This is a genomic window from Devosia sp. Root413D1 (assembly GCF_001425235.1).
GTDB lineage: Bacteria > Pseudomonadota > Alphaproteobacteria > Rhizobiales > Devosiaceae > Devosia_A.
Genome location: NZ_LMEA01000008.1, coordinates 1 through 56,182 on the forward strand (window position 1 = coordinate 1; position 56,182 = coordinate 56,182).

Here is a 56,182-nt window from a genome sequence, read left to right on the forward strand (position 1 = left end):
GGTGAGGGGGTCGGCAAGACTCGCCGGCTTGGGCTCCCCCCTCCACCGCCTTCGGCGGTCCCCCTCCCCCGCCACGCGGGGGAGGATCACGGAGAGGCCGGTGCGTGTCCCGACTGAGGGTCACGCAATCACCTGCACAGCTTGCCCGAGCACGTCCCACTTAGGCTCGATCCCCAGCCCGGGCGCATCGCTCGCCGTCATGAACCCGTTCACCCGCTTCGGCGCTCCATCGGCGATCGACACGGTGACGTAGGAGTTGAAGTCGGTCGCGGTGAAGCAGAATTTCTGCGGCGTCGAGCGGGCGAGATGCGCGATGGTGGCGGTGACGATGTCGCCGCCCCAGGTGTCCTCGATGGTCATCGGGATGCCCGAGGCGACGCAGAGGTCGCGCATCTGCCGCGCCTTGGTGAGGCCGCCGACCTTGCTGATCTTCAGGTTGATGACGTCGAAGGCGTCTTCGGAAATCCCCTTCACCAGATCACCGACCGTGCCGATATTCTCGTCGAGGACGAAGGGCAGGCTGGTGCGGCGGCGGATCGAGACGCTCTCTTCGTAGCTCATGCAGGGCTGCTCGATATAGACATCGAGATCACGGACGGCGTTCACCACCCGCGCCGCGTCGGCCATGGTCCAGCCGGTATTGGCATCGGCGACGAGGATGTCGGTCTCGGCGAGGATTTCGCGACAGGCCCGGACGCGCCGGATGTCGTCATTGGCATCGCCGCCGACCTTGAGCTGGAACTTGGTGTAGCCCTCGGCGCGATAGCCGGCGATCTTCTCGGCCATGACCGCCGAGTCTTCCTGGCTGATCGCCCGGTAGAGCGCGATTCTTTCCTGCTCGGCCCCGCCCAACAGCTTATAGACCGGCAGCCCCGCAACCTTCCCCAGAATGTCCCAGCAGGCGATGTCGATCGGCGCCTTCACATAGGGGTGGCCGCGCAGCACCGCATCCATGTGATGGTTGAGCGGCCACAGGTCGGTCGGGTCATGCCCGATCAGCTTGGGGCCGATCTCCGCGATGCCCGCCCGCACCCCCTTGGCGTAAGAGGGGAGGTACGCCGAGCCGAGAGGGCAGCATTCGGCATAGCCGGTAATCCCCGCATCGGTCTCGACCGCCACCACGGTCGAGTCGAACACCTCCATGAAGTTGCCGCCGCTCCAGTTGTAGCGGCCTTCGCGCAGCGGCAGATCGACCTGGTAGACCTTGATAGCGGTGATTTTCATGTGTGGAGTTCCTGACGAGAGGCTGCTCGGTTCACCGGGTCATTCCCGCGAAAGCGGGAATCTCCGTTTGCGTGGCACGATCGTGAAACAGAGGTTCCCGCTTTCGCGGGAATGACTCCGTGGCTGGGGCGAGCAAAAGCGCCATCGCTCACACCAGTGAGAAGCCGTGGGCGAAGGGGTCGCGGTCGTCGATATAGATGGCGTTGAGGCCGGTCTGGCGGGCCCAGCCGGCGATCGAGGGGACGATCCCGTCATAGTTGCCCACCTTCACCGCGCGCTCGACCCGGCCGTTGAATACCGAGCCGATGATCGACTCGTGGTTGAAGGCATCGCCGACCTTGAGCTTGCCGCGGCCATACCACTGCGCCATGCGCGCCGAGGTGCCGGTGCCGCAGGGCGAGCGGTCGATCGCCTTGTCGCCGTAGAACACGGCGTTGCGGGCGGTGTTGGCGGCATTGGTCGGCTTGCCGGTCCACAGGATGTGGGTGCAGCCGCGAATGTTCTCGTTCTCGGGATGGATGAACTCATAGCGCTCGTTCATCGCCGTGCGCAGCGCCGGGCTCCAGCGCAGCAGGTCGCCCACCGAGACGTCGGCGATGTCGGAGAAATTCTCCTGGGCGTCGACGATGCAGTAGAAATTGCCGCCATAGGCCACGTCGACCTTGAGCTTACCCAGCCCCGGCGCATCGATCTCGAGGTCGGTGGAGTGGAGGAAGCTCGGCACGTTGGTGATACGGACCTTGTCCACATACTCGCCATCCATGGTGTACTCGGCCACCACCTTGCCGGCCGGCACATCGAGGTTCACCACCCCCGGCGTCTTCGGCGTCATCAGCCCGTTTTCGATCGCCATGGTCACCGTGCCGATGGTGCCGTGGCCGCACATATAGAGACAGCCCGAGGTCTCGATGAACAGGATCGCGATGTCGCAATCCTCGCGGGTCGGGGGGTAGAGGATCGAGCCCGACATCACGTCGTGGCCGCGCGGCTCGAACATCAGCCCTTTGCGGATCCAATCGTGATTGGCGAGGAAATCGGCGCGCCGCTCCATCATCGTGTTGCCCTTGAGCAGCGGGCCGCCGCCGGCGACGAGGCGGACCGGGTTGCCGCAGGTGTGACCATCGATGCAGGTGAAGATATGCCGGGACATGGAAAGGCTCGTTCTAGAAGCGTTGCGGAGAAAAGGGCGTGAGGTCGAGAGACGGCGTGGCGCCGGTGAGGAGTTCCGCCACCAGCTTGCCGGTGCCGGCCGATTGTGTCAGGCCGAGATGGCCGTGCCCGAAGGCATAGACGATGTTGCGCGATTGGCGCGAGAAGCCAATCGCCGGCAGGCTGTCGGGCAGCGACGGGCGAAACCCCATCCACTGCTTGCCGCCGGTGGTCACAAGACCGGGCATGAAGGTTGCCGCCTTCGTCAGCATGGCGTCGGCGCGCTTGAAATTGGGCGCGAGCTTCAGGCCGCCCAGTTCGACCGCACCACCGACGCGGATGCCACTGGCGAGCGGCGTAACGACGAAGCCGTGTCCGCCGAACACCAGCTGGCGCTTGAGGTCAAAACTATAGCCAGGGAGCGTCGTGTTGTAGCCGCGCTCGGTTTCGAGCGGAATGTCGTCACCGAGAGGCGCCGTCAGCCGCTTCGACCAGGCGCCACCCGCCACCACGGCCTGCCGGGCGCGTAGTGTGCTGCCGTCACTGAGCTGGATGACCACGCCATCGCCCTCGGGGCGGAGCTGCACCACCTCGGCCTGGCGGAAGCTGGCGCCGCGCGCCATGGCCGCCTGGCCCACCGCAACCGCGTAGTCATAGGGGTCGCTGACCGTCTGCCACTTCGGAATGAAAGTGGCGCAGGTGATGCGCGGCGACAGTCCGGGTTGCAGGTCGGCCAGTTCGGCCCCCCGCACATGGTGGAACTCGATGCCTTCGGCGGATTTGGCCGCGTCGTCCCGCGCTGTCTTTTTGAGTTCGTCTTCGCTCTCGTAGAGTTCGAGCACCCCGTCGCGGCGGATCATGCCGTCGAGGCCGGCGCTGGCGACGAGCGCCTCCAGTTCGGATCGGGCAACCCGCATCATGGCGCTCTGCGCCTTGAGGCTTGCCGCCACCTTGTCGGGCCAGCCGGCGCGCCAGAAGCGCAGCAGCCAGGGTGTAATCTGCGGCAGGTACTCTGGCCGGATGGTTAACGGGCCCAGCGGATCGCTCAGCCAGCGCGGCAGCTTGCCGAGGACGCCCGAGGTCGCCATCGGGATCACATCCGAAAAAGCGAACGCCCCGGCATTGCCGCGGCTGGTCTCCTCGGCAATGCCCTTGCGGTCGATCAGCACGGCTGTCCGCCCCGCTTCCTGCAGCTTGAAGGCGGTGGAAACGCCGATAATGCCGGCGCCGATAATGGCGACGTCGATGCTGGTCGTCGTGGTCAAGTCAGGTGGCCTTTGGGCTTACTGTGGAGTTGCTTGGGAGGTGCATTCAGCTGCCGAGATAGGCCTGGACGATCGAGGGATCGGCACTGAGTTTCTTGGCTTCGCCTTCGAGTCGGATGACGCCGCTCTCCAGCACATAGCCATAATGGGCGAGCCGCAGCGCCAGCCGGGCATTCTGTTCGACGAGGAGGATGGTGGTGCCCGCTTCGTTGAGCCGCTTCACGATCCGCATCGTCTCGAGCACCAGCTTGGGCGCCAGGCCCATCGACGGCTCGTCGAGCAGCAGGATCTTGGGGCCATGCATCAGCGCCCGGCCGATGGCCAGCATCTGCTGCTCACCGCCCGATAGGAGTGAGCCATCGGAGTTGGCGCGCGTCCTGAGGATCGGGAATTGCGCGAACACCTGTTCGAGCCGGTCTTTCCTGAGCGTCGCGTCCTTGACCGTGAAGGCGCCGAGCTCGAGGTTCTCGCGCACGCTGAGGCCGCGCAGCACGTGCCGCCCCTCGGGCACATGCACCACGCCGGCCCGCGCGACCTGGTGCGCTGGCATGCCGGTAATGTCGTTGCCTTCGAACAGCACCCGGCCGGCCTTGGCGCGGACGAGACCCGAGATGGTCTTGAGCGTCGTGGTCTTGCCGGCGCCGTTGGCGCCCAAGAGGGTTACGATCTGTCCGCGCTTCACCTCGAGGTCGATGCCTTTCACCGCATCGATCTTGCCATAGGCGCTGGCAATGCCTTCGAGCTTGAGCATCACATCAGAGGTCAAGTGCGTCCTCCTCGACACCGAGATAGGCCTCGATCACCCGCTGGTTGGATTGGATCTCCTTGGGCGTGCCCTCGGCGATCATCACGCCGTGGTCGAGCACGCTGACCCGCTCGGAGAGGCGCATCACCAGCCCGGTATCGTGTTCGATCAGGAGGATGCAGATATCCCGCTCGTTGCGGATGCGGCGAATGAGCTCGATCAGCTCTTCCTTCTCGCCCGAGGTCAGCCCCGCGGCCGGCTCATCGAGCAGCAACAGCCGCGGTGTCGTCGCCAGGGCCCGCGCGATCTCGACGCGGCGCTGCCAGCCATAGGGCAGGGTGGTCGCCTCACGCTCCCAGCCCTCGGTGATGCCGACAAAGCTCAGGCACTCCTCGGCGATCCGCCGGATTTCGACTTCCTCGCGACGCTGCGAGGGCAGCCGCAGGATCGCATCGATCACCCCGGCACGGGTCCGGCTGTGCTGGCCCGACATAACGTTTTCGAGCACCGTCATCTCACGGAACAGCCGTACGTTCTGGAAGGTGCGGGCGATGCCGAGCTGCGTCACCTGATGCGGCTTCAGCTTCAGCATCTCGGTGCCGTCGAGCCGGATCGAGCCCTGCTGCGGCTTGTAGAAGCCGGTGATGCAGTTGAACAGCGAGGTCTTGCCCGCCCCGTTCGGCCCGATCAGGCTGACGATCCGGCCGGCGGGCACACTGAAATCGACTGCGTCGAGCACCTTCGATCCGGCAAAGCTGAGGCTGACACCCTTGAGGTCGAGGAGGCTCATCGCTTGCTCCTCGCCGGCCAGATGCCGCTTGGCCGGAACAGCATGATCAGCAGCAGGCCCACCGCGAAGATCAGCAGCCTGAGATCGCCGAAGTCGCGCAGCAGTTCGGGCGCGAGGATGACGATGAAGGCGCCGAGGATGACGCCCGGGATCTTGCCCATGCCGCCCAGGATCACCGCCATCAGGATCAGCACCGATTGCCGGAACGAGAAGCTTTCGGGCGAGATCGCCCCGAGATTGGCGGCAAAGAACGCTCCGCCGATCGAGCCGTAGATGGCGCCGACCACATAGGCGGCGAGCTTCACCTTCACCCGGTTGATGCCCATCGCCTCGGCTGCGTCTTCGTCGTGCCGGACATAGAGCCAGGCGCGCCCGAGCCGCGAGTTGGCGAGCCGCACCGAGGCGATGACGCCGAGGATCGCGAGTGCGCAGAACACATAGTAGAAATCGAGCGGCGTGCGGATGTGCCAGCCGAACAGCCACGGCGAGTCGATGCCGATCAGCCCGCTGGCGCCGCCGGTTTCACGCAGGTTCCGCGCCGTGATCCGCACGATCTCGCCGAAGCCCAGCGTGACGATGGCGAGATAATCGGAGCGGAGCCTGAGGGTCGGGGCCCCGATCACGATGCCGGCGACGATGGCGAGGAGGACGGCCAGCGGCAGCGCCAGCCAGAAGTTGAGCCCGAAATGCAGCGTGGTGATGCCCACCGTATAGGCGCCGACGGCGAAGAACGCCGCAAAGCCGAGGTCGAGCAGGCCAGCATAGCCGACGACGATGTTGAGCCCCAGCGCCAACAGCACATAGAGCAGCGCATTGGTGAGGATCACCGTGCCATAGGAGCCGAAGATGTAGGGCGCCACGGCCATGGCGACGAGGATGACGGCGATCGCCGCATAGCGCTTCTGTGGCGTATCGAGCAGCGTTGCCAACCCGCCCCAGGCACTTGGTCGTTCCGGGAATTGCGCCATCACATGCGCTCCTGCTCGGGCTTGCCCAACAGCCCGGTCGGTTTGAACACCAAAACGAGGATGAGGACGGAGAACGAGAACACGTCCTTCCACTCGCTCCCCACCCCCGGCAGCTGTGTGCCGAAACTCTCGAGCAAGCCGAGGATCAGCCCGCCCAGCATGGCGCCGGGGATCGAGCCGATGCCGCCGATCACCGCGGCGGTGAACGCCTTGAGCCCGATCAGAAAGCCCATGAAGTACCACAGCGACCCGTAATAGGCGCCGGCCATCGAGCCGGCCGCTGCTGCGAGCGCCGAGCCGAGGAAGAAGGTGATGGCGATCACCGCATTGACGTTGATGCCCATCAGCCGGGCCATGTCCTTGTCGACCGATACGGCGCGCATGGCGCGGCCATACTGGGTGCGCGACACGAACAGCTCGAGCGCCAGCATCAGCGCGGCGGCGACGCCGACAAGGATCATCTGGTTGTAGCTGATGAACAGGTTGCCGAGCTTCACCCCGCCGAAGCCGAGCGCCGCGCCGAAGGGCACATACTGCCCCTTGGTCAGCGTCAGCATGCCGTTCTGCAGCACCAGCGACACCGCGAGCGCCGTGATCAGGATGGAGAGGCGCGGCGCCGACAGCATCGGCGCGTAGGCGACGCGCTCGATGACCACGCCGAGAAAACCGACGGCGATCATCGCCAGCACCAGCGACACCGCGACGCCCAGCCAGCCGGGCCCGAGATAGGGCGCGAGGAACGACAGCACCAGGAAGCCGGCAAAGCCGCCCACCATGTAGAGCTCGCCATGGGCGAAGTTTAAGAGCTTCACCACGCCGAACACCATGGTGTAGCCGAGCGCCACCAGCGCATAAAACGAACCGAGCACGATGCCGTTCAGCAACTGGTTCGTGAAGATGTCGAAGATGCTCACCCGCCACCTCGCCCTTGGGTCAGTCTCGCCCTGAGCGGACCGGCACCGGAGCGCCGATCCGCGATTGGGTCAGGTGGTTACTGCGCCAGCGTCCAGGCGCCGCCCTTGCCTTCGAGCACCACGAAGTTGGAGCGCGCGAGGGTCTTTTCGGGGGTGAACGAGATCGGGCCCGAGATGGTCTCGGTGAAGTTGGCGCCCTGCAGCGTCTCGATCACCTTGGCCGAGTCGGTGGTGCCGGCGGTGTTGAGGGCCCAGGCGAGCAGCTTCATCGCGTCGTAGCTGAGCGTCGAGTAGGGGCCCGGCGCGGCGCCGAACTGCTTCTGGTAGGCCTCGGCGAACGCCTTGGCTTCCGGCAGGAACTCGGCCGTCGGGTTGGAGAAGGCGATCACGCCTTCGGCCGCCGGGCCGGCGATCTTGAACAGTTCCGGCGAGTTGGAGCCATCGCCCACCGCGATCAGCCCCTGGTAGCCGCGCTCGCGCAGCTGGCGGATCAACAGGCCACCATCGGCATAATAGGCGGTCCAGAACACCGCGTCGGGGCTGGCAGCCGTGATCGCGGTGACCACCGCCGAATAGTCCTGCTCGCCCTTGTTGGTGACTTCGAAGTTGGTGACCGTGTTGCCGGCCGCTTCCCAGTTCTTCTTGGTCAGGTCAGCCAGGTCCTGCGAATAGGCATCGCCCTGGTTGATGATGGCGATCTTCTTGATGCCCTTGGCGTTGAAGTACTCGATCGCCTTGGCCACCTGGTCATTGCCGGTCGAGTTGATCATGAAGGCGTTGCCCGGGTTCTCCGGGATCAGCTTGGTCGAGTTGGCCGCCGGAATGATCAGCGGGATCTTGGCGTCGCCGTAGATCTTGAGCGTCGGCACCGTGGCGCCCGAGCAGTAGCCGCCCACGACGCCGACCACGCCGGAGGCCGCCAGCTTGCTCGCGGCATTGACCGCCAGCTGCGCGTCGCAGCCGTCGTCGCCGATGGTCGAGGTCAGCTGCTTGCCCAATACGCCGCCCGCTGCGTTGATCTCGCCGATCGCGAGGTTCACGGCATTGGCCATGTCCTGCCCGTAGGTGGCTTCCGATCCGGTGGTGGGGACCATGATGCCGATGGTCAGCGTATCCTGCGCCATCGCTGGTACGCCGAGCACGATGGCGAGTGCGAGGCCTGCTGCGGTTTTCATGACATTACGCATGTCGTTCCGTCTCCCTTGTCCTCAGATGCATCCTTGCATGCACCTTGTCGGCACAATGCAGCCGCGTTAACATTTCGTCAATTGGGAGCGAACAGGAGCCGGATGATGAGTGGATCCGCACGCGAGACGGCCGGGTTTGCGCCGCGCGTCAAAGGCTCGGGCGTCCAGAAGGTCTATGAGCAGCTGAAGGCCTCGATCCTCGATCTGTCGCTGGAACCGGGCGCGCCGCTCGACGAGGTCTCGCTCGCCGAAACCTTCGGCATGTCCCGCACCCCGGTCCGCGAGGCGCTGGTGCGGTTGGCTGCCGAAGGGCTGGTGAGCCAGCTGCCCAACCGCAACACCATCGTTGCGCCGATCGATTTCGGCGCCCTGCCGGTGTATTTCGAGGCGCTGACCCTAATGTATCGGGTGACCACCAGGCTCGCCGCCGGCGCCCGCACCCGCGCCCATCTCGAGGTCATGCGCGTCCACCAGGCGGCTTACGCTCGGGCGGTGCGCGAAGGCGACGTGCTCGGGATGATCGGCCACAACCGCAACTTCCACGCCACCATCGCCGAAGCCGGCGGCAATCCCTATTTCACCGGGCTGTTCACCCGCCTGCTCGATGAGGGACGCCGCATCCTCAGGCTCTACTACTACAAGAGCTTCAACGACCACCTGCCGCGCAAATATGTCGACGAGCACGATGCCCTCGTCGCGGCGATCGAAGCCGAAGACGCCGAGCTCTGCGACCGCCTGGCAGCCGAGCATGCCAGCCAGATCGTCGCGCAGATCCAGCGCTACATCGCCGTCGACCGCACCCGCGAACTGTCCCTCGCCAGCGGGGCCTAGCCGAGGCCCCGGCTCCTCCAGTGTGGAACCCTCGGCGGACCGACCCGTTACCGGGGGGAACCAAGGCGGAGTGGTCGCATGACTGGATATTCGCTGAATAGACGCATGTTCGTCACGACGGGGCTTGCGGGTGTCATGGCCTCAACCCTCTCTATCGGGTCGTTGGCAGAGGAGGCGAAGTTGGAAGCGAACGAGGCAACATCAGAGGTCACTTCGAAAGACGGGACCCGTATCGCCATCAGCCGCTCGGGCCAGGGCCCAGCCCTCATTCTGGTCGGCGGCGCGCTGAGCGACGGCTCGGGCGCGGCCCCGCTGGCGAAGCTCCTCGCCCCGCGCTTCACCACGGTCACCTTTGATCGGCGGGGCAGGGGCAAGAGCGGCGACACGCCACCCTACGCGGTGGAGCGCGAGATCGAGGATATCGACGCCATCATCGAGGCGCTGGGCGGCACGGCATTCATTCACGGCCACTCGTCGGGCGCGGTGTTGTCGCTCGAAGCCACGGCAAAGCTCACGGGCAAGGTGACAAAGCTCTCGCTCTACGAGCCGCCCTTCATCACCGATGGCAGTCGCCCGGCACCGCCGGCTGACTTTGCGGCTCACATCGACGAGCTCATCGCCGCCAACCGCCGCGGCGATGCAGTCGAGTATTTCCTCGTCGAGGTGGTCGGCACGCCCGCTGCGGCCATCGCCCAGATGCGATCGGCGCCGGCCTGGCCGGGGCTCGAAGCCCTGGCGCACACCCTCGCCTATGACGTTGCGGTCCTGGGCGACAGGATGTCGGGCAAGCCGCTCGCATCAGGCGCCTGGGATGGCGTCAGCATCCCGGTGCTGGTGATGGATGGTGGCGCCAGCCCCGAATGGATCCGCAACTCGGCTCGTTCGGTTGCCGGCCTGCTGCCCAGTGCCGAGCACCGCAGCCTCGAGGGCCAAACCCACAACGCTGCTCCCGAAGTCGTCGCGCCGGAGCTCGAGCGCTTCTTCCTCGGCTGAACCGCTACTCCGCGGCGAGCCGCATCGCCACCTGAGGGGCGAAGAGCGGCGTGCCGTTGGAGAGCTGCAGCGTGGCGAGTTCGCAACCGAACACCTCGCGCACCAGCGCGATATCCAGCACCTCGGCCGGTGCGCCACACGCGGCGCGCCGGCCTTCGGACATCACCAGCACCTGGTCGGCATAGAGCGCCGCGAGGTTGAGGTCATGGAGGATAGCGACCACCGCGCCGCCGGCTGCCGCAAAGCCCCGCGCGATCTCCATCACCAGCAACTGGTGCTTGATGTCGAGGCTCGAGACCGGTTCATCCAGCAGCAACAGGCGTGGCAACCCCTCGAATACCGGCTGCCACACCTGGCACAGCACCCGCGCCAGTTGTACCCGCTGCTGCTCGCCGCCGGAGAGGCTCTGGTACATCCGGCCGCCGAACCCCGCGAGGTCGACTCGCCGCAGCGCCGCTTCGACCACCGCCTCGCGTTGCGCCGGCAGCACGCCGAGCCCCGCCGACAGCCCCAGCCGCACCACTTCACGCACCGTGAACGGGAAGCTCAGCACCGAGGCTTGCGGCATCACCGCCCGCATCGTCGCCGCCGCCCGTGGCGGCAGTGTACGCAGGGGCTGGCCGTTCAGCGCGATACCGCCCAGGTGTTCGAGCTCGCCGCTCAGCGCCTTCATCAGCGTGGTCTTGCCCGAGCCGTTCGGTCCGATGATTGCCAGCACTTCGCCGGCGCGCGCCGTGACGCTGACGCCTTCGACGATCGGCTTCCGTTCGATGGCGACGGAAACGCCACGAACTTCCAGCACCGGGCTCACCATGCCAGCTCCCGCCGCCGCAGCAGGATCCACAGGAAAAACGGCCCGCCCACCGCCGCCGTGACGATACCGATCGGCAGCTCCGCCGGCGCGACGATGGTACGCGCCACCGCGTCGGCGACGAGGAGGAAGGCGGCGCCGAGCAGCGCCGAGGCCGGCAGCAGGTACTTGTGGTCCGGCCCGATCACCAGCCGCAACAGGTGCGGCACGATGATGCCGATAAAGCCGATGCCGCCGCTGACCGCCACGGCCGCTCCGGTGGCTGCCGCCACCGCGACGATGGCGATGCGTTTGAGCCGCTGCACCGGGATGCCCAGGTGCATCGCTGTCACTTCGCCCAGCGTCAGGGCGTTGAGCCCGCGCGTCAGCAGCATGCAGCAGAGCACCGCAATGAGGATGATCGGTCCCGACGCCTGAACCTTCTGCCAGTTCGAACCGGCGAGCGAGCCCATGCTCCAGAAGGTGAAGTCGCGCAGCTGCGAGTCGCTGGCAAGGAACACCATCACCCCCATCACCGCATTGGCCAGTGCCGCGATGGCGATGCCGGCGAGCAGCATGGTGGCGATTTGCGTCTGCGTGCCGCGCGTTGCCACCTGGTAGAGGATCAGGGTGGTGACGAGGCCCGTAACGAAGGCCGAGATCTGCAGGTTGTAAATGCCGAGGATCGCCGTCAGCGGCGCCAGCGCCGTCCCGCCCAGGACGATCATCACCACCGCGCCAAGGCTCGCGCCGGACGAAACGCCCACCAGCCCCGGGTCGGCCAGCGGGTTGCGGAACAACCCCTGCATCACCACGCCGGAGACAGCGAGGCCAGCGCCGATCAGGATGCCCAGCAGCAGCCTGGGCAGCCGGATATCGAGGAACACCAGTTGGTCGCGCAGCACCAGCGGATCGTCGGTGGCTCCGGCCATATAGGCCGATAGCAGCCGCGGCAGCGAGGCGTCCGAGGCGCCGGTCAGCAGCGCCAGCGCTGCCGCCGCAACCAGCAGCAGCACCAGCCCGACCAGCGTCAGCTGGGCCAACCGCGTCCGGTCCCCAGCGACCGGACCGGCGAGTTCAGCCGTCATTGCGGTGGTGGTCAAGGCTGTGGCACCCGGTCGCCGTAAAGCTCGTGCGCCAGCGTCAGGATCGCCTTGGGCGTACGTGGCCCGAAGCCCAGCATGAAGGCCCCGTCCACCTTCAACAGGCGTCCCTGCTGCAGTGCCGGCGACGCCGCGAGCGCCGGATTGGCCGCGAGGTCGGCGGAAAAGTCTCCGGCGCCGGAATTCTGCATCATCACCACATAGTCGGGGTTGGCGGTGATCAGCGCCTCATCGCTCAGCGTCTGGTAGCCGTGCATTTCGGCCAGCGGATTGATGCCACCGGCCAGCGTGATGATGCCGTTGGCCGCCGTGCCCGAGCCGGCAGCGCGGATCTTGCCCTCCTGCACCGAGATCACGAACAGCACGCGCTTGCGTTCGGCATCGGGGATCGCGCTCGTCGCCGCTTCCGCTGCCTTCAGCTCGGCATCGAGCGTCGTCGCCAGCGCCTCGGCCTTGTCGGTGACCCCGAGCGCCTCGCCGACCGCGCGCACCTTGGTGAGGATGCCCTGGTGGCTGAAGTCCTCCGGCACCGTCACATAGGGGATCGAGCCCTTGGAGAGCACGTCCAGCGCCTCCGGCGGCCCGCTGCCATCCACCACCAACAGCGCCGACGGGTTCACCGACAGTACGCCTTCCGGCGACAGGGCCCGCATATAGCCGACATCCGGCAGCGCCATCGCCTCGGGCGGGAAGATACCGGTGGTATCGCGGGCCACCACTTTGCCTTCCTCGCCCAGCGCGTAGACGATTTCGAGCAGCGAGCCGCCGATCACCGCCACCCGAGACGGGTCGGCGAACGGCGTGATTTCAGCGGCCAGGGTGGGGCCGGCAAGCCCACCGAGCGCGGCGAGGGTCAGCAGAAAGCGGGGGAGGCGCATGGGGAACCCTTAGGCTGCAGTGGATTGGTCGAGCTGGGGCAGGCCTTCGATCAGCGTGCGCCAGGCGGCGCGTTCATCCACCCCTTCCTGGCGCTGGCCGAAGAACTGGATGATGAGCTTGTTGTCGGCGCCGAACGCCTCGATCGAGGTGACGTGCCCATCGGCGGTGGGTTTGCGCACCGCCCATACCTCCTGGATCTGGTCGGCCCTGAGATGGAGGTGGAAGGTCTCGTCCATGACGTTGATCCACGGACCCATAGCCTGCACCTTTTGGATCGGGCCTGAGTGGATCTGGATGCAGCCGCGGCTGCCGACGAACGCCATGATCGGCAGCCCGCTGCCCGCCGCGCGCTCCAGCATGGCGCTGGCAGCGTTGGCGGCCAGCGGCCAGGCATAGTCGCGATCGATAGTCTTCAGCGCCTGGTGCCGCGACAGGTTGAGCCGCTTGAGCATCGGGAAAAACTGGTGCGTGTCGGTCAGCCCCTGCCACGCCTCGCGCAGTTGCGCGGCGCTGGCCTGGGCCGCGGCGGTGTTCACTTCGCTGTCGTCGAGTTCCCGGATCTCGAGCGTCTGCAGCTGTTCGTCTGCCCTGAGGGTCTCGACCAGTGCCTGATAGGCGTCGAGGTTTGTCGCGGGCCGGCAATGCACCTTGTGCACTGCGGTGCCCGCCGCGTCGAAGAACTGCAGCGAGCGCCGTACCGCACCTTCCTTGTCCGACTTTTCGACGGCGTAGGCCGAGGCCCAGTGCGTCGGGAAGATGCGCAGGTCGATCTCTTCGCCCAGGACGATCGAGGCGTGCTGGCCGAAGCGGGTCTTCTCGAATACCCCGATCTTTTCGTGCACGGCGTGCTCGTTGCGCGTCAGGCACATCACCTCGCCCAGCGCCGGTGCGGCGGCGAGGAACGCCTCGACATCGGGGCGCAGCCGCACGCTGCCGGCGCCGACGAAAGCCGCCACCAGCTCCGCCTCGGAGATTTTCTGGATCCGCGCGAAATCGCGCTCCCGCATCTCGGGGTGCAGCGCACGCAGGCGGCGGATTTCTTCGGGCAAGATCTTCTGGCGGGCTTCGGGCAAGATGCGGCGTCCTCTTTCACTGCTCTGTGGCGCCGGCTTCGTTTCGCCGCGCCTGTCACTTAAATCTTGACAGTCAATATCAGGATTTATAAGCCACGCAATAGTGGAGTGACGGAGTCATATTTTTGCCCGCTCTGCCGTGCCAGCCAGCATCTGCCAGCCAGTGCATGTTCCCGACGCCGGCAGCCGCCGGGCGTCCGTCATTGATTGGAGAAGGAAATGGGGCTGGTGGCACGTAACGCCGCGATCTTGCTTGGCGGCGTCGCGCTGGGGGCGAGCTTTGGGGCAGGGGCTGCCATGGCGCAGTCTGGCGGGACCAACTCGCAGTTCGTCACGTTGCTTGAACGCATCGTCGTCGGCGCCGGCAAGGCCAAGGTGGCGATCGATACGCCGCAGGCGGTAACCGTGGTCGACCAGGCCGATATCGACCAGAAGCAGGCCGGCACCATCGGCGAGATTCTCGACGACGTCCCGGGCGTCACCATGATCGGTTCCGAGCGCGTGCTCGGCGAGAGCTTCAACATCCGCGGCATCGGCGCCGCCGAGACCTCCGGCGACGAGGCACGCATCATCCTCACCGTCGACGGCGCGCGGAAATTCTACGAACAGTACCGCATGGGCTCGTTCTTCTCCGATCCCGAGCTCTACAAGGCAGCCGAAGTGCTGCGCGGCCCGGCGTCATCGACGCTCTATGGCTCCGGCGCCTTCGGCGGCGTCATCAACTTCACCACCAAGGACGCCTCCGATTTCATCAAGGACGGCAAGACCGGCGCCGTGCGCCTCAAGGGTTCCTACACCTCGAACGGCAACGGGACGCTTGTCTCTGGCATCCTGGCGCATCGCATCAACGAGACCTTCGAGGTGCTGGCCGCCGGCAACTTCCGACGCTCTGATATCGTCGACCTCGCCAATGGCAGCGAATTGCCAGGCTCTGAGTTTGCCGCCTGGTCCGGCCTTGTTAAGGGCACCATCCATCTCGATGCCGATCAGGTCGTCCGCTTGTCCTACCAGCGCTGGAACAGCGACGCCGACAAGCAGGATTATGCTCAGACCGGCACCATCCCGATCACCGAGCCGACGAATTTCGGCCTGATCGACCGCACCGTCGACGACCAGACGGCGATTATCAGCTACGAGAACGAAGCCTCGGGCAACGACATGCTCGACCTCAAGGTCCAGCTGTCCTACTCCAACACCGCAGTGAGCCAGGAGAATCCGACCTCACCGGTGCCGAGCAGCATTTTTGTCGCCGATTACGGCTACCAGACCACCCAGCTCAACGTCGAGAACACCTCGACCTTTGCCGGCGCGGGCTGGGAGAACTTCCTCACCTATGGCGTTCAGGCGAGCCACCAGAACCGCGTCGCCGATCCACTCGTTGGCGATCTGATCACCACCCATCCGGAAGGCACCTCGTCGAGCATCGGCGTGTTCGCCCAGAGCGAGCACACCATTAACGATACGCTGACCGTGATTGCCGGCGCCCGCGCCGATTTCTCGACCCTCACCCCCAGCGAGACCGTCGTCGGCGCCAGCCCCAGCGAGGATGTCGCCATCTCGCCCAAGCTCGCTGCGCTCTACAAGTTCAACGAGAATTTCAGTGTCTTCGGTTCCGCCGCGCACACCGAACGCATGCCGACGCTGGACGAAATGTTCCAGTACCAGGGCACGCGTACGATGAACCCAAACCTGACCAAGGAATACTCGGACAACTTCGAACTCGGCCTCGCCACCCAGGCGGACGACATCTTCACCGGCGGCGACAGCGTCGCCTTCAAAGCCACGGCGTTCCACAACACCATTACAGACGGCATCGCCTCCAACCCGATCCAGGCCAACGCTCCGTACTTCATCAACATCGCCGGCATGCGCATCTGGGGGCTCGAACTTGAAGGCTCTTATGACAGCGACGTGATGTTCGCCCGCCTCGCCTACACCTTCACCCGGGGCGTCTATACCGAGGATATGATCTCCTCCAATCCCACCCGCGTGCCACACATCTATGCCGGCGACGACGTGCAATCGATCCCGCAGGACAAGCTGGTGCTGACCGTCGGCGGCCGCGCCCAGGATCTCGACCTCGAATACGGCACCCGTCTGACGCTGGCCGCCAACCCGCTCACCGCGGCCACCACCGTTCCGCCGACGCCGATGCCGGAAGGCTGGGCCACGGTGGACGTGTTCGCCACCTGGAAGCCGCAGAGCGGCCAGTTCGAGGGCATGGAAGCGACCTTCGGCATCGACAACCTGTTCAACGCCGACTACCGCGAGAACCTGTCGATGGACCGCTCGAAGGGCCGCACCTTCAAGCTCACGCTGGCCAAGCAGTTCGACTACTGACGACAATGGGGTTCCGCCAACCTGGCGGAACCCCTCGCACCTGAATTCAGTGCTGGTATGCGGTCGTATCCGGCCGCTTGTTGCGCGCCAGCACTGCGATCAATGTTGCGCTGAAACTGGCAGTCGGCGGCCCTCTCCCGCTTGCGGGGGAGGGGGAACCACGCGAAAGCGTGGTGGGAGGGGGTGCCCCACGCACTGACGGTGAGCGGCTGGGGCAGGGCCGGCGTTTGCGGCACCCCCCTCCCACCAGCATTTCGGCTGGTCCCCCCTCCCCGCAAGCGGGAGAGGGCCGCCGACTGCACGTTCCGCGAGGGGCCGCTAGCCCGACCTACCGCGCGCGACTATTCCGCGAATCCTGGTCCAGCCGCAACGGATAGCGCGTCGGGTGATGCGTCGAGAGCGTCAGGTTGAGCGGGCGCTCGTTGACGTCGAACGCCATCTGCTCGACCCCCAGCACCGCCGCCGGCGGTGGCAGCTCCAGCAGCTGGCTCTCCTCGGCATCGGCCAGCCGGGCCGAAAGAATGGTATGGCCGCGTTGCGGCAGCAGCCCGTAGCGTCCGGCGAGCTCGGCGTAGAGCGAGCTGTTCGGCACGGTCCAATCGAGTTCGAGAATGTCCGGCACGATCGCGGCAGGCATCCAGTCATGCGCGATGGCCACCGGCTGGTCGTCGATCAGGCGCAGGCGGCGCAGCGAGATCACCTGTTCACCCGCCGCCAGTTGCAGCGCCCGCGCCACCTGCTCTGGAGCGCTGACCTGCGCCGCTATCAGCAGCCGGCTGCCCGGCCGGCGGCCATGCGCCACGGCCGTGGCGGTGAAGCTGCGCAGCAGTTCGAGCTCGTACACCCCCTTGGGGCGGCCGGTTGGGTAGAACCCCTTGCCCGGATGGCTGCGCAGGTGCCCCTCGAGCACCAACTCGGTCATCGCCTGCCGGATGGTGATGCGGCTGACGCCGTAGAGCTCCACCAGCTCGCGTTCCGAGGCGAGCTTGGCGCGGGGCGGAATGGTGCCGTCATCGAGCGCCCGCAGCAGGCGTTCCTTCACCTGCTTGTAGAGCGGTAGGGGATCGTCGCGCGTCACGCCGTTGGCCATGGCTTTGGGGTAACCGAACTGATTGCGCTTTGGAAGCGGGCGCCGCGCCCGCCGACGAAACTTAGCCGTACGATTCCATCTTGCCTACCTATTATGACTGGATATGATCAGTTGCGCTGAACGGGGGACGTCAGGGTGAAACTGGTCGTTGTCGGAGGGGGAGGGCTACGCGCCCCACTGTTCGTCGACTCGGCATTGCGCCGCGCCGCGCGGACCGGCCTCACCGAAATCTGCCTGATGGATGTCGACGCAGCGCAGCTAGAGCTGATCGGCGCTCTCGCCACTGAGCTGGCGCGGCGCGCTGGCGGAGCTGTGACCATTTCCACCACCACCGATGCCGAAACTGCCTTTGCCGGCGCCAGTTATGTGGTGACCACGGTGCGCCCCGGCGGCATCGATGGCCGCATTGCCGACGAGCGCATCGCGCTGTCGCATGGCGTGCTCGGGCAGGAGACCACCGGGGCCGCCGGCTTCGCCATGGCGCTGCGCAGCATCCCCACAATCCTGAGCTATGCCGAGACGCTGGCCCGGGTCAGTCCTGAGGCCTGGCTGTTCAATTTCACCAATCCGGCCGGGCTCGTCACCCAGGCGCTGCGCGACTCGGGCTACAGCCGCAGCGTCGGCATCTGCGACAGCGCCAATGGCGCGCAGACCGCCGTCGCCAGATGGTTGCGGCTGCCCGAGCGCTCGGTGCGGGCCGAGGTGTTCGGCCTCAACCACCTGTCCTTCACCCGCCGCGCCGAAGTGGCCGGGCGCGACGTGTTGCCGGACGCGCTGGCTGATGACCGTTTCCTCGCCGGCACGGTGCAGCGGGTGTTCGCGCCCCATGTGGTGCGCCGCCACGGTGTGTGGCTCAACGAATACCTCTATTACTATTACTACGCCGACGAGGCGGTGGCGGCCGGCGCCGCCGGCCCGACCCGTGGTGAAGAGATCCGCGCCCTCAACCAGCGGCTGTTGCCACGCTTGCGCCAAGCCGAGCTGCTAGCCGACCCGGGGCAGGCGCTCGATGTCTATTTCGCCTACGAGCGCGAGCGCAGTGCAACCTACATGCAGCATACCCATGACGACGCCGAGCCGGTCGCTGCGGTGGCGCAAAGCCATGATGGTGAAGGCTATGCCGGAGTGGCGCTCGACCTGATCGAAGCGCTGCAGGGCGGCACGCCGATCCGCACCGGGCTCAACGTCCCCAATGAGGGCGCCATCGCGGGCTTGCGCGACAGCGACGTGGTCGAGGTCAGTTGCGTGGTCGATCACCACGGCATCCGGCCGCAGCCGATCGGCGCCATGCCCGATGCGCAGGGCTACCTGGTGAACTCGGTGAAGCACTATGAGCGGCTCACTGTGCAAGCCGTGGCTGAACGGAGCCGCGCCCTCGCCGTGGAAGCGCTGGTGGCGCACCCGCTGGTGCTGTCCTACTCGCGGGCCGAGCCGCTGGTTGAGAAATTCCTCGCCGCGCACGCGGCCCATGTCGGGGAGTGGTTGTGATGCGCTCCGCCGATGTGCTGTTGACCGGCGAATACTATTGCGACCTGATCTTCGCCGGCCTGCCCGGCGTGCCGAGGCTCGGCGCGGAGCTGGTGGCGAGTGACCTCGCCGTATTGCCCGGCGGCACCTACAACATCGCCCTGGCGCTGACCCGGCTCGGGCTCGATACCCACTGGGCCGTGGACTTCGGCTCCGACCTGTTCAGCGGCCTAGTGCTGGAGCAGGCGGCGCGCGACGGGCTGAGCCCGTCGCTGTTCAACCGCCTCGACCAGCCGCTGCGCCGCGTCACCTCGGTGTTCTCGTCCGGCGGCGATCGCGGCTTCCTCACCTATGGCGATGGCGCCATCGTACCGCCGCCTGCCGGTACGCTCGATAAGGTCCGCCCCACCTGGCTGCTGCAGACCTTCCGCTTCGAGCCGGAATGGCTGGCTTTTATGCGCGCTGCCAAGGAGCGCGGAGCAAAGCTCTTCGCTGATTGCCGCGGCGGCGATTTCACCCTCGAAACCCCCGGAGTGCGCGAGTTCCTGAGCCTGCTCGATGTGTTCTCGCCCAATGAGGGCGAAGCCATGGCGCTGACCGGCATGCACCATCCGGCGAAAGCCGCGGCGCAGCTTGCCGAACTGGTGCCGATCGTCGCCATCAAGCGTGGCGCCGCCGGCGCGCTGGTCAGCGACCGCGGCCGCTGGATCAAGGTCGCGGCCCCCGAAGTGGTGGTGAAGGACACCACCGGGGCCGGCGACACTTTCAATGGCGGGTTCCTCCTCGGGCTGTGCTCGGGGCGCTGCACCGAGGAGGCGGCCGAGCTCGCCGTGCTCGCCGGCTCGCTGTCGGTCACCGATTACGGCGCCTTGGCGGCCCCCACGCTGAACGCGCTCAAAAAATTCGCCGCTGAGCACGGCAGGGGAAAGATGTTTCTCGAAACAGCCTCGTAAGCTCGGCGCTATCTTAGTAGTGATTGTCTATAGGATTTGTAGAGAATAAACACAGACCACAGACAAGGGAGTCCGAGATGACTAAGAAGTGGCTTGCCTACGCCGTCGCTGCTTTGGGATTAGTGTCTCCTGCGCTTGCGCAGTCGACGATTAGTTTTGGATATTGGGGCGACCCGCCGGAGCTGCCGCCATTCGAGGAGATCGTCTCGAAATACCAGGCGGCCCATCCGGATGTGAAGATCGAGATCCAGCACGCGCCATGGTCGGGATACTTCACCCGGCTCGATTCACAGCTCGCCGCCGGGGCCGGCCCCGACGTGTTCTTCATCACCAATGTGCCGAGCTACGCCTCGCGCGGCGCACTGGCTCCGCTGGACGACCTGATCAAGGCCAGCAACTTCCCGATCGACCAGTATGTACCGAGCTCGCTCCTCACCCACAGTTTTGAGGGCAAGCTCTATTCCATCCCGCGCGACAGCGCCCCGAGCGCCCTCTACTACAATTCCGATGCGTTCGATGCGGTCGGCGTCGCCTATCCGAACGCCGACTGGAAGTGGGCGGATCTGCGCGATGCGGCGATCAAGCTGACCACCACCGAGGGCGGCCGCATCACCCGCTATGGCCTGGCGCTCGAATCCAATGACTGGGCCACCTGGGTGCAGCAGAACGGCGGCAAGGTGTTCGACGATCCGCTGAAGCCGACCACCTTCCTGTTGGCCGAGCCGGCAGCGGTCGAGGCGATCCAGTATATCGGCGACCTGATCAACAAGGATAAGGTCACCCCGAACTTCCTCGAGGCCGAGCAGGCCGGCGGCACCGCCCAGCTGTTTTCCAGTGGCCAGGCGGCCATGGTGATCACCAACCCGTCGCGCCTCGGCACCTTCGCTGACGTGCCGTTCAAGTGGGCCGTCGCCAACCTGCCTGGCGGGCCGACCGGCATCCATTCCAACCGCACCGGCGGCGCCGGCTTTGCCATCAACGCCAACAGCAAGAACCCGGAAGCGGCCTGGGCCTTCCTGCAATATCTCGCCGGACCCGAGGGCCAGTCGATCTTTGCCGGCGCCAAGGCGGCGGCGGTGCCGGCGATGACCGGCAACGAGACGGTACGGGCCGCCTTCAAGGCGCCGTTCGGCGACGTCTTCCTCAAGGAGGCCGATGTCGGCGAGCAGTTCCCGCAGTTCCCGCGCTTCGTCGATCTCTCCAACCTCTATATCCAGCCGGCGCTGGATCTGGTGTGGAACGGCGAGAGCACTGCAGCCGACGCGATCGGCGGCATCAAGGACAAGGTCAACGCCGAACTGGCCAAGTAGTCGAAACAGCAGGCCACTCTGCTGGCCGGGACGCGATTGGGCGCCCCGGCCGTTCTCTAGCAAAATGGATCTGACCTATGCGCGTCTTCGATGCACACGTTCACTACGGCTTCTGGGACAAGCTGTTCTCGCGCGGCGCCGAGATCGGCTTTCTCGAGGCCCTGTCCGATACCTGCGAGGCATCGGGGATCGAGAAAGTCGCGCTCCTCGCCAACCCTGGCCGCGGCAATGACGCGCTGGCCGGCGCGCTGGAGCGGCGGCCCGACCTGATCGTCGCCCTCGGTCGGCTCGAGCTCGACAAGGACCCGGTGACGCTGGTCGAGGATTTCTACCAGCGCGGCTTTCACGGCATCAAGGTGACCGGCGTCTCGCGCAACTACGATGATCCGGCCTATTACCCGTTCTACGAGGCGGCCCAGGCGCGTGGCCTCCGCATCCTGTTCCACACCGGCATCCTCGGGGGACCGGTCGATTACCTCGAAGGCGGCAAGGAGGATGCCTGGAAGGCCATCCCGGAAGGCGCCGACGAGGAAGCGCTGGTCACCCGACTGTCGCGCGGCATCAAGCGCGAGCGCTATGGCTTCTCCAGCGCCCGCATGCAGCCGATCTACCTCGATACCATCGCCTTCTATTTCCCCGAGCTGTTCATCATCGGCGCCCATCTGGGCTGGCCCGATTACCGCACCGCCTGCGCCATCGCGCGCTGGCGCCCGCGGCTCTATTTCGACATCAGCGGCGGCGACGTGGTGCACAACCACATCGTCGAAGGCGGCTATATCGGCAAGGAAATCTCGCCGCGCAAACTCGTCTACGGCTCGGATTCGGACCTCCGCCGGGTGAAGGGCGATATCGAGCGCTGGAAGGCCGCCTTCGACACCATGGGCCTCAGCGCCGACGACCAGGATCGGATCTTCTACCGCAACGCCGCCTATATCTACGGGCTCGACAAATAGTGGCCCCAAGTCTAGTGGCCCCAACTCGGGTCAAGCTGACGCGGGTGGCGCGCGCCGAGGAACGCGCCGCCTGGCTGTTCCTGGCGCCGAGCCTCGTGCTGTTCGCCATCTTCACCGCCATTCCGGTGATCTCGGCCTTCTTCATCTCCTTCACCCAGTGGAACCTCTTCAACGAGGTGACCTGGGTGGGCCTGGGCAATTACCTGGCCCTCGCCGGCGACGAGATTTTCGCCAAGGTGCTCGGCAACACCGCCTATTTCGTGCTGGTCTCTGTGCCGGTACAGATCGTCCTGGCGCTGCTCTGCGCGCTGGTGCTCAATCGCGGCATCAAGGGCCAGACCTTCTTCCGGGTCGTCTATTTCCTGCCGGTGGTCACCAGCACCATCGCCGCAGCGCTCGTCTGGGCCTGGCTGTTCAACTCCAATTTCGGCCTGATCAACGCCGCCCTCAGCCTTGTCGGCGTCACTGACCTGCCCAAGTGGATGGGTTCCACCCGCTGGGCCATGCCCGCCATCATCATCGTCTCGATCTGGCAGAACCTCGGCTATGCCATGGTGCTGTTCCTCGCCGGGCTGCAGAACATCGGCAAGGATGTGCACGATGCGGCCGCGCTCGATGGCGCCACCGGCTGGGACCGGTTCTGGCACATCACCCTGCCGCTGCTCTCGCCCACCACCTTCTTTGTGCTGGTGATCTCGATCATCGGCAGTTTCCAGGTGTTCGAGCTGGTGCTGGTGATGACCAAGGCCGGCCCCGCCAACGCCACCAACACACTGGTCTACTACATCTACCAGAACGGCTTTCAGTTCTATCAGATGGGCTATGCCAGTGCCGCGGCGATGGTGCTGTTCCTGATCGTCCTCGCCTTCACCCTGGTGCAGTACAAGCTGCAGCGCCGCTGGGTGCACTATGGGTAAGACCGCCACCGACTGGGTGCTGTTCGTGGTCCTGCTGATCGGCGCGCTGCTGATGAGCGGCCCGTTCGTCTGGATGATCGCGACCTCGTTCAAGCCGGCGGCCGACGTGTTCCAGTTCCCGCCGACCTTGTTCACTGCTGACCCGCAGGTCGAGAACTACGTCCGCATCTTCTCGACCATCCCGTTCGGCCGGGCCATGGCCAACAGCCTCGTGGTCTCAGTGCTGGTGACGCTGCTGCAGCTCATCACCTGCTCGATGGCCGCCTATGCCTTTGCCTGCCTCAGGTTCCGCGGCCGCGAAGTGCTGTTCCTCATCTACCTCGCGGCGCTGATGGTGCCCTCGCAGGTGACGCTGATCCCCAATTTCATCCTGATCAAGTCGCTCGGATGGATCGACACCTATCAGGGGCTGATCCTGCCCTACGCCTTCTCCAGCTTCGGCACCTTCCTCCTGCGACAGTACCTCAAGTCGATCCCGGCCGAGCTGCTCGAGGCTGCGCGGATCGACGGCGCCTCGCACGCCCAGATCTACCTCACCATCGTCCTGCCGCTGGCCAAGCCCGCGCTCGGGGCGCTCGCCATCTTCACCTTCGTGGCGCAGTGGAACAACTTCCTCTGGCCGCTGATCACCACCACCAAGCCCGACATGCAGGTGGCGATCGTGGCGCTGGCGACGCTGCAGGGCCAGTACAACACCGATTGGCCGCTGCTGATGACCGGCAGCGTCATCGCTATCGTGCCCGTGCTGCTGGTCTTCGTTTTCGGCAACCGCGCCTTCATTGCCGGCCTCACCACCGGAGCCTTTGGCGGGCGCTGACGCGGGTGGTTGAAAAGCCGCAATCGTGCTTCGATTTCGGCACGCGCTTCGGTTACGGCTTCAGCATTGCCGCGCTGGGACCCCTCCCCAATCATGCTGACCTATCTTGCTGATCTCCTGACCCCGATCTGGGGTCCCGCCCGCCTGTTGTCGTCCTTCGTGATCCTCGCCACCGTCGGCTCGCTCGTCTCGGCGCTGGCAACGCTGTTCCTCCTGCCCAAACTTTGGGATCGGCTGCCGCGCGACCGGGGCAGGGCCCATGCGGTGGGCGCCGCCGACAGCGTCGGCAAACCCGTCGGCGTCGGGCTCATCATGATCCTGATCCTCCTCGCGGTCGTCGCACTGTTCTCGCCGATAGATCCGCACATCTATTTCGCCATGGGCGCGGTGCTGCTCGCCTCCGGCGTCGGCTTCATCGACGATCGCACCGGGGGCTTAAGCGAGCTGACGCTGGGCCTGACCGACCTGCTGGTGGCGCTGTTCGTCTGCGTCGTGCTGCTCTGGGGGCAGGACACCAGGCTGTGGCTGCCGTTCGCCCCGATGGTGTTCGACATCCCGTTCTGGCTTGGGCTCCTGATCTACACGCCGGTGGTCTGGCTCTGCATCAACGCGGTCAACTGCAACGATGGCGTCGACGGCGTGTCGGGCTCGCTCTCGGCAGTGACCATCGCCGCGCTTGGTTTCATCCTCTACATGGTGGTCGGCGACGCGGGCAACGCTAAGTACCTGTTGATCCCGTTCCGCGAGGATGCTGCCAACTGGGCCATCGTCGCCGCCATCTTCTGCGGCGTCATCGTCGGCTACCTCTGGCACAACGCGCCGCCCAGCGCGGCCCTGATGGGCGACGCCGGCTCACGCCCGATCGGGCTGTTCGTCGGCATCTGCATCGTGGTCTCGGGCAATCCGGCGATGATCTTTTTCGTCGCCCCGCTCATGCTGTTCAACGGCGCCACCGGCCTCGCCAAGGTGGCGCTGATCCGGGTGTTCGGCTTGCGGATTCTGAGCTCAATCCGCTTCCCGTTCCACGATCACGCCCGCAAGAACCTCAACTGGTCCAACTCCCAGGTGCTGCTGCGCTTCCTGCTGATCCACCTCGCGAGCCTGTGGTTCCTCGTGATCATCTTGCTGAAGGTGCGGTGAACTGGGGGTAGCGCACGGACCTCGCGGTAATCCTCCCCCGCCACGCGGGGGAGGATTAGGAGAGTCCGGTGCGCGGCTCAAGCCGCCGCGATCAGCGCCTTGGTGTAATCCTCGACGATAGCCCCCGAGCGCAGCTGCTCGCGGGTCAGCGTTTCCACCGGCTGGGCGTTGCGCATCACCATCAGCCGCTCGCACATGTAGCTGATCACTGCCAGGTCGTGGCTGACGATGACGAAGGTGAGGCCGAGCTCTTTGCGGAGCCGGTTGAGCAGGTTGAGGATTTCCGCCTGGATCGAGACATCGAGCGCCGAGGTGGGCTCGTCGAGCAGCAGGAGCTTCGGGCTGAGCGCCAGGGCGCGGGCGATAGCGACGCGCTGGCGCTGGCCGCCACTGAGCTCATGCGGGAAGCGGAACTGGAATTTTGCGCCGAGCCCGATCAGCTCCAGCAGCTCCGCCGTGCGGCGCTCCGGGTTGGCGATGCCGTTGATCTTCATCGGTTCGGCGATCTGCTGGCCGATGACATAGCGCGGATGGAGCGATGAGTAGGGGTCCTGGAACACCATCTGGACCACCTTGGCCAGTTGTTTCCGCGGCGTCTTCCGGACATCGGTGCCGTCGACGGTGATGCTGCCGTTCCAGGTGGCGTTGAGCCCCATGACGGTCCGAAGAATGGTGGATTTGCCCGAGCCGGATTCGCCGACGAGCCCAAAACTCTCGCCCGGCTGCACCGCAAAGCTGGTGTCGCGCACCGCCAGCTTGCCGGAGAATTCTACGTTGAGGTTGCCGATTGCCAGCATCAGGCGGCTCCCGCCCAGCTGGCTTCGCGGTTGAGCACCGGCAGCGGCTCCAGCGAGCCATCGATCTGCGGCAGGCACGACAGCAGCCCCCGCGTGTAGGGATGCGTCGCCTCGTGCAATCGGCTTGCTTCGATGCTTTCGACGATCCGGCCGGCATACATGACGATCACCCGATCACAGAACTTCGACACCAGGTTGAGGTCGTGGCTGATGAAGATCAGCCCCATGCCGCGACGCGTCACCAGCTCGTCGAGGATCGACAGCACCTGGGTGCGCACCGTCACGTCGAGCGCCGAGGTGGGCTCGTCGGCGATCAAGAGGTCCGGTTCGCGCACCACCATCATGCCGATCATCACGCGCTGCCCCATGCCGCCCGAAAGCTCATGCGGGTAGAGCGAAAACACCCGCTCCGGCTCGCGGATATGCACGGCTTCGAGGATGCCCAGCGCCTTCTTCTTCGCGTCGCTACCGGGGATGCGGCGGTCGCCGATGCGTATCGCTTCGACGATCTGCTTGCCGACGGTCATCACCGGGTTCAGCGAGAATTTTGGATCCTGCAGGATCATCCCCATGCGGCCGCCGCGCAGCGAGCGGCGGAGCTTGGGCGAGGCCGACTTGAGGTCGATGCCGTCGAAGGCCATTGTGTCGACGCTGATCCGCGCATAGGGCGGCAGCACGCCGAGCAGGGCGCGGCCGGTGAGGCTCTTGCCCGAGCCGCTTTCGCCGACAATGCCGAGCTTCTCGCGCCCCAATGTCAGCGATACGCCGCGCACCGCATCATTGTAGCCGCCATCATCGTTGCGGAAGGCGACATGCAGGTTTTCGATCTGGACGAGGTCGCTCATTTGCGCTGCCTCAGATGCGGATCGAGCAGGTCGCGCAAGGCGTCACCCAACAGGTTAAAGCCGAGCGACACGGTGAAGATCGCGATGCCAGGCACTGTTGCCACCCACCACTGGTCGAAGATGAACTTGCGGCCGGTGGAGATCATGGCGCCCCACTCGGGCAGTGGCGGCTGCGCCCCGAGCCCGATAAAGCCGAGGCCGGCGGCGGTGAGGATGATGCCTGCCATGTCGAAGGTCATGCGCACGATCACCGAACTCAGGCACATCGGGATGACGTGGAACACAATGATGCGGAACTCGCTGGCTCCGGCCAGCCGCACTGCGTTGACATAGTCCGAGTTGCGCACAATCAGCGCCTCGGCCCGCGCGAGGCGCGCATAGGGCGGCCAGGCGGTGAGCGTGATGGCGAGCGCTGCGTTGGTGATGCCGGGCCCGAGTGCCGCAACGAAGGCCAGCGCCAGCAGCAGCTTGGGGATGGCGAGGAACACGTCGGTGATGCGCATGAAGATCACGTCGACCCAGCCGCCCACCGTGCCGGAGACCGCGCCGATGATCAGCCCGATCGGCGCCGAGGTGACGATCACCAGCCCGACGATCAGCAGTGTCAGTTGCGAGCCGTAGAGAATGCGTGAGTAGATGTCGCGGCCGAGCTCATCGGCGCCCAGCCAATAGGTCGCACTCGGCGCGGCAAGGCGGTCGGTCAGGCTCGGCAAGTACGGGTCATGCGTCGCCAAGAGCGGCGCGAAAGCAGCGCAGAACAGCAGCACCACGACGATGACCAGCCCGACCAGGCCGAGCGGGTTGCGCATGAAGCGGCGGGTAAAGACCTTGAACTCGGCCCAGCGGGCGGCGCGCACCGCGCGCTTCGGATCGGCGACGAGATCGGGGGTGACGCTCATTTGGCGAACTCCCGTGAGCGCGGATCGAGTGCGCGGTACAGCACGTCGCTCAGCATGTTGAGAAGGATGAACACCACCCCGACCAGCAGCGTGCCACCCAGCACGGCGTTCATGTCGGCGGCGAACAGCGAAGAGTAGATGTAGTTGCCGATACCCGGCCACGAGAAGATCGTCTCGATCAGCACCGAGCCCTCGAGCAGCCCGCCATAGCTCAGCGCGATGACAGTGACGAGCGGGATCGCCGCGTTGCGCAGCGCATGTCCGGCCACGGCGCGAAACTCGCTGGCGCCCTTCAGCCGGGCAGTCAGCACATATTCGCGGCTCAACTGGTCGAGCATCACCGAGCGCGTCATGCGCGAGATATAGGCGAGGCTGTAATAGCCGAGCAGCAGCGCCGGCAGGATCATGTGGCTGATGGCGTTGAAGAAGATCTCCCACTCACCGGCGATGGCGCTGTCGATCAGGATCGAGCCGGTGATGCGGTCGACCACGCCGACAAAGAACACATCGAGCTGGCCCGGGCCCGAGACCCAGCCGAGCAGGTAGTAAAAGACGAAGAGGCCGACGAGGCCGAGCCAGAACACCGGCACCGAATAGCCGACGAGGCCGACGACACGCAGCAGGTGGTCGGGCCACTTCTCATGCCAGTAGGCCGAGGCGACACCCATCGGGACGCCCAGCACGACGCCGATGATCAACCCGATAGTGGAGAGCTCGAGCGTCGCGGGGAAGAAATTCAAGAGGTCGGTCAGAACCGGCCGGGAGGTCGAGAACGAGGTGCCGAAGTCGCCGCGCAGCAGCTTGCCGAGATATTCGATGAACTGTTGCCAGATCGGTTTGTCGAGCCCGAGCTCGAGATAGACCTTCTGGTACACCTCCGGCGTCGCCTTCTCACCCACGATCGAGAGCACCGGATCGATCGGCAGCACCCGGCCGATGAAGAAGGTGAGGGCAGCGAGGCCAATAAGCGTGATCGCCACCGTGATCAGCCATGAGCCGATATCGATGAACAGGCGGAGGGGGCGGTTCATTGGGTTGCCCCGGTGACGCTGGCTGGGACGCCGGCGAGGGCTGACCCCCACCCCTGTCCCCTCCCCGAGACCCTCTCGAACAGCCTTCGTTTCTCCGACGACCGAGTCAGCGGCTCCTTCGTCTCCCTCCCCCTTGCGGGGAGGGGACAGGGGTGGGGGTCAGCCCTCGCCGGGATTTCAGTCTGCGTCAAATGAGGCTCGTTCGTTCTGATGGTCAGTAGGTAGATAGAAGGCCGGAGGCGGACCTCCGGCCTGGTAGTTCATTCCTTCGTCACCGCGCCATAGCGGTCGTCGGAGAAGGTGATGCCGAGCACCACGCCCTTGACGTTCTTGCGCATGGCAACCTTGCGGCTGTCCTGGAACATGAACACGAACGGCGAGGTGTCGGTGTGCAGCCTCTGGGCCTCGTCGTAGAGCGCCTTGCGCTTTTCGACATCCTGCTCCTGCACGGCCTGGTTCACCAGCTCGGAGACCTTGCCCGAATCCCAGCCGAAGCGGTCGGCAAGGTTGCCCTTGGTGCCATCGGGATCGGTCGCATCGTGGTTGCCGAACGCCTTGGCGTTCGAGTGCGGATCGGGATAATCCGGACCCCACAGGCCGAACCAGATGTCGAGATCGTGCGAGCGATAGCGGTCGAGCCACGGGCCGCCATCCACCACCTGCAGGTCGAGATCGACGCCGATCTGGCTGAGCGTGGCCTGCACGGCCTGCGCGTAGTCAGGGTAGGGCGGCACGTTCCAGACGACGGTTGCGAGCTTGATCGGCGTTGCGACGCCGGACTCGGCGATCAGCGCCTTGGCCTTCTCGATATCGAGCGAGTAGGGGTTGTAGTTGATGCCGCCACCAAGGAACCCGTCCGGGATCATGGTCTGGTGCACCTTGATGGTGCCCTTGCCGATGGTATCGGCGATGCCCTGGTAGTCGACGCCATACTTGATGGCTTCGACGACCTTCGGGTTGCTCAGCGCCGCGTTACGCGTGTTGAGGCCGAAATAGTACATCGTCGAGGACACGCCCTCGAGGATCTGCACATCGGGGTTGGCGGAGACCGCGCCGATATCGTCGGGGCCGAGCTTGTTGGCGATATCGATGTCGCCCTTTTCGAGCGCCAGGCGCTGCGTCGCCGATTCCGGCATGTGCTGCAGGAAGACGCGATCGACGCCCGGGGCGGTGCCCCAGTAGTTCTCGTTGCGGCTGAGCAGGATCGAGACCTTGGGGTCCCACTTGGTCAGCACATAGGGGCCCGAGCCGGCCGAATTCTCGGACTTCAGCCAGGCATTGCCATAGTCGTTGCCGCCATCGGCGAGCTTGCCCTCATGCTGCTTGACGATAGCAGAGTCGACGATGCCGCCGGTGAACGACGACAGCACGTAGAGCACGAAGCTCGGCGCATATTTCTGGTCGACTTCGAACTGCAGGGTCGAAGCATCGAGCGCCTTCACCTTGGCTTCGACGTTCTCCTTGGTCAGGCCGAACTGCGCGAAGATGAAGCTGATGCGGCTGTCGATCAGGATGACGCGGCGGATCGAATATTCGGCGTCGGCAGCCGTCACCGGATTGCCCGAGGCGAACTTGGCGTTCGGGTTCATCTTGAACGTGAAGGTCTTGCCGTCTTCCGACACCGTCCAGCTCTCGGCGAGCACGCCGGTGATCTTGGTCGGGTCGGCCGGGTCGAAGCTGACCAGCGGCTGGTAGATCTGCTGGCTGGCGAGCACGCCGCCGACTTCCGACACTTCCGCCGGATCGAGCGTGATGATGTCGTCGATCGCATCGGCGATGACGAGGGTATTCTTGGGCGTTTCGGCGATCGCTCCGGACGCGGTCATCACCGCGCCGACGGCAACCGCCATAAGCGTCTTGAACAAACGCATGACAGTCTCCCTGGTTGAAGGCGTTAGTCTCCGGCTGATGAGGCCGTTTATCGTCGTAGGCGTCATCTCCTGCTGATCCCCAGGGGCGGGTTACCGATCCCCTCGAAAGTGAAGGTCAGCGCAGCGATGGGTAGAAGGGTATCGATCTGGGCCAGCACAGCCCGGGTGAAGATGCCGGCATCGCCGAGCAGCGCCACCACGCCGCGGGTTTCGCCCGCGATCACGATCGGGAAGCACGAGCAGGCGCCATAGCCCATGGCGACCAGCCCGTCGGTCTCGGGCAGGAAGGCCGCCATGCCGGCGACGCTGTCGCCGATGACCGGCTTCATCTCGCCGAGGATAGTGTTGTTCCAGACGTCATCGCCCACCGGATCGACATTGCCGACCGGGAAATCGACCGGGTTGGACGTGCCGATGCGATGGGTCACCGATTTGTCCGGCGCCGTCGCAATGAAGGTCGCCGTGCGCACCCCCGGAATGCCGGTGAAGAGCTCCGCCAACACGGCGAAGAGCTGCGTCGGTCCGGCCGCCAGGGCGGTGCCGAGCTTCCACGCGATGGCAGGGTCGATCACTGTCATTCCGGGAACAGCTGCATGGTCCCGACCCACAGTTCGAGCGCCGTGCCGGGGCCGATATTGGTGCCGCGATGCGGCCGGCGGCTGTCGAAATGCAGCGTGTCGCCGGGGCCGAGCCGATACTCGACGCCGTCGACCTCGTAGAGCATCTCGCCCGAGACCAGATAGACGAAATCCTCGCCCTCGTGGCTCATCATCTCGGAGGCATGGCCGGGCGGCACGTGCGACAGGCAGGCATTGAGCTTGGCGTCGGGGAAGCCGCGCTCGAGGAATTCGTAGAAGCGCGAGGTGCCGCCGACCTTGTAGGTCTGGCGCTGGCCCGAATGGCTGACCACGCTGTGCTGGCGCGCCGGGGCGGCGGACACGAACTGGTCCACCGTGCTCTCGAGCGCCTTGGCGACATTATACAGCGAGGCCAGCGACGGTGTGGAGATGCCGCGCTCGATCTGCGAGATGAAGCCGACGGTCAGCGATGCCTCTTCGGCCACCTGCTGCTGCGTCTTGCCCAGTTCCTTGCGGCGGTCGCGCAGACGCTGCCCAAGGCTGGGGTCGATCGGAGTCGATTGCTCGACCGGATCGGAACGCTTTTCAAACTTCAAGACTGGCACGGGCGCCCTCGCGATTTTAGTGACACTAAAGTAGCGCGCGCCCGAGTCAATCCCACCCCAGATTATGCCCGGCTGATCCTCGTGTTGTGGAAGCTAGCCCTGGCTCAGCTCCCACTCGATGGTGCGGCGCAGCGCCTGCTCTTCGGGAACGATCTCAGTGTAGCCGAGTTCGGCCCGAATACGAGCGGAATCGAGCGTCAGTGGATAGCTGAGGTCGCTGCTGTCGGCGCGATCGGCAAGCACGCCGCCGGCATCGGCGTCGACCAGCACGATCTCGCTGTCGACACCCATCAGCGTCAGCACGGTGCGGGCCCAGTCGGCCTGGGTACGGACGAAGGGCTGCGCCACGTTGTACACCCGACCCTCGGCCTCGGGCAGGGTGGCCGCCAGCGCCAGCGCCTCGGCCACATCGTCGATATAGGCGTAGGAATTGAGCCAGCCCGCGCCGCGCCGATCGAGCCGGAACGGTTCACCCGCCTTGGCGCTCTTGATCGCCCAGGCGAAGCGATGCTGCTTGTCGTCGGGTCCGAAGATCATCGGCAGCCGCAGCACCGTCGCCTGCGGCGCGCCGGCCGCCATGGCGAACTCCTCGATCGGGATCTTGTCGTATTCCTCGAACAGGTCGTCCTCGATCCCCTTGGGCCGGCGCTCGTTCTGCCGATAGGGGTAGCGCAAAGTCCTCAGCGGCGAATCCTCGGTGGCCGGCTCCGGCCGGATCGCCGGGCTTTCCTTCTTCAACAGGCCCCCATAGTTCGAGTAGACGTCGGTGGAACTCACCAGCACATAGCGCGCTCCAGCCTTGCCCGCCGCCTCGATCACCGGCTGCGTGTTGCGCAGGCTGATGGTGAAAATATCGATGACGGCGGTGACGCCGCTATCCTTCAACAGCTTCGTCAGCGTCTCGCCGTCCATGCGGTCGGCCTGCTCGAACCGCACGCCGTCAGGCAGTTTCACCTCGTGCTGGCCGCGCGCCACCACCAGCACGTCATGGCCACGTTCTTTGAGCCGTTTCGCCGTGGCGGTGCCGAGAAAGCCCGTCCCTCCGATGATTGCGATGGTCATGCCGCGCGACTCCTTTTTGCGAGAGAGGCGGGAGGGTGTTCGAGACCGCGGCGAGGAGCAAGGCGTAAGATTGCCGCTCTGGTTCACTAGCCCTCCCTTCCCCCGCGTCCGCTGGGGGAGGGGGCGAAAAGCCACAACAGCGTTAGTTCACCAACCGCCCATGGTGACGCAGCACCAGGCCGACAGCGCCCATGCAGGCGCCGTTGTCGGAGAATTGGCTGGGCCTGAGGATGGTGCGGGCCACGTCGGGAACGTCAACATGCTTGACCAGGGTGAAGCGCTCGAAGCTCTCGGCCAGGGGCTTCATCAGGATGTCGCCGGCCATCGCCAGGCGCCCGCTCACCACCACCAGCGTCGGGTTGAACACCGAGCCGATCAGCCCCAGGCCGTGCCCGCCCGCCTCTCCGGTCCGGGCAATGAGGGAGCGGCAGAGGGCGTCCCCGCCCAGCGCCATTTCGACCACGTCGGTCAGCCGCAGCGCGCGGCCGAAATGTCGCTCCGCCTCGGCCATTGGCGCGCGGAAACTGGCATAGACCTCGATGCAGCCGCGATTGCCGCAGCGGCAGAGCGGTCCCTGCGGATCGATCACCACATGACCGAACTCGCCTGCGCCGCCGGCAATGCCGCGCAGCACCCGGCCACCAGCGACGATCGCGCCGCCGATACCGAGGTCGAGCGTATAGACCACGAAATCATCGTGCCCCTGCGCCGCGCCCCAGGTCATTTCGGCAATGGCCGAGCAGTTGGATTCGTTGTCGCAGAAGATCGGCACGTCGGGGAAAATCGGCCCGAACAGCTCGCGCATGTCGACGCCGGCCCAGGTCGGCATGCCACCGGCACGGAGTACCGTACCGGTCACCGGATTGACCGGGCCGCCCACCGCGATGCCGACGCCCAACAGGCCGTCCTGCCGTTGCCACTTCCCCTCATAGGCCTCGGTGATCAGCCGCCGCACATGCTGGATCGCCGTTTGCGGCGAATAGTCGATCTCAAGATTGATGGTCTTGTCCGACAATACGGTATGCGCCACATCGGCGAGGATCACCTGGATCTCGGTCGAGCCGATCAGGATGCCGATGCAGGTGCCGGCCCGCGGGTTGAGGGTCAGCGCGGTCGCCGGCCGACCGACGCCGCCGGCCGACTCGCTGCCGATTTCCACAACCATCTGCGAGCGCCGGAGCTCGGTGAGGGCCGTTGAGATCGTGGACTTGGCCAGCCCGGTGAGCCGCGAAAGTTGTGTTGCGCTCAGTGCACCACGCTCGCTCAGGGCGCGCACAATCCGCCCCGCCGGTGTGGCTAAAGCACTGTCAGCAAGTAGAGATTTGAGCTCGATCCGGTTCACGCTCCTCCCTCCCCAAGCGCGTTGACAAGCCGAATAAGTTCACCATAGAACTAATACGACGGTGCGCAGGAGGATGTGCACCGCCGGGAGAAAAGCGCAAGTAGCCACAGGAGCCGGCCGGGTGAGCCGGGGTGGGGACGGGCGCTTTCAAGGGAGAGAGACAATTATGACCTTCACGACCAAGGTCGCGGCCGCCGCGACCACGATGCTTGCTGCCGCGCTGCTTTCGGGCACCGCGATGGCCGCCCCCAAAGTGCTGATGCTGCACCAGTGGGCATCCGGCAACGACGCTGCCTCCATTGCCAAGCTCGGTGAGATGTTCACCGCTGCCGGCGGCACCTGGGAGCAGACCGCCATTGCCGGTCATACAGCCAATACCCTGGCCAAGCTCCGCGCCGATGTCGTCGCCGGCAACGCCCCCGCTGCGGTGCAGCTGAAGGGCCCGGAAATCGCCGAGTGGAACGCCACTGGCGGCACCGCCGACATGGACGAGCTGGCCACCGCCGAGGGCTGGGACAAGGTCGTCGCCCCCGAGCTGCTGCCGGTGATGAAGCCGGAAGGCAAGTGGGTCGCCGCCCCGATGAACATCCACCGGATCAACTGGATCTGGGGCAACAAGGCCGCCATGGAGGGCGTCGGTGTCACCGAGCTTCCCAAGACCTGGGCCGATTTCAACGCTGCCTGCGACAAGGCCATCGCTGGTGGCAAGATCTGTCTCGCGCACCTCTCGGCCGACTGGACCGACGCGACCACGTTCGAGACCATCGTCTACGGCATGGACAAAGACCTCTACACCAAGGCCTTCGTCGAAGCCGACGTCGAGTCGCTGCGCTCGGAAGGTATGATCAAGGCCTTCGATCAGATGCGCCTGATGGTTACCAAGTACATGGACCCGGCCATCGCCGGCCGTGACTACGACACCGCCTCCAACATGATGGTCAACGGCGACGCGCTGTTCTTCATCATGGGCGACTGGGAACTGGGAACCATCAAGTCGGTGGGCAAGGAACCGGGTGTCGACATCCTGTGCGGCCAGTCCCCGACCGATTGGGGCAAGCCGGGCTTTATCCTGAACTCCGACTCGGTCGTGTTCTTCAACCAGAAGGACCCGGATTTCCAGGAGGGCCAGAAGCTCCTCGCTTCGACCATCCTGAGCCCGGAATTCCAGACCATCTTCAACATCTCGAAGGGCTCGATTCCGGCTCGCCTGGACGTCGACCTGTCGCAGGGTTTTAACGTCTGCCAGCAGGACAGCCAGGCTGCGCTGAAGGCTTCGATTACCGAAGGCACCCTGGTTCGGTCGATGGCTCACAACATGACCGTGCTGCAGAAGTACCGCGGCGCCATGATGGACACCATCACCGAGTTCGTGAACACGCCTGAGATGACCTCGGAAGAAGCGGCCAACATCATGGCCGACGCCGTCGAAGCTCAAATGTAACTTCTGACCAGAATTGTCGGCCGCGGTGCTCCCCGAGCGTCGCGGCTGGCTCCTTTGGCCGCCGGTTTTGGAGGATAGTCCGTTGGCAATGACAGGTCAGTCCGTCTCGACTGGCACGAGTACGTGGGACCGCATCAAGAAGTGGACGCCCATATTCATAATCGCGCCTTCAATCGTTGCGTCGTTTGTCTACGTCTTCGTCTTTGCCGGCTGGACGTTCTACATCTCGCTCAGTGACTCGACGCTGCTGCCGAGTTACGGCTTCAAGGGGCTTGAGAACTACATCTCGCTCTGGACCAACCGCCGCTGGAGCGTCGCCTACACCAACCTGCTGTACTTCTCGCTCTTCTATGTGACGATCTCGATGGCGTTCGGCTTGCTGCTGGCCATCCTCATCGACCAGAGGATACGCGCCGAGTCGTTCTGGCGGACGATCTTCCTCTACCCGCTGGCGGTAAGCTTCATCGCTACCGGTACGGTCTGGCAGTGGCTCTACAATCCCTCGAGCGGTATCCAGTTCCTGGTCAACGCGATGGGCTGGACCGACTTTCAGTTTGCTCTCACGTCGGATCGCAAGAACGCCATCTGGGCGATCATCATCACAGGCATCTGGGGCTCCGCCGGCTTCTCGATGGCGCTGTTCCTCGCCGGCCTCCGGTCGGTCGATCCAGACATCATCAAGGCCGCCCAGATCGACGGCGCCGGCTGGTTCCGCACCTATCGTAAGGTGGTCCTGCCAACCATCGGGCCGATCTTCATCGCTGTCGCGGTAGTGCTGCTGCAGTTCGCCATCAAGACGTTCGACCTTGCCGTCGCGCTGACCAATTCCGGTCCTGGCATCTCGACCACTTTCCCCGCCACCTACGTCTACGACTTCATGTTCCAGCGCGGCGAGATCGGCGAGGGCGCCGCGGCCGCGATGATGGTGCTGGCGGCGCTTGCAATCGTCCTGGTGCCCTACTCACTCTATCTGGTCTGGCGCAAGCGCAGGGAGGCGAACAATGGCTGATGCAGTCCTTACCGCTGCCGGCGTCGAAGACAGGGAAGCGGCAATCGCGAGCCGCCGGCGGCTGATTTCGCGGATCGTGATCTATGGCCTGCTCGGCCTGATCTCGATCATCTACATCGTGCCGTTCCTTGTGGTGTTCCTCAACTCGTTCCGCACCAATGAGGAGATCGGCCAGCTCGGCCTGATTTCGCTGCCGCGCAGCTTCCGGCTCGATGCCTGGCCGACGGCCTGGAGCGACTTTTGTATCGGTGGCCAATGCGATGGCGTTGCCAGGTACTTCTGGAACTCCGTCGCCATGGTCATCCCGGCGACGATCATCTCGACTGCACTCGGTGCCATCAACGGCTACATCCTGTCGAAGTGGAAATTCCCCGGTTCGGAGATCGTCTTCGGCTTCATGCTGCTCGGCGTGTTCATGCCGGGGCAGATCGCGCTGCTGCCCTGGGCCTTCACGCTCGGCCAGCTCGGCCTCGCCAACTCGGTCTACGGCCTGATCCTGGTGCACTGCATCCAGGGCCTCAGCTTCACCACTCTGTTCTTCCGCAACTATTATGTGAGCGTGCCGGACGACCTGCTGAAGGCCGCCCGCATCGACGGTGCCGGCTTCTGGCGGATCTTCTGGAAGATCATGATCCCGCTGTCCCCGCCGATCATCATCGTCACCGTGATCTGGCAGTTCACCGGTATCTGGAACGAGTACCTGTTCGGCGTGGTGCTGAACTCGGGCTCCAACCAGCCCATCACCGCGGCCCTGGTCGCACTTTCGATGAGCGGAACGTCCGTTCGAACCTATGACGTGATGAGTGCAGCCGTGCTGATCGGCGCCCTGCCTCCCCTCCTCGTCTATTTCTTCGGCGGCAAGTATTTCGTCCGCGGCCTTACCCAGGGAGCAATCAAGTAAATGGCGTCCTTGACCATCAGGAACCTGCGTAAGAGCTTCGGCATGGTCGAAGTGCTGAAGGGTGTCGACCTCGAAGCCAATACCGGCGAATTCATCGCGCTGGTCGGCCCGTCGGGCTGCGGCAAATCCACTCTGCTCGCCATGATCGCCGGCCTCGAGACCGTGACCTCGGGCGAGATCTATATCGGCGATCGGCTGGTGAACTCGGTCCAGCCCAAGGACCGCGACATCGCCATGGTGTTCCAGTCCTACGCGCTCTACCCGACGATGACCGTCAGGGAAAACATGGCCTTCGGCATGGAAAGCCGAGGTGTGCCCAAAGCCGAGCAGGAAAAGACCATCGCTCGCGTCGCCGCGCTGCTGCAGATCGAGCCGTTCCTGAAGCGCAAGCCCGGCCAGCTCTCGGGCGGCCAGCGCCAGCGCGTCGCCATGGGCCGCGCCCTGGTGCGCGATCCGGCGCTGTTCCTGTTCGACGAGCCGCTGTCGAACCTCGACGCCAAGCTCCGTGTCGATATGCGCACCGAGATCAAGAAGCTGCACCAGCGCATCGGCAAAACCACGATCTACGTCACCCACGACCAGGTCGAGGCCATGACGCTCGCCTCGCGCATCGCCGTGATGCACCAGGGTGAAGTGCAGCAGTTCGCCGATCCCGATACCGTCTACAACCGCCCGGCCAACACCTTCGTAGCCGGCTTCATGGGTTCGCCCTCGATGAACTTCATCGATGCCGAGATCACCTCAACCGGTGGTGGGCCGGCGGTCAACTTCCCGCTCTCGGGCGGCAACGTCGCGAGCCTGCCGCTCCATAACGGGGTGGCCGACCGGGCGCAGAGCAAGAAGGTGATCCTCGGTATCCGTCCCGAGCATCTGAGCCGCCAGTCCGCCAGCACGAGCGGCAAGCAGGGTTTTGCCACCATGTCGGCGCTTGTCGAAGTGGTGGAGCCGACTGGCGCCGAGACCATGGCGGTGCTGAAGTTCGGCGATCGCGAGGTGGTCGGCCGGTTCTCCCCGGACGAGGCGCCCAGGACCGGCGAGAACATGCCGCTTGCCGTCGACATGACCCGCGCCTGCCTGTTCGATCCGGCGACGACACGACTGATTTAGGGGTCTGAGGAAATTACCGAGTTCGCCAACTATCCCAGCCTCGCCGGCCGGGTCGTGTTCGTCACCGGCGGCGCCAGCGGCATCGGCGCCGATGTCGTCCGGGCCTTCGCGCGCTGTGGCGCCAAGGTCGCCTTCGTCGATATCCTCGAGGCCGAGGGCCGGGAGCTGGTCACCGAGACCGGCGCCACCTTCCTCGTCTGCGACATCACCGACATCACGGGCCTGCGTGCCGCGATCGATGTGGTCAAGAACCGCCTCGGTCCCATCGGGGTCCTCGTCAACAACGCGGCCAACGACGATCGCCACGCCATTGACGACGTCACCGAGGAATACTGGGACCGTTCGACCGATATCAACCTGAAGCCGCAATTCTTCGCGGCGCAGGCGGTGCGCTCGCACATGCAGGAACTGGGTGGCGGTTCGATCATCAACTTCTCGTCGATCGCCTGGCGCGGCGGCGCCGACAATATGCCGGTCTACGCCACCGCCAAGGCCGCCGTGCTCGGCCTGACCCGTGCGCTCGGCCGCGGCTTCGGCAAGGACAATATCCGGGTGAACGCCATCGAGCCTGGCGCCGTAATCACCGAGCGGCAGAAGCGGCTGTGGTTCCCAACCCAGGAATCGATCGATGCAGTGGTGTCGCGCCAGGCGCTGAAGCACGTTCTGCTCGGCGAGGAGATCGCCCGCATGGTGCTGTTCCTCGCCTCCGATGACAGCCGCATGATCACCAAGCAATCCATCACCGTGGACGGGGGATTGCGGTAATACGAATTGATAGGGACGACCCCCTCCCATCCTCCCCATAATGGGGAGACGCCGTGTCCACTTCCTGGAGTCGGCGGCCCATTCAGCCAGGCTTTCGCACCAACGGTACTCCGATGAAACTTACGACCGGCCTCAACCCCTATGGCCTCACCTATTATCTCGGCCTGCAGGGCTCCGGCACGCCGCGCCACAACCCTGATGGCGTCGGCCTCGAGGGCTTCATCAAGCTGACCGAGGAATTGGGCGGTAAGGCCATCGAGCTGTGGGACGGCTGGCTGAAGGACAAGTCCGATGGCGAGCTCGCCGCGCTGAAGCAGCGCCTCGACACCCTGGGCTGGAAGCGCGTCGTGAGTTCCGGCCTGCAGCACGGCGACATGGACCAGCTGATCCGCTGCGCCAAGGCGCTCGATGCCCAATATATCCGCGTCGCCATGACCCCGATCCTCTGCGGTGACCGCGCCGCCGCTGGCCAGAAATGGCACGATCTCGTCGCTTCGGTGCACGAGAAACTCCAGGCCGCGGTGCCCAAGCTGACCGCCGCCGGCGTAGTGCTGCTGATCGAGAACCACCAGGATTTCACCTCGCGCGAGCTGGTCAATTTCTGCGACGAGTACGGCCCCAGCGTCCGTATCGTCTTCGATATGGCCAACACCTTCCCGGTGGCCGAGTCGCCGCTCGATTTCACCCGGGTGATCGCCCCTTACGTGCGCCACTGCCACGTCAAGGACTATCGCGCCGTGATCGAGCCCGATGGCTTCCGCCTGGTGCGCTGCCCCTCGGGTGACGGCTGCGTGCCGCACAAGCAGATGTTCGACATCCTCGCCGAGCACAATGACGAGATGGTCGCCTGCATCGAGATCGGTGCGCTCGATGACCGGCACGTCAAGCTGTTTACCCCCGAGTGGTGGCACGGCTATGCGCCCAAGCAGGCCGAAGATCTCGCCGCGTGCCTCTTCGCCGTACAGAAGAACCGCTTCGAAGTGGGCGAAGAGTGGCGCACCCCGTGGCAGCGCAACGCCGACCACGAACTGATCGATTACGAGCTGTCGCAGTACCGCAAGAGTGCTGCGAACCTGAAGGCTCAAGGACTTATGTGATTGGAGGCCGTTGTGGCAGGAAAAGATCTCTCTGGAAAAATCGCTTTCGTGACCGGCTCGGGCCGCGGCCTCGGCAGCGTCATGGCGAAGAAGCTGGCGGCGCGCGGCGCCGATGTGGTGGTGCATGACCTGACCTGGGACGCTGCCGCCAAATACGGCGAGGCGGATAACCTTGGCGCGATGATCAAGACCATCGAGGGGCTCGGTGTCCGCTCGATGGGCGTCACCGGCAATATCGGCGACCGCGACGCGGTCAACAATATGAAGAAAGAGATCGAGGAGAAGTTCGGCCCCGTCGAAATCCTCGTCAACTGCGCCGGCGGCGATATCGGTGCGGCGGGCGGCAAGCCGGTGCCCAACAACATCCTCGGCATCACTTATGACGACCTGATCACGCTGACCAACAACAACCTGATCGGCACCATGCTGGTGACCCAGGCCTTCGTGCCGCAGATGGTCGAACGCCAGCACGGCATCGTCGTCAACATCGCCTCGGTCGCCGCCCATATCGGGGTGAGCGGCGGCGGCATCTACGCGACGCTGAAGGCCGCGGTGACCCACTATACCCGCTGCCTCGCCGACGAGGTCCGCGAGCACGGCGTGCGCGTCAACGTGGTGAGCCCGGGACCGTCGAAGACCGCGCGCTTCCAGGCGACCCGCACGGTCGATCCGGACAAGATGAACTCCAACAAGGTCTCGATGGACCGCTACGCCGAACCCGAGGAAATCGCCGACGCGGTGGTGTTCCTCTGCTCGCCGGAAGCCAAGTTCATCCACGGCCAGCTGCTCCGCGTCGACGGCGGCCTGCAGCTTTACGCGGGCTGATTGTCGCCGACTGATAGAGACGGCCCCCTCCTTTGCCATTCGAGCGTAGCTCTCATGGCCTTCTCCCCTCAAATCGCTCCACTGGAGCGATTTGCCCTTCGGGACGGCTCGAAGTCCCCCATGAAGGGGGAGGTGCCTCGCCGGTGCGTTTGGCACGATCCAGCCACAGCCTCGACTCTTCACCTCCCCCTTTGAGGGGGAGGCCGGGAGGGGGCCGTCTGCCGGCGTTGAGCCTTGTCGCCGCTCATCGCCGAAGCTAACGGTAGGCTCCCACCACCCGGAGCGCCCATGCCCACTCTCGGCCTTGCCATTGCTGCCACCGCGGCGCTCGTCTCATTTCTCACCGCGTGGTTCATCATGCGCCGGGGCGCCAAGCTCGGGCTGATGCAGCAGCCCAATGGCCGCTCTTCGCACGTCGTGCCCACCCCGGGCGGCGGCGGTGTCGGTATCGTCGCCGGCGGCTCGATTGCCGGGCTGCTGATGGCGCTGCTGCTGCCCTGGCTGGGCGTGCCGGTGATCATGGCCGGCATCCTCCTCGCTTTCATCGGCTATGCCGACGACAAGCGCCCGATCGCCGCGCGCTGGCGGCTCGGCGCGCAGGTGCTGCTGATGGGCGCCATCGTCGCAGTGCTGCCGATCGACCAGCTCGGCCTGCCGGTGCCGGAATCCGTGCTGCTGGTGATCCTCACGCTGGGCGGTGCGCTGTGGATCAACCTGTTCAACTTCATGGACGGCATCGATGGCCTTGCGGCATCGGAGGCGATTTTCCTCCTCGTCGGCGCGGCGCTGCTCGCCTACCTGTTCGAGCCCGGCATCATCGATGATCCCAGGCTCTGGTGGATGCTCGGCCTTGCCGCCGCGTGCCTCGGCTTCCTGCTGCTCAACTGGCCGCCGGCAAAGATCTTCATGGGCGATGCCGGCAGCACTTATCTCGGGCTGATGCTAGCGTTCTTCGCCTTCACCACCATGCTCAGCTTCTGGCTGAGCCTCTGGCAGTGGCTGATCCTGGGTGGTCTGTTCCTCGCCGACAGCCTCACCACCTTGGTTCGCCGCATACTGCGCCGCGAACGTTTCTGGGAAGGCCACAAGCGTCACGCCTACCAGGCGCTGCAGCGCCGCTTCGGCTCGCACCTCAAGGCGACACTGCTCTATATCGGCATCAATGTGATTGTGCTGCTGCCGCTCGCCTATGTGGCTGGCGCCTACCGCGATTGGGGTTTTGCGATTGCCGCGCTGACCTATGTCGCGCTGGTGGCCGCGGCTATCTGGGCCGGGGCAGGGGCAGAACTACAGCAAGAGGCTGAGGAAGAAGGCGCCGGCGCCTAGGATCGTCAGCGATGCGGCGCTCGCCGCAAACAGCATGTTGCGGGCGAAATCGGTGTGTCGCGCCAGCTCGTGCCGGGTCATGGCGCGGACGTCGAAATGTTCGAATTCCTGGTCGAGCATGATGCGAGCCCCCCGAGCTGCAGGCAAAGGGTGCGCGCATGTCTTCGGGTCAGCCAGCGCTTTGCAAAATCATGCTTAATTAGAGTCAAATGCCTTGTAGTTCGCTCCGGCTCGCGCAACCGTGTGATCGAGGGCAGTCAAACGCCATTTCAACGCCATGATTGGCGCGCTTCTGCCGCCGCCTCGCACTGGAACACTCGCCTATGACGCTTCTGCGCAGCGGTCTTCTCCTTCTCGCCACCCTTTCATTGCTCGCCGCCTGCACCTCGGTGGTCCCGCCGGCCAAGCCGCCGGGGAGCACCAGCAGCGTCGCGCCGATCCAGCTGACCCAGGGCGGCATCATGGCGGCGATCAACGGCACCCGCGCCGCCGCCGGCAAGCCACCGCTGCGCTACAACATCCAGCTCGAGAACGCCGCCCGCTCGCAGGCCAACCTGATGGCCGCCAAGGACACGCTGTCGCACGATCTCGGCGTCACCCTCCGCCAGCGCGTCACCACTGCCGGCTATGACGGCGCCGTGGGCGAGAACGTCGCCGGCGGCCAGTCGACCCTCGACCAGGCGATCAACGGCTGGCTGGCCTCGCCCGCGCACCGCGACACGCTGCTCTCCACCAAGTTCCAGGAATTCGGGCTGGCGGTGGCGACGGTGCCGGCGAACCGGACGAGCAAGTACCGGACGTATTGGGCGTTCATCGCGGGTGGGCCGTTCGAGGCCTGGCGGTAGGCGACATGCAGCCGCCGGTGGCTGTGGACCCCCACCCCTGTCCCCTCCCCGCAAGGGGCAGGGAGACCCAAACACTGGCATCGGGTTGATCGTCTCCCTCCCCCTTGCGGGGAGGGATTAAGGGTGGGGGGCAGCCCGCACCGGCCTATCGGGCACCGCCGGCGCGCTACGAACTGCTCAGCGTCCGCCGCACCGCGTCGCGCCAACCCTTCAGCTTCCGTGTCCGCTCGTCCTCGTCCATCCGCGGCGTGAATTGCCGGTCGAGCGCCCAGCGTTCGGCAAAGCCCTGCTGGTCCGGCCATACGCCTGCCTTCCAGCCGGCGAGCCAGGCGGCGCCGAGCGCCGTGGTCTCGAGGATGGTCGGCCGGTCGACGGGTGTGTTCAGCATGTCGGCGAGGAACTGCATGGTGAAATCCGAGGCGACCATGCCGCCATCCACCCGCAGCACCGTGTCGTGTGCACCCTTCCAGTCCTTGCGCATGGCGTCGATCAGGTCGCGCGTCTGGTAGCTGACCGACTCGAGCGCCGCCCGCGCCAGCTCCGCCGGCCCGGTATTGCGGGTCAGCCCGGTGAGCGAACCGCGCGCCGCCGAATCCCACCACGGTGCGCCCAGCCCGACGAAGGCCGGCACCAGGTAGACGTTCTGTGTCGGGTCGGCCTTGGCCGCCAGCACCCCGGCATCGCCGCTCTTTTCGATGATTTTCAGCATGTCGCGCATCCACTGCACCGAGGCGCCGGCGATGAAGATGGCGCCTTCGAGTGCGTAGGTGGTCTCGCCGTTGAGCCGGTAGGCGACGGTGGTCAAGAGCCGGTTCTTCGAGCGCACCATGTCGGTGCCGGTGTTGAGCAGCGCAAAGCACCCGGTGCCGTAGGTGGATTTCAGCATCCCCGGGCTGAAGCAGGCCTGCCCGATGGTCGCCGCCTGCTGGTCCCCGGCCGCGCCATAGATTGGCAGCGCCACGCCGAACACTTCGGGGTCGGTCATGCCGAAATCATCGGCATTGTCCTTCACTTCCGGCAGGATGGCGCGCGGGATACGGAACAGTTTCAGCAGCTCGTCATCCCACTCGCCGGTCTTGATGTTGAGCAGCAGGGTGCGGCAGGCATTGGTGATGTCGGTGGCGTGGCTCTTGCCGCCGGTCAGCCGCCAGATCAGGTAGCTGTCGACGGTGCCGAAGGCGAGTTCCCCCTTCTCGGCGCGCTTGCGCGCACCCGGCACGTTGTCGAGAATCCAGGCGAGCTTGGTGGCGGTGAAATAGGGGTCGAGCAGCAGCCCGGTCTTCTTGCTCACCAGCTTCTCGTGCCCTGCCTTTTTCAGCTTTTCGCAGAGCTTGGTGGTGCGCCGGTCCTGCCAGACGATGGCGTTGTAGATCGCCTTGCCGGTCTGCCGATCCCAGACGATCGTCGTCTCGCGCTGGTTGGTAATGCCGATCGCCGCGATCTCGCTGGCCTTGATCCCGGCCTTCTTGATCGCCGTCTTGGCGCTCCACAACGCCGTCGCCCAGATCTCCTCGGGCACATGCTCGACCCAGCCATCCCTTGGGAAATGCTGGGTGAACTCCATCTTGCCGAGCCCGGCGATCTTCTGGTGTTCGTCGAACACGATCGCCCGGCTGGAGGTGGTGCCCTGGTCGATCGCGAGAATGTTGCCGCTCATTGTCTCTTCCCCATCTCGGCGAGGCGTTCGGCCATGTACCTGGCCAGTTCCGCCTTCCCGTTTGCTTTGAATTTCAGGCCCTGCTTCGAGCGACGCCATAACACGTCGTCGGCGGTCCGCGCCCATTCCCGATCCATCAGGTAATCGACCTCGCGCGCATAAAGCGTTGTGCCGAAATGCTGCCCCAGCTCGGCCGGGCTCTGTGCCTCGCCCAGCACATCGGCAGCCAGCGTGCCATAGGCCCGCACCAGCCGGCGGACGAAGGCCGGATCGAGGTTCGCCTTTTTCGCCGCGAGCTTCCGCACCTCGGCCTCGAAGGCGGTGGGCGGAAAGTTGCCGCCCGGCAGGTGTGCGCCCTTGGTCCAGCGTTGCCCCTTCTTGTCGAGCAACCCGTCGATCTTGTCGACCACCTGCTCGCTGAGCCGCCGATGGGTGGTCAGCTTGCCGCCGAAAACGTTGATCAGCGGCCCGTTGCCGGCCTCGCCCTCGGTCTTCAGCACATAATCGCGCGTCGCTTCCTGCGCCGCGCTGGCGCCATCGTCGAACAGCGGCCGCACCCCGGCATAGGTCCAGACGATCTCTTCGCGCGTCACCGGCTTGATGAAATACTCGCTCGCCGCGGCGCAGAGATAGTCGGTCTCCGCGTCGCTGATCTTGACCCCGGTCGGGTCGCCCTCGAAGTCCTGGTCAGTGGTGCCGATCAGCGTGTAGTCGCCCTCGTAGGGAATGGCGAAGAAGATGCGGCCGTCGGCGTTCTGGAAGAAGTAGCAGCGGTCATGGTCGAAGAGTTTTCGGACCACGATGTGGCTGCCTTTGACCAGTCGCACATGGTGCGCCTCGTTCCGACCGACCGTCTCGCGGATCACCTGGTCGACCCACGGCCCGCCGGCATTCACCAGCAGCCGCGCCGAAACCGTCTCGTTACCTGCCGGGCCGACCAGCTCGATCCGCCACAGGTTGTTCTCGCGGCGTGCCGAGACGACCTTGGTCTGCGTCACCACCCGGGCGCCCTTGTCGGCGGCGTCGCGGGCGTTGAGCGCCACCAGTCGGGCGTCGTCGACCCAGCCGTCCGAATACTCGAACGCCACCTTGTGTCCCGGCTTCAGCGGTCGCCCGGCAGGGTCCTTGGTGAGGTCCAGCGTCTTGGTCCCCGGTAGCAGTTTTCGCCCGCCCAGGTGGTCGTAGACAAAGAGGCCGAGGCGCAGCAGCCAGGCCGGCCTGAGGTTCTTCTCGTAGGGCAACACGAACCGCAGCGGCCAGATGATGTGCGGCGCCGAGGCCCACAGCACTTCACGCTCGGCCAGCGACTCGTGCACCAGCCGGAACTCGTAGTGCTCGAGATAGCGCAGGCCCCCATGCACCAGCTTGGTCGCCGCAGACGAAGTGCCTGAAGCGAGGTCATGCATCTCGGCCAGCATCACCGAATAGCCGCGCCCCACTGCATCGCGGGCAATGCCGGTGCCGTTCACCCCGCCGCCGATGACGAACACATCGAACGCGTCTGCTGCGTCACTCATCTGGGGGGGAGTCCTTCGCTGGCAATATGGAGCTCGACGCCTGATGCCGCGCAGATCGCGGCGATGGCGGGGGAGGGGGCGACGTCGGTGACGAAGACGTCGATCTGCTCGAGGTGGCCGATGCGCACCGGCGCGGTGCGTTCGAACTTCATCGCGTCGGCGACGAGGATGGTCTTGCGCGCCGTCTCGATGATCGCCTGCGCCACCTTCACTTCGCGAAAATCGAAATCCAGCAGCGTGCCGTCGGCATCGATCGCCGAGGCTCCGATCACCGCATAATCGACCCGGAACTGCCGGATGAAATCCACTGCCGCCTCGCCCACCACGCCGCCATCGGCATGCCGCACCACGCCGCCCGCGATCACCACTTCGGCGCTCGGCACCTCGCGCAGGATGTTGGCGGCATTGATGTTATTGGTCACCACCAGCAAGCCCGTGTGACGGCGCAACGCCATCGCCACCTGCTCGGTGGTGGTGCCGATATTGAGGATCAGCGAGGACTCGTCGGGGATCAGCGCCGCTGCAACGAGCCCGATCCGGCGTTTGCTCTCCGCCGCCAGCATCCGCCGCGCCTCGTAGGCATAGTTCGAAACGCCCGAGGGGTAAGCGGCGCCGCCATGCAGGCGGTTGAGCAGCTTGCGGTCACAGAGTTCGTTCAGGTCCTTGCGGATGGTCTGCGGCGTCACTGCGAACTGCAGCGCCAGGGTGTCGACATCCACGCGCCCGTGCTGCCGGGCCAGCGCCATGATGTCATCCTGCCGCTGCGTCAGCGCATCCAATCCATCCTCCGGGAGGTTGGTTCACCTATACGCGGATCAGGTTCGTTTCGATAGCGAAATGTTCGGATGAGTTTCGTAATGGAGCCGAAGCAGACGGCCCCCTCCCATCCTCCCCCATGATGGGGGAGGTGCCCTGCTGGTGCGTTTGGCACAATCGAAGACCGGGCCTCGACTCTTCACCTCCCCCCTTGTGGGGGAGGCCGGGAGGGGGCCGTCTCTATCAGTCAGGTCATTGACCCCCGCCTGCATCCCGTGCATCAGGAAACACCTCTCCCGACCGGCCGACCATGCTCGCCATTCTCAACGTCATCCTGCCGGTTTTCGCCATGCTCGCGCTGGGCTATGGCGCGGTGCGGCTCAGGCTGTTCCCGTCCGAGGGGGTGCGTGGGCTGGTGGTGTTCGTGAACAACTTCGCGACCCCGTGCCTGCTGTTCAACGCCATGCTCAACACCGACTTCGCGACGACCTTCAACTGGGGCGTCATCGTGCCGTTCTATATCGGGGCGATCGTGGTGTTCATCGTCGGCATCGTCATCTCGGCCAAGCTGTTCCGCAACAAGCCGGGCGAGGCCGTCGCTTCGGGCTTTTCGGCCACCTTCACCAACACCGTGCTGGTCGGCATTCCCGTGGTGCAGCGCGCCTATGGCGATCAAGCGCTGGCCACCGCCTTCTCGATCATCGCCTTCCATGCCCCGGTGCTGATCACCGCCGGCATGATCACCATGGAGCTGCTGCGTCGCGATGGCGCGCCACTGCACAAGACGCTCGGCGTGGCGCTGATGCGGGTGGTTGCCAATCCGCTGCTCTGGGGCATCGCGCTCGGCGCCGCCGCCAACCTGATGAACGTGACCCTGGTCGAGCCGGCCGAAGCCTTCATCACCATGATGGCCGCCGCCGTCACGCCTGCTGCATTGTTCGGCCTTGGCGGGGCGCTGAACGACTATAAGCTCAGCGACAGCTGGGGCCAGTCGCTCACCATGTCGCTGCTGAAGCTGCTGCTGCAGCCGGCCATCGCCTGGGTGATCATGGTGCCGATCCTCCACATCGACCACGATCTCGCCCGCTACGGCGTGCTGCTCGCCGCCATGCCGGCCGGCATCAACGTCTATGTCTTCGCCACCTACTACAACCGCTCCGTCCACATCGCCGCCAACAGCATCCTGATCTCGACGGTGCTGAGCCTGCTGACGGTGAGTGGGTGGTTGTATCTGCTGGGGCTGTAGGCCAATCTTCCCTTGCCCCGGTCGTCAGCAATAAGCATGTCGGTGCCGAGTGGCGTGGCATGGTATTCCCATGGGGAGGCAGAGATGAAGCAGCGAGGCGCGAGGCTAGCTAGCCGCCTTGTGCTTTCCGTGCTGGCGCTGGCCACGATGCTCGGGCCGGTCGATGCGGTGACCGTTGTCGCCTGCCTGCGAGACGCGTCCGAGATCACGTTTCGGGGCGAGCATGTCGAGACCGTCGCGGCAGGTGTGTTCGATAGTCGGAAGAATCGCATAGTTGCGTCGTCAGACGGAGATGAAGTCTTCATCGTCGCCAAGGTGAGAGTGTTGGAGCTCGGCGATGTTCCACCCGATGTCCAACCGCCGGCAATCGGTGAGGTCGTGGGCGTCCTTCAGAGATTGGTGTGCACCCGTTGCGACGCCTCCCGCACCGCGCAACGAGGTGGATACAGCCAGGTGGGGGAGGTTTTGTGGTTCAAGGCATCGATAGGCCAGCTCGGCGGTAACGCCGAGTATAAGGACCAGTTCGCCGCAGCGTTGCTTCGCACCGCTGTTAGTTACCAGTTCGCACTCTCGTCCTGGTGCGACGCATCCACGAAACGCAATTGGAAGTTATGGCAACCGCGCTGAGCCTCGACTGGCGATGACTGGAGCGGCCTACTGCGCCGCCTCAACGCTCATCGCCAGCACCTGCGGCTCGCCGGAGACCGGGATCGAGCGGACCGGCATGGTCGAGGTGGCGTCGAGGCCGACCGCGACACGGACATGCTTGTCGGTCGGGCAGAGCAGCAGCATCGCGTCGAACCCGATCCAGCCCAGCCCATCATCCCAGGCCTCGGCCCAGGCGTGCAGCGCCGGCTGATCACTGTCGGAGCCGTGGAGATAGCCGGTGACATAGCGCGCCGGGATCTCCAGTGCTCGCGCCGCCCCGATAAAGGCATGCGCGTAGTCGCTGGCCGGCGGATGGACGGCAGCTGCCTGCGATTGGCTCTGGCTCTGCCCGTCCTGCATCTGCGTCTGCTCACTCCCGCCTACCACTTCGGCGACCCGCGCCATCAGCGCGTGCAGCAAGGCGATGCGGTCCTGCCCGGTCTTCGGCGCTGCGCGGAATTTCGAGGTAATCGCCCCCGCCGCCTTGGTGGCCGGGGTAGGGCGGCGATAGAGCGCCGGCGGAATGTCGCCCTGTACCCGGCCGATCACCCCATTGCGGTCGATGGTCTCGACGATCCCGGCGACGGTGATCAGCAGTTCCGGGTCGGGCTTGATCTGGCTCACCAGCTGCGCCCGGTTGCCGAAGGCATCGACAAAGCTCGCCGCCCTGTCGAAGCCGGGCATCTCGATCGCCCACTCGCGCACCGTCTGTGTCGGCCCGCTCACCGGCGTCAGCAGCACGTGCTGCACCCCGCGGGCCACGCCGGCGCCAAGTCCAAGGCTCATCGAATGTCGGATAGCGATCTTCATCAGTAGAAATTGTAGCTTTCGGCGAGGGCGTCCGTCATCCGGTTGTTGCGGTCGATGAACTCGGTCAGGAACTCGTGCAGGCCATGCTCGAAGATCTTGTCGACACTGGCGTCCATCACCAGCGCCGTCACCGCATCGGCGGCATCATGCCCGGCCGTGCGTTCGCCATAGATTTCCTCGAGCATATCGATGGTGCGGTTGATCCACTGCACGCAGAAGATCAGCGAACGCGGCATTTCCGGCCTGAGGATCAGGTAGTCGGCGATGTTCCAGGCCTTGTAGCGGTCGTGGTAGACGTGCCGATAGCTGCGATGTGCCGAGGCGGCCCTGAGGATCATCGTCCATTGCTGGATATCGACATCGCCGCCCACCATGGTGGCGCGCGGCAGCAGCACATAATATTTCATGTCGAGAATGCGCGCCGTATTGTCGGCCCGCTCGACGAAGTTGCCGATCTGGCTGAAGGCGTAGCCGGCATCGCGGAGGAAGGTCGAGAGCAGGGCGCCGCGATAGCGATGACTCACCTGCTTGACCCAGAACAGCAGCTCCTGGAGCTTGGCCCCCGAGATATCGCGCGGGCGGATGGCCGAGAACTCCAGCCACGCCGCGTTGATCGATTCCCACATCTCGGTGGTCAGCGCCGTGCGCACCGACCGCGCATTGGTGCGCGCCGCGAGGAGGCACGACTTAACCGAGGAATAGTTCTCCTCGTCGAACAGCATGTAATGCGCGACGCTCGCGACGTCGGCCTGCTTGTGCTTGAGGTTGAACCCCTCATCGGCCTCTGCCGCCTGCAGCATCGACACCAGGTGCTCCGAAGCGCCCCCCTCGCGCCGCGAGGTGAGGCTCATCCGGTAGCCCACCTCGAACATTCGGGCCATGTTTTCGGCCCGCTCGATATAGCGGCTGAGCCAGAAGAGATTCTGTGCGGTGCGTCCGAGCATGGTCAGTCCTCCAGCACCCAGGTGTCCTTGGTCCCGCCGCCCTGCGACGAGTTCACCACCAACGAGCCCTTCTTCAGCGCCACGCGCGTCAGCCCACCAGGGGTGATCCGGATATCGTCGCCGCACAGCACATAGGGCCGCAGGTCCACATGCCGCGGCGCGATCCCCTTGTCGACAAAGGTCGGGCAGGTCGAGAGCGCCAGCGTCGGCTGCACGATGTAATTGTCGGGGTGGGCGAGGATCTTCTTTCGGAATTCCTCGCGCATCGCCTTGGTCGAGGCCGGCCCGACCAGCATGCCGTAGCCGCCCGAGCCGTGCACTTCCTTCACCACCAGTTCCTCGAGATGCTCGAGCACATAAGCCCGCTCATCGTCATTGGTGCAGTTGTAGGTGGGGACGTTTTTGAGCAGTGCCTTCTCACCGAGATAGAACTCGATGATCTCCGGCACGTAGACATAGACCGCCTTGTCGTCGGCAATGCCGGTGCCCGGCGCATTGACCAGCGTCACGTTCCCGGCCCGATAGGCATCGAACAGCCCCGGCACGCCCAGCATCGAGTCCGGCCGGAAGGTCAGCGGGTCGAGGAAATCGTCGTCGATGCGGCGGTAGATCACGTCGACCCGCTCGGGGCCCTTGGTGGTCCGCATGTAGACTTTGCCGCCATCGACGAACAGGTCCTGCCCTTCGCAGAGTTCGGCCCCCATCTGGTCGGCGAGGAACGAATGCTCGAAATAGGCGGAGTTATGGATGCCCGGCGTCAGCACCACGAGGTTGGGTGAGCCATGCACGCCCCCCGGCGCCACGCTCTCCATCGTCCGGCGCAGCGTTTCGGGGTAGGTCTCGACCGGCGCCACCTTGTAACGCTGGAACAATTCCGGGGCGAGCTGCAGCATCGCCTCGCGGTTCTCCAGCATGTAGCTGACGCCCGAGGGGGTGCGGAGATTATCCTCCAGCACGTAGAAATCGTCCGGGCCGGTCCTGACGATGTCGACGCCGATAATGTGCGAATAGACTCCGCGCGCCGGATCTAGCCCCATCATTTCCGGGCAGAACGCCGAGTTGTTGAGGATCAGCTTTTCCGGCACCCGCCCGGCCTTCAGGATCTCCTGGCGGTGGTAGATGTCGTAGAGGAAAGCATTGAGCGCCCGTACCCGCTGCTCGATGCCCTTCGAAAGCCGCCGCCACTCCATCGCCGAGATGATGCGCGGGATGATGTCGAACGGGATGAGCTTTTCGGTGCCTTCATTGCTGCCGTAGACGGCGAAGGTAATGCCGAGGCGTCGGAACAGGGCTTCGGCGTCAGCCGACATCAGACCCAGGGCTTGCGGAGGCTGCTCTTTCAGCCACTCTTCCAGGATGTGGTAGGGCGCGCGGACAGAGGCATCCGCATTGGTCATTTCGTCAAACGGCGTTGCGGACATCAACTCCCAAGGGCTTGCGGCCTATCCCACTCGGGACTCATTGGTACACTTTTGCTGAAAGGCCACAAGCCGGGTTCGGCGTGAATGTCTCGCACCCGGTGCGAGCTGACCCCCACCCCTGTCCCCTCCGCAAGGGGGAGGGAGACGCTTTCATTGGCGTCAGTGTTTTGGTGTTCCCTCCCCCTTGCGGGGAGGGGACAGGGGTGGGGGGCCACAGCCACCGGCCGACCGACATGATCCTACCCCCACCAACGTCGCCTTCACCCTCGCGCAAAACTGCCATACAACCTTGCGCCGATAAGGGATGGGACCAATGCCGGAAGAGATTCTCCAGACTCACAAGCTGCTCGATCGCTGCGAGAAGGCGCTCGCCGAACGCTACACCGTGCACAAACTGCACGAGGCGGCGGACAAGGAGGCGCTGATCAAGTCGGTGGCCGGCAAGATCCGGGCTATCGCCGGCGGTAATGTCGATGGTGCGCTGATGGACAAGCTCCCCAAGCTCGAGATCATCGCCAATTTCGGCGTCGGCTACGACTCGATCGATACCAAGGCGGCCAAACAGCGGAACATCCGCGTCACCAATACGCCGAACGTCCTCAACGATGCGGTCGCTGAGCTCACCCTTGGCCTGATGATCGGGCTCGCCCGTCGCATCCCGCAGGGCGACCAGTTTGTCCGCCAGGGCAAGTGGCCGAACTCGGGCTTCCCGCTGCTCACCGAGCTCAACGGCAAGACCGTCGGCATCCTCGGGCTCGGACGCATCGGCAAGGAGATCGCCACCCGCTGCCAGGCTATGAAAATGCGCGTCGTCTATCACGGTCGCAGCCGCCAGCATGACGAGCCCTACATCTTCTACGACAAGCTCATCGACATGGCGCGCGACAGCGACTGGCTGGTGATCATTGCGCCGGGTGGCAAGGGCACCGAGAAGATCGTCTCGCGCGACGTGCTCGAGGCGCTCGGCCCCGAGGGCTTCATCGTCAACGTCGCCCGCGGCACGCTGATCGACGAAGCGGCGATGCTGGAACTGCTGCAATCGAAAAAGCTCGGCGGCGCGGCGCTCGACGTGTTCGAGAAGGAGCCGCAGGTGCCCGAGGGCTTTTTCGCCCTCGACAATGTCGTGCTGTCGCCGCACCAGGGCAGCGCTACACACCAGACACGCAACAAAATGGGCGATCTCGTCGTTGCCAATATCGTCGCGCACTTCGCCGGCGAACCCCTGCTCAGCGCGGTGGTCTGATCATGCTGATTGATCTCAAAGGCAAAGTTGCCATCGTCACCGGCGCCGGTCGAGGCATCGGCCGCGTCATCGCACGGACCCTCGCCACCGAAGGCGTCACCGTCGCGATCATCGACTTCCGCCAGGATCTGCTCGACGATGCCGCGATGGAGTGGACCGAGGCCGGTTGGCCCGGCCTCCGTATCCTCTGCGACGTGCGCGAGGCGGCCCAGGTCAACGCCGCGGTGAGCGCCGTGGACGAGGCGTTCGGCCGGGTCGATATCCTCGTCAACAATGCCGGCGTTGCCAGCGGGGCGCGCGTCGACAAGCTGGCCGAGGCGGTATGGGACGCCAATTTCGATACCAACACCAAGGGCACCTTCCTGATGTGCCAGGCGGTGGCCCCGATCATGCAGCGCCAGGCCTCGGGGCGTATCCTCAACGCGGCCTCATTCGCCGCCATCATCCCCTCGATCGGCAGCGCCGCCTATGCGGCGTCGAAATCGGCGGTGGTGCAGTTCACCCGCGTGCTGGCGGGCGAGCTCGGCCCGTTCAATGTCACGGTGAACTCCTACTCGCCGGGGATGATCCCGACCGAGATGAACGGCTTCGCCAAGCTGCCCGACGCCCGCCAGCAGCGACTGCTCGACACCCTGACGCTGCGCCAGTGGGGCGATGCCCAGGACGTCGCCAACCTCATCTGCTTCCTCGCATCCGACCAGGCCCACTACATCACTGGCGCTTCGATCGACTGCTCGGGCGGCAAGTACGCCACGCAGTTCCCAGCGGCGGCTTACGAGAGCTGAGACACGGGTGGCGGGGCCGGCCTGGCCCCGCACTCTCCCAACACTGGATGTCATCCCTGCAAAAGCAGGGACCCAACTCGGCACCTGAGCCAGCCGATGCCGGACGAGGGCGGAGCCCCCGCCGAGGGGGCCCAGCTTTCGCTGGCATGACATCGCGTGGCAGATGCAACGACCGGCCGAAGTGCCTACCTACCAACCACGTTGACCCCGCAAACAGACGGGTATTTGCTTGTCTGGAGATTTCCGTCGGAGTTGGCGCCAATGGAAATAGTCGAGCTGCTGCAGCAGACACCGCTGTTTCACGAGCTGAACGCAGCGGACCTAGAGGAACTGATCCCGTCGACGCGCCTCGAAACCTACGAGCCGGGGCGGGTCATTCTCCGGGAGGGACGCGTCGGCGCCGCATTCTTCCTTATTGTTTCTGGCAGCGTCGAAGTTATCAAGGCGCTCGGCAAACCGGAGGAAAAGCTCGTCAACAAGCTGGGAGCCGGCGACTTTTTCGGTGAGATCGCCAACATGAAGCACACGACGCGGATCGCCAGCGTCAGGGCGATCAGCGAGACCAAGTGCCTGATGATCCAGCGGCTGCATCTCGATTCCTACATCGAGCGGTTTCCCGCTGTCCTTGCCAAGGTGGAACAGGCGGTTGCCGTCCGCGGCGACGAGTGACAGTCAGCCCCGTACCGCCCGCGCATACTCGGTTGGCGCCCGCCCGACGATGCGGCGGAAATCATTGCTGAAATGCGCCTGGTCCGCGTAGCCCAGCTCATGCGCCACCTCCGTCCAGTTCGGCGCCGCTTCGGCCGTGGCGCGTCCCGCCGCTTCGATCAGCCGGTAGAGCCGGATCACCCATTTCGGCCCCACCCCGACATAGTGCTGGAACAGATGCTGCAATGTCCGCTCGTTCACCGCCGCCCGCCGCGCCAAGGTGGCGACGCTGACGATCTCCCGATCGGTCCGCGCCAACTCGACGATGTCAGCCGCCAGCTCCGTGTTCGGGTCCATCGCCGGTAACCCGCCGCCTGCCAGCATCGCTTCCACCGCGGCGATCATCTGCTGCCGGTCGGGCTCCGCCATCAGCTTGAGCCGCGCCGCTTCCGTCGCCCCCGGAAACACCTCCACTGCATTGAGCGTCTGGTCCATCAACTCCGCCACCGCCCGCCCATAGAACGGCCGGAACCCGCCGGGGCGGAACATCACGCCCAGCACCGCGCCGGAACCCTTGACCTCATAATCGTAGCGTCCCGTCGTCACGCCGGTGATCCAGCCGCGCTCGCGGGTGAAGGCGACGTTGAGGTTGGGATGCGGCAGCACCTCCGCCGGATAGGATGTTCCCTCCGGCAACTGCCAGCTCACCACCCAATAGTGCTCAACGAACGGCGCCAAGGCCGCCGACGGGCGGTAGCGGCTCAGCCCATAGCTCTGCGCCGAGCCGGCCGGATCGAGGATGCCGGCGAAGTCGTCCGGTTTTTCTTCGAACGGCTTTGCGGGTTTTTGCAAGCGCGTCTCCCGGCCTCGTCCCTAGGCTCTCCCAGACCATCAACCAGGGAGACCTAACATGTCCGCAACTTTCACGGCCACCACCAGCCTCGAGCTATCGACGCCGCCGACCCGAGTCTGGGCAGCGCTCACCGATCCGGCGATGATCAGGCAATACATGTTCGGTGCCGAACTCACCGGCGACTGGCGCCAGGGCGGCACCGTAACCTATCGCGGCGAATGGGACGGCACGCCGTTCGAGGACAAAGGCGACATCCTCGAGATCGATCCGCCGCGCCTGCTCAAGGTCAACTATTACAGCGCCATGAGCGGCCAGCCCGACACGCCGGAGAACCGGCAGTTGATCACCTACGCCCTCGTCCCATCAGGCACCGGCACGCGGCTCACGGTCTCCCAATCCAACAACCCCAC

The 56,182-nt window shown here is 65.2% G+C and carries 55 protein-coding genes (1 of these 55 cut by a window edge); 25 read left to right on the forward strand and 30 right to left on the reverse strand.

The window, feature by feature from the left end; translation table 11 throughout:
• Nucleotides 1-120 precede the first annotated feature (120 nt).
• The 8 genes from ASC89_RS08505 to ASC89_RS08540 form a co-directional block, all read right to left on the reverse strand.
• Nucleotides 121-1,224, reverse strand: coding sequence for a cis-3-hydroxy-L-proline dehydratase (locus ASC89_RS08505; protein ID WP_055996749.1), 1,104 nt, complete (start codon nt 1,222-1,224; stop codon nt 121-123).
• A gap of 148 nt (nt 1,225-1,372) precedes the next feature.
• Complete coding sequence (locus ASC89_RS08510; protein WP_055996752.1) at nt 1,373-2,374, reverse strand: 4-hydroxyproline epimerase; 1,002 nt, start codon at nt 2,372-2,374, stop codon at nt 1,373-1,375.
• A gap of 13 nt (nt 2,375-2,387) precedes the next feature.
• Complete coding sequence (locus ASC89_RS08515) at nt 2,388-3,638, reverse strand: FAD-binding oxidoreductase (RefSeq protein WP_055996755.1); 1,251 nt, start codon at nt 3,636-3,638, stop codon at nt 2,388-2,390.
• A gap of 46 nt (nt 3,639-3,684) precedes the next feature.
• Nucleotides 3,685-4,389 (reverse strand): ABC transporter ATP-binding protein, encoded by a 705-nt coding sequence (locus ASC89_RS08520; protein ID WP_156384589.1) that lies wholly within the window; start codon nt 4,387-4,389, stop codon nt 3,685-3,687.
• A gap of 4 nt (nt 4,390-4,393) precedes the next feature.
• Nucleotides 4,394-5,173 carry an ABC transporter ATP-binding protein gene (locus tag ASC89_RS08525; protein ID WP_055996761.1) on the reverse strand — a complete coding sequence of 260 codons (780 nt, stop codon included), beginning with the start codon at nt 5,171-5,173 and terminating at the stop codon, nt 4,394-4,396.
• Nucleotides 5,170-6,141, reverse strand: coding sequence for a branched-chain amino acid ABC transporter permease (locus ASC89_RS08530; RefSeq protein ID WP_055884634.1), 972 nt, complete (start codon nt 6,139-6,141; stop codon nt 5,170-5,172). Before ASC89_RS08530 ends, ASC89_RS08525 begins: the two co-directional genes overlap by 4 nt.
• Complete coding sequence (locus ASC89_RS08535; protein ID WP_055884637.1) at nt 6,141-7,055, reverse strand: branched-chain amino acid ABC transporter permease; 915 nt, start codon at nt 7,053-7,055, stop codon at nt 6,141-6,143. Before ASC89_RS08535 ends, ASC89_RS08530 begins: the two co-directional genes overlap by 1 nt.
• Before the next feature lie 77 nt (nt 7,056-7,132).
• A complete protein-coding gene (locus ASC89_RS08540) occupies nt 7,133-8,230 on the reverse strand; it encodes a branched-chain amino acid ABC transporter substrate-binding protein (RefSeq protein WP_200940429.1) in 1,098 nt (365 codons plus the stop codon).
• A gap of 117 nt (nt 8,231-8,347) precedes the next feature.
• Here ASC89_RS08540 and ASC89_RS08545 point away from each other — a divergent pair, with 117 nt between their 5' ends.
• Nucleotides 8,348-9,073 (forward strand): GntR family transcriptional regulator, encoded by a 726-nt coding sequence (locus ASC89_RS08545; protein WP_055997934.1) that lies wholly within the window; start codon nt 8,348-8,350, stop codon nt 9,071-9,073.
• 180 nt (nt 9,074-9,253) lie between these two features.
• Nucleotides 9,254-10,066 (forward strand): alpha/beta fold hydrolase, encoded by an 813-nt coding sequence (locus ASC89_RS08550; RefSeq protein ID WP_055996769.1) that lies wholly within the window; start codon nt 9,254-9,256, stop codon nt 10,064-10,066.
• Nucleotides 10,067-10,070: 4 nt separating this feature from the next.
• Here ASC89_RS08550 and ASC89_RS08555 read toward each other — a convergent pair whose 3' ends face one another.
• Genes ASC89_RS08555 through ASC89_RS08570 form a run of 4 tightly spaced genes read right to left on the reverse strand, consistent with a single transcriptional unit; the run spans nt 10,071 to nt 13,911 of the window.
• Complete coding sequence (locus ASC89_RS08555) at nt 10,071-10,868, reverse strand: heme ABC transporter ATP-binding protein (RefSeq protein WP_082533320.1); 798 nt, start codon at nt 10,866-10,868, stop codon at nt 10,071-10,073.
• Nucleotides 10,869-10,873: 5 nt separating this feature from the next.
• Nucleotides 10,874-11,944, reverse strand: a complete 1,071-nt coding sequence (locus ASC89_RS08560; protein ID WP_055996775.1) for an iron ABC transporter permease — start codon at nt 11,942-11,944, stop codon at nt 10,874-10,876.
• 11 nt (nt 11,945-11,955) lie between these two features.
• Nucleotides 11,956-12,837, reverse strand: coding sequence for a hemin ABC transporter substrate-binding protein (locus ASC89_RS08565; RefSeq protein WP_055996778.1), 882 nt, complete (start codon nt 12,835-12,837; stop codon nt 11,956-11,958).
• A gap of 9 nt (nt 12,838-12,846) precedes the next feature.
• Nucleotides 12,847-13,911: a hemin-degrading factor gene (locus tag ASC89_RS08570; RefSeq protein ID WP_055996781.1), complete on the reverse strand. Its 1,065-nt coding sequence runs from the start codon at nt 13,909-13,911 to the stop codon at nt 12,847-12,849.
• Nucleotides 13,912-14,139: 228 nt separating this feature from the next.
• Between ASC89_RS08570 and ASC89_RS08575 the strand changes: the two genes are divergently transcribed.
• A complete protein-coding gene (locus tag ASC89_RS08575) occupies nt 14,140-16,251 on the forward strand; it encodes a TonB-dependent receptor domain-containing protein (protein ID WP_200940430.1) in 2,112 nt (703 codons plus the stop codon).
• Between the two features lie 328 nt (nt 16,252-16,579).
• Here ASC89_RS08575 and ASC89_RS08580 read toward each other — a convergent pair whose 3' ends face one another.
• The gene (locus tag ASC89_RS08580) at nt 16,580-17,341 is read right to left on the reverse strand and encodes a GntR family transcriptional regulator (RefSeq protein WP_055996787.1); all 762 of its coding nucleotides are present in this window, start codon (nt 17,339-17,341) and stop codon (nt 16,580-16,582) included.
• Between the two features lie 135 nt (nt 17,342-17,476).
• Between ASC89_RS08580 and ASC89_RS08585 the strand changes: the two genes are divergently transcribed.
• The 7 genes from ASC89_RS08585 to ASC89_RS08615 all read left to right on the forward strand — a co-directional run bounded on the left by ASC89_RS08585 (nt 17,477) and on the right by ASC89_RS08615 (nt 24,898).
• A complete protein-coding gene (locus ASC89_RS08585) occupies nt 17,477-18,829 on the forward strand; it encodes a 6-phospho-beta-glucosidase (protein ID WP_055996790.1) in 1,353 nt (450 codons plus the stop codon).
• Entirely contained in the window at nt 18,829-19,761 is a 933-nt protein-coding gene (locus ASC89_RS08590; RefSeq protein ID WP_055996793.1) for a carbohydrate kinase family protein, read from the forward strand. Before ASC89_RS08585 ends, ASC89_RS08590 begins: the two co-directional genes overlap by 1 nt.
• Nucleotides 19,762-19,838: 77 nt before the next feature.
• Nucleotides 19,839-21,071 (forward strand): sugar ABC transporter substrate-binding protein, encoded by a 1,233-nt coding sequence (locus ASC89_RS08595; RefSeq protein ID WP_082533252.1) that lies wholly within the window; start codon nt 19,839-19,841, stop codon nt 21,069-21,071.
• A gap of 77 nt (nt 21,072-21,148) precedes the next feature.
• Complete coding sequence (locus ASC89_RS08600) at nt 21,149-22,024, forward strand: amidohydrolase family protein (protein WP_055996799.1); 876 nt, start codon at nt 21,149-21,151, stop codon at nt 22,022-22,024.
• Nucleotides 22,025-22,038: 14 nt separating this feature from the next.
• Nucleotides 22,039-22,941 (forward strand): carbohydrate ABC transporter permease, encoded by a 903-nt coding sequence (locus ASC89_RS08605; protein WP_200940431.1) that lies wholly within the window; start codon nt 22,039-22,041, stop codon nt 22,939-22,941.
• Nucleotides 22,934-23,758 carry a carbohydrate ABC transporter permease gene (locus ASC89_RS08610; protein ID WP_055996802.1) on the forward strand — a complete coding sequence of 275 codons (825 nt, stop codon included), beginning with the start codon at nt 22,934-22,936 and terminating at the stop codon, nt 23,756-23,758. Before ASC89_RS08605 ends, ASC89_RS08610 begins: the two co-directional genes overlap by 8 nt.
• 93 nt (nt 23,759-23,851) lie before the next feature.
• Nucleotides 23,852-24,898 (forward strand): hypothetical protein, encoded by a 1,047-nt coding sequence (locus ASC89_RS08615; protein ID WP_055996805.1) that lies wholly within the window; start codon nt 23,852-23,854, stop codon nt 24,896-24,898.
• Between the two features lie 77 nt (nt 24,899-24,975).
• On the opposite strand, the gene ASC89_RS08620 is transcribed toward ASC89_RS08615, so the two are convergent.
• The 9 genes from ASC89_RS08620 to ASC89_RS08660 all read right to left on the reverse strand — a co-directional run bounded on the left by ASC89_RS08620 (nt 24,976) and on the right by ASC89_RS08660 (nt 33,751).
• Nucleotides 24,976-25,695 (reverse strand): ABC transporter ATP-binding protein, encoded by a 720-nt coding sequence (locus tag ASC89_RS08620; protein WP_055996808.1) that lies wholly within the window; start codon nt 25,693-25,695, stop codon nt 24,976-24,978.
• Nucleotides 25,695-26,540 carry an ABC transporter ATP-binding protein gene (locus ASC89_RS08625; protein ID WP_055996812.1) on the reverse strand — a complete coding sequence of 282 codons (846 nt, stop codon included), beginning with the start codon at nt 26,538-26,540 and terminating at the stop codon, nt 25,695-25,697. Before ASC89_RS08625 ends, ASC89_RS08620 begins: the two co-directional genes overlap by 1 nt.
• Nucleotides 26,537-27,439 carry an ABC transporter permease gene (locus tag ASC89_RS08630; protein ID WP_055996815.1) on the reverse strand — a complete coding sequence of 301 codons (903 nt, stop codon included), beginning with the start codon at nt 27,437-27,439 and terminating at the stop codon, nt 26,537-26,539. Before ASC89_RS08630 ends, ASC89_RS08625 begins: the two co-directional genes overlap by 4 nt.
• Nucleotides 27,436-28,470: an ABC transporter permease gene (locus ASC89_RS08635; RefSeq protein ID WP_055996818.1), complete on the reverse strand. Its 1,035-nt coding sequence runs from the start codon at nt 28,468-28,470 to the stop codon at nt 27,436-27,438. Before ASC89_RS08635 ends, ASC89_RS08630 begins: the two co-directional genes overlap by 4 nt.
• A gap of 260 nt (nt 28,471-28,730) precedes the next feature.
• Complete coding sequence (locus tag ASC89_RS08640; RefSeq protein WP_055996821.1) at nt 28,731-30,341, reverse strand: ABC transporter substrate-binding protein; 1,611 nt, start codon at nt 30,339-30,341, stop codon at nt 28,731-28,733.
• A gap of 62 nt (nt 30,342-30,403) precedes the next feature.
• Nucleotides 30,404-30,919, reverse strand: coding sequence for a hypothetical protein (locus ASC89_RS08645; protein WP_156384549.1), 516 nt, complete (start codon nt 30,917-30,919; stop codon nt 30,404-30,406).
• The gene (locus ASC89_RS08650) at nt 30,916-31,524 is read right to left on the reverse strand and encodes a helix-turn-helix domain-containing protein (protein ID WP_082528408.1); all 609 of its coding nucleotides are present in this window, start codon (nt 31,522-31,524) and stop codon (nt 30,916-30,918) included. The genes ASC89_RS08645 and ASC89_RS08650 overlap by 4 nt, the downstream gene beginning before the upstream one ends.
• Nucleotides 31,525-31,617: 93 nt before the next feature.
• On the reverse strand, nt 31,618-32,586 hold the full coding sequence (locus ASC89_RS08655; protein ID WP_055996827.1) for an NAD-dependent epimerase/dehydratase family protein: 969 nt from the start codon (nt 32,584-32,586) through the stop codon (nt 31,618-31,620).
• 142 nt (nt 32,587-32,728) lie between these two features.
• Entirely contained in the window at nt 32,729-33,751 is a 1,023-nt protein-coding gene (locus ASC89_RS08660; RefSeq protein WP_156384550.1) for an ROK family protein, read from the reverse strand.
• A 343-nt stretch (nt 33,752-34,094) separates the two neighbouring features.
• Between ASC89_RS08660 and ASC89_RS08665 the strand changes: the two genes are divergently transcribed.
• From ASC89_RS08665 to ASC89_RS08700, 8 genes are all read left to right on the forward strand, one after another.
• Nucleotides 34,095-35,369 carry an ABC transporter substrate-binding protein gene (locus tag ASC89_RS08665; RefSeq protein ID WP_055884694.1) on the forward strand — a complete coding sequence of 425 codons (1,275 nt, stop codon included), beginning with the start codon at nt 34,095-34,097 and terminating at the stop codon, nt 35,367-35,369.
• An 88-nt stretch (nt 35,370-35,457) separates the two neighbouring features.
• Nucleotides 35,458-36,378: a carbohydrate ABC transporter permease gene (locus ASC89_RS08670; RefSeq protein ID WP_055884696.1), complete on the forward strand. Its 921-nt coding sequence runs from the start codon at nt 35,458-35,460 to the stop codon at nt 36,376-36,378.
• The gene (locus tag ASC89_RS08675) at nt 36,371-37,279 is read left to right on the forward strand and encodes a carbohydrate ABC transporter permease (RefSeq protein ID WP_082533253.1); all 909 of its coding nucleotides are present in this window, start codon (nt 36,371-36,373) and stop codon (nt 37,277-37,279) included. Before ASC89_RS08670 ends, ASC89_RS08675 begins: the two co-directional genes overlap by 8 nt.
• Nucleotides 37,280-38,386: an ABC transporter ATP-binding protein gene (locus ASC89_RS08680; RefSeq protein WP_055884699.1), complete on the forward strand. Its 1,107-nt coding sequence runs from the start codon at nt 37,280-37,282 to the stop codon at nt 38,384-38,386.
• A 54-nt stretch (nt 38,387-38,440) separates the two neighbouring features.
• Nucleotides 38,441-39,151, forward strand: coding sequence for an SDR family NAD(P)-dependent oxidoreductase (locus tag ASC89_RS08685; RefSeq protein WP_244488423.1), 711 nt, complete (start codon nt 38,441-38,443; stop codon nt 39,149-39,151).
• Between the two features lie 113 nt (nt 39,152-39,264).
• A complete protein-coding gene (locus ASC89_RS08690) occupies nt 39,265-40,248 on the forward strand; it encodes a sugar phosphate isomerase/epimerase (RefSeq protein WP_055884706.1) in 984 nt (327 codons plus the stop codon).
• A 12-nt stretch (nt 40,249-40,260) separates the two neighbouring features.
• Complete coding sequence (locus ASC89_RS08695) at nt 40,261-41,073, forward strand: SDR family NAD(P)-dependent oxidoreductase (RefSeq protein WP_055997943.1); 813 nt, start codon at nt 40,261-40,263, stop codon at nt 41,071-41,073.
• Nucleotides 41,074-41,361: 288 nt separating this feature from the next.
• Entirely contained in the window at nt 41,362-42,399 is a 1,038-nt protein-coding gene (locus tag ASC89_RS08700; protein WP_055996831.1) for a hypothetical protein, read from the forward strand.
• On the opposite strand, the gene ASC89_RS28420 is transcribed toward ASC89_RS08700, so the two are convergent.
• Nucleotides 42,361-42,519, reverse strand: coding sequence for a hypothetical protein (locus ASC89_RS28420; RefSeq protein ID WP_156384551.1), 159 nt, complete (start codon nt 42,517-42,519; stop codon nt 42,361-42,363). The two genes, ASC89_RS08700 and ASC89_RS28420, sit on opposite strands and share 39 nt — an antisense overlap.
• Nucleotides 42,520-42,722: 203 nt before the next feature.
• On the opposite strand from ASC89_RS28420, the gene ASC89_RS08705 reads away from it, so the two are divergent.
• Nucleotides 42,723-43,244 (forward strand): CAP domain-containing protein, encoded by a 522-nt coding sequence (locus tag ASC89_RS08705; protein ID WP_055996832.1) that lies wholly within the window; start codon nt 42,723-42,725, stop codon nt 43,242-43,244.
• Nucleotides 43,245-43,410: 166 nt separating this feature from the next.
• Here ASC89_RS08705 and glpK read toward each other — a convergent pair whose 3' ends face one another.
• Genes glpK through ASC89_RS08720 form a run of 3 tightly spaced genes read right to left on the reverse strand, consistent with a single transcriptional unit; the run spans nt 43,411 to nt 47,197 of the window.
• On the reverse strand, nt 43,411-44,901 hold the full coding sequence (gene glpK, locus ASC89_RS08710; RefSeq protein ID WP_055996835.1) for a glycerol kinase GlpK: 1,491 nt from the start codon (nt 44,899-44,901) through the stop codon (nt 43,411-43,413).
• Entirely contained in the window at nt 44,898-46,418 is a 1,521-nt protein-coding gene (gene glpD, locus ASC89_RS08715; RefSeq protein WP_055996837.1) for a glycerol-3-phosphate dehydrogenase, read from the reverse strand. Before glpD ends, glpK begins: the two co-directional genes overlap by 4 nt.
• Complete coding sequence (locus ASC89_RS08720) at nt 46,415-47,197, reverse strand: DeoR/GlpR family DNA-binding transcription regulator (RefSeq protein WP_274532699.1); 783 nt, start codon at nt 47,195-47,197, stop codon at nt 46,415-46,417. Before ASC89_RS08720 ends, glpD begins: the two co-directional genes overlap by 4 nt.
• A gap of 287 nt (nt 47,198-47,484) precedes the next feature.
• Between ASC89_RS08720 and ASC89_RS08725 the strand changes: the two genes are divergently transcribed.
• Together ASC89_RS08725 and ASC89_RS08730 are read left to right on the forward strand one after the other, a co-directional pair.
• Nucleotides 47,485-48,420, forward strand: a complete 936-nt coding sequence (locus tag ASC89_RS08725; RefSeq protein ID WP_055996839.1) for an AEC family transporter — start codon at nt 47,485-47,487, stop codon at nt 48,418-48,420.
• An 84-nt stretch (nt 48,421-48,504) separates the two neighbouring features.
• Nucleotides 48,505-49,047 (forward strand): hypothetical protein, encoded by a 543-nt coding sequence (locus ASC89_RS08730; protein ID WP_055996842.1) that lies wholly within the window; start codon nt 48,505-48,507, stop codon nt 49,045-49,047.
• A 27-nt stretch (nt 49,048-49,074) separates the two neighbouring features.
• Here the strand turns inward: ASC89_RS08730 and ASC89_RS08735 are convergent, their stop codons facing one another.
• The 3 genes from ASC89_RS08735 to ASC89_RS08745 are packed head-to-tail and all read right to left on the reverse strand — an operon-like array spanning nt 49,075 to nt 52,243.
• A complete protein-coding gene (locus ASC89_RS08735; protein ID WP_055996844.1) occupies nt 49,075-49,878 on the reverse strand; it encodes a transglutaminase family protein in 804 nt (267 codons plus the stop codon).
• Nucleotides 49,878-50,822 (reverse strand): alpha-E domain-containing protein, encoded by a 945-nt coding sequence (locus ASC89_RS08740; protein WP_055884729.1) that lies wholly within the window; start codon nt 50,820-50,822, stop codon nt 49,878-49,880. The genes ASC89_RS08735 and ASC89_RS08740 overlap by 1 nt, the downstream gene beginning before the upstream one ends.
• Nucleotides 50,823-50,824: 2 nt before the next feature.
• On the reverse strand, nt 50,825-52,243 hold the full coding sequence (locus ASC89_RS08745) for a circularly permuted type 2 ATP-grasp protein (protein WP_055996848.1): 1,419 nt from the start codon (nt 52,241-52,243) through the stop codon (nt 50,825-50,827).
• Nucleotides 52,244-52,556: 313 nt separating this feature from the next.
• Here ASC89_RS08745 and ASC89_RS08750 point away from each other — a divergent pair, with 313 nt between their 5' ends.
• From ASC89_RS08750 to ASC89_RS08760, 3 genes are all read left to right on the forward strand, one after another.
• Nucleotides 52,557-53,486 carry a 2-hydroxyacid dehydrogenase gene (locus ASC89_RS08750; protein WP_055996851.1) on the forward strand — a complete coding sequence of 310 codons (930 nt, stop codon included), beginning with the start codon at nt 52,557-52,559 and terminating at the stop codon, nt 53,484-53,486.
• Between the two features lie 2 nt (nt 53,487-53,488).
• A complete protein-coding gene (locus tag ASC89_RS08755; protein WP_055996853.1) occupies nt 53,489-54,271 on the forward strand; it encodes an SDR family NAD(P)-dependent oxidoreductase in 783 nt (260 codons plus the stop codon).
• Nucleotides 54,272-54,532: 261 nt separating this feature from the next.
• The gene (locus ASC89_RS08760; RefSeq protein ID WP_055996856.1) at nt 54,533-54,940 is read left to right on the forward strand and encodes a cyclic nucleotide-binding domain-containing protein; all 408 of its coding nucleotides are present in this window, start codon (nt 54,533-54,535) and stop codon (nt 54,938-54,940) included.
• Between the two features lie 3 nt (nt 54,941-54,943).
• Here ASC89_RS08760 and ASC89_RS08765 read toward each other — a convergent pair whose 3' ends face one another.
• On the reverse strand, nt 54,944-55,771 hold the full coding sequence (locus ASC89_RS08765; RefSeq protein WP_082533254.1) for a DUF6597 domain-containing transcriptional factor: 828 nt from the start codon (nt 55,769-55,771) through the stop codon (nt 54,944-54,946).
• A 58-nt stretch (nt 55,772-55,829) separates the two neighbouring features.
• On the opposite strand from ASC89_RS08765, the gene ASC89_RS08770 reads away from it, so the two are divergent.
• Nucleotides 55,830-56,182 carry the 5' portion of an SRPBCC family protein gene (locus ASC89_RS08770; protein WP_055996859.1) on the forward strand. Its footprint extends 76 nt past the window's final position, so the window shows 353 of its 429 coding nt (coding positions 1-353); its start codon is at nt 55,830-55,832; its stop codon lies off the right edge, out of view.

Coding starts and splice junctions, on each gene's coding strand:
- ASC89_RS08525 (WP_055996761.1), bottom strand. CDS start 5,173: ATGAGCCTCCTCGACCTCAAGGGTGTCAGCCTCAGCTTTGCCGGATCG.
- ASC89_RS08755 (WP_055996853.1), top strand. CDS start 53,489: ATGCTGATTGATCTCAAAGGCAAAGTTGCCATCGTCACCGGCGCCGGT.
- ASC89_RS08740 (WP_055884729.1), bottom strand. CDS start 50,822: ATGCTCGGACGCACCGCACAGAATCTCTTCTGGCTCAGCCGCTATATC.
- ASC89_RS08645 (WP_156384549.1), bottom strand. CDS start 30,919: ATGACAGTGATCGACCCTGCCATCGCGTGGAAGCTCGGCACCGCCCTG.
- ASC89_RS08545 (WP_055997934.1), top strand. CDS start 8,348: ATGAGTGGATCCGCACGCGAGACGGCCGGGTTTGCGCCGCGCGTCAAA.
- ASC89_RS08660 (WP_156384550.1), bottom strand. CDS start 33,751: ATGGTTGTGGAAATCGGCAGCGAGTCGGCCGGCGGCGTCGGTCGGCCG.
- ASC89_RS08730 (WP_055996842.1), top strand. CDS start 48,505: ATGAAGCAGCGAGGCGCGAGGCTAGCTAGCCGCCTTGTGCTTTCCGTG.
- ASC89_RS08705 (WP_055996832.1), top strand. CDS start 42,723: ATGACGCTTCTGCGCAGCGGTCTTCTCCTTCTCGCCACCCTTTCATTG.
- ASC89_RS08505 (WP_055996749.1), bottom strand. CDS start 1,224: ATGAAAATCACCGCTATCAAGGTCTACCAGGTCGATCTGCCGCTGCGC.
- ASC89_RS08510 (WP_055996752.1), bottom strand. CDS start 2,374: ATGTCCCGGCATATCTTCACCTGCATCGATGGTCACACCTGCGGCAAC.
- ASC89_RS08580 (WP_055996787.1), bottom strand. CDS start 17,341: ATGGCCAACGGCGTGACGCGCGACGATCCCCTACCGCTCTACAAGCAG.
- ASC89_RS08735 (WP_055996844.1), bottom strand. CDS start 49,878: ATGAAGATCGCTATCCGACATTCGATGAGCCTTGGACTTGGCGCCGGC.
- ASC89_RS08600 (WP_055996799.1), top strand. CDS start 21,149: ATGCGCGTCTTCGATGCACACGTTCACTACGGCTTCTGGGACAAGCTG.
- glpK (WP_055996835.1), bottom strand. CDS start 44,901: ATGAGCGGCAACATTCTCGCGATCGACCAGGGCACCACCTCCAGCCGG.
- ASC89_RS08540 (WP_200940429.1), bottom strand. CDS start 8,230: ATGAAAACCGCAGCAGGCCTCGCACTCGCCATCGTGCTCGGCGTACCA.
- ASC89_RS08615 (WP_055996805.1), top strand. CDS start 23,852: ATGCTGACCTATCTTGCTGATCTCCTGACCCCGATCTGGGGTCCCGCC.
- ASC89_RS08680 (WP_055884699.1), top strand. CDS start 37,280: ATGGCGTCCTTGACCATCAGGAACCTGCGTAAGAGCTTCGGCATGGTC.
- ASC89_RS08675 (WP_082533253.1), top strand. CDS start 36,371: ATGGCTGATGCAGTCCTTACCGCTGCCGGCGTCGAAGACAGGGAAGCG.
- ASC89_RS08745 (WP_055996848.1), bottom strand. CDS start 52,243: ATGTCCGCAACGCCGTTTGACGAAATGACCAATGCGGATGCCTCTGTC.
- ASC89_RS08690 (WP_055884706.1), top strand. CDS start 39,265: ATGAAACTTACGACCGGCCTCAACCCCTATGGCCTCACCTATTATCTC.
- ASC89_RS08760 (WP_055996856.1), top strand. CDS start 54,533: ATGGAAATAGTCGAGCTGCTGCAGCAGACACCGCTGTTTCACGAGCTG.
- ASC89_RS08670 (WP_055884696.1), top strand. CDS start 35,458: ATGACAGGTCAGTCCGTCTCGACTGGCACGAGTACGTGGGACCGCATC.
- ASC89_RS08640 (WP_055996821.1), bottom strand. CDS start 30,341: ATGCGTTTGTTCAAGACGCTTATGGCGGTTGCCGTCGGCGCGGTGATG.
- ASC89_RS08750 (WP_055996851.1), top strand. CDS start 52,557: ATGCCGGAAGAGATTCTCCAGACTCACAAGCTGCTCGATCGCTGCGAG.
- ASC89_RS08700 (WP_055996831.1), top strand. CDS start 41,362: ATGCCCACTCTCGGCCTTGCCATTGCTGCCACCGCGGCGCTCGTCTCA.
- ASC89_RS08620 (WP_055996808.1), bottom strand. CDS start 25,695: ATGCTGGCAATCGGCAACCTCAACGTAGAATTCTCCGGCAAGCTGGCG.
- ASC89_RS08530 (WP_055884634.1), bottom strand. CDS start 6,141: ATGGCGCAATTCCCGGAACGACCAAGTGCCTGGGGCGGGTTGGCAACG.
- ASC89_RS08630 (WP_055996815.1), bottom strand. CDS start 27,439: ATGAGCGTCACCCCCGATCTCGTCGCCGATCCGAAGCGCGCGGTGCGC.
- glpD (WP_055996837.1), bottom strand. CDS start 46,418: ATGAGTGACGCAGCAGACGCGTTCGATGTGTTCGTCATCGGCGGCGGG.
- ASC89_RS08560 (WP_055996775.1), bottom strand. CDS start 11,944: ATGACGGCTGAACTCGCCGGTCCGGTCGCTGGGGACCGGACGCGGTTG.
- ASC89_RS28420 (WP_156384551.1), bottom strand. CDS start 42,519: ATGCTCGACCAGGAATTCGAACATTTCGACGTCCGCGCCATGACCCGG.
- ASC89_RS08655 (WP_055996827.1), bottom strand. CDS start 32,586: ATGACCATCGCAATCATCGGAGGGACGGGCTTTCTCGGCACCGCCACG.
- ASC89_RS08725 (WP_055996839.1), top strand. CDS start 47,485: ATGCTCGCCATTCTCAACGTCATCCTGCCGGTTTTCGCCATGCTCGCG.
- ASC89_RS08610 (WP_055996802.1), top strand. CDS start 22,934: ATGGGTAAGACCGCCACCGACTGGGTGCTGTTCGTGGTCCTGCTGATC.
- ASC89_RS08625 (WP_055996812.1), bottom strand. CDS start 26,540: ATGAGCGACCTCGTCCAGATCGAAAACCTGCATGTCGCCTTCCGCAAC.
- ASC89_RS08565 (WP_055996778.1), bottom strand. CDS start 12,837: ATGCGCCTCCCCCGCTTTCTGCTGACCCTCGCCGCGCTCGGTGGGCTT.
- ASC89_RS08635 (WP_055996818.1), bottom strand. CDS start 28,470: ATGAACCGCCCCCTCCGCCTGTTCATCGATATCGGCTCATGGCTGATC.
- ASC89_RS08590 (WP_055996793.1), top strand. CDS start 18,829: ATGCGCTCCGCCGATGTGCTGTTGACCGGCGAATACTATTGCGACCTG.
- ASC89_RS08520 (WP_156384589.1), bottom strand. CDS start 4,389: ATGCTCAAGCTCGAAGGCATTGCCAGCGCCTATGGCAAGATCGATGCG.
- ASC89_RS08665 (WP_055884694.1), top strand. CDS start 34,095: ATGACCTTCACGACCAAGGTCGCGGCCGCCGCGACCACGATGCTTGCT.
- ASC89_RS08595 (WP_082533252.1), top strand. CDS start 19,839: ATGACTAAGAAGTGGCTTGCCTACGCCGTCGCTGCTTTGGGATTAGTG.